58 protein-coding genes and 2 tRNA genes (1 of these 60 cut by a window edge) are annotated in these 55,336 nt (G+C 58.1%); 35 read left to right on the top strand and 25 right to left on the bottom strand.

Annotated features, from left to right (window positions below; all coding sequences use genetic code 11):
• Together GS611_RS19000 and dacB are read left to right on the top strand one after the other, a co-directional pair.
• On the top strand, positions 1-384 hold the 3' portion of the coding sequence (locus GS611_RS19000; protein ID WP_171638069.1) for a nicotinate-nucleotide adenylyltransferase. It extends 237 nt beyond the left edge of the window; the window shows 384 of its 621 coding nt (coding positions 238-621); its start codon lies beyond the left edge, outside the window; the stop codon is at positions 382-384.
• A 66-nt stretch (positions 385-450) separates the two neighbouring features.
• Complete coding sequence (gene dacB / locus GS611_RS18995; protein ID WP_171638067.1) at positions 451-1,929, top strand: D-alanyl-D-alanine carboxypeptidase/D-alanyl-D-alanine-endopeptidase; 1,479 nt, start codon at positions 451-453, stop codon at positions 1,927-1,929.
• 19 nt (positions 1,930-1,948) lie between these two features.
• On the opposite strand, the gene GS611_RS18990 is transcribed toward dacB, so the two are convergent.
• The 3 genes from GS611_RS18990 to GS611_RS18980 all read right to left on the bottom strand — a co-directional run bounded on the left by GS611_RS18990 (position 1,949) and on the right by GS611_RS18980 (position 3,556).
• A complete protein-coding gene (locus GS611_RS18990) occupies positions 1,949-2,371 on the bottom strand; it encodes a tellurite resistance TerB family protein (protein WP_117872968.1) in 423 nt (140 codons plus the stop codon).
• 88 nt (positions 2,372-2,459) lie between these two features.
• The gene (locus GS611_RS18985) at positions 2,460-2,834 is read right to left on the bottom strand and encodes an EamA family transporter (RefSeq protein ID WP_216597870.1); all 375 of its coding nucleotides are present in this window, start codon (positions 2,832-2,834) and stop codon (positions 2,460-2,462) included.
• Positions 2,831-3,556, bottom strand: a complete 726-nt coding sequence (locus GS611_RS18980) for a bifunctional 2-polyprenyl-6-hydroxyphenol methylase/3-demethylubiquinol 3-O-methyltransferase UbiG (RefSeq protein WP_171638065.1) — start codon at positions 3,554-3,556, stop codon at positions 2,831-2,833. The genes GS611_RS18985 and GS611_RS18980 overlap by 4 nt, the downstream gene beginning before the upstream one ends.
• Before the next feature lie 365 nt (positions 3,557-3,921).
• On the opposite strand from GS611_RS18980, the gene GS611_RS18975 reads away from it, so the two are divergent.
• The 5 genes from GS611_RS18975 to GS611_RS18955 all read left to right on the top strand — a co-directional run bounded on the left by GS611_RS18975 (position 3,922) and on the right by GS611_RS18955 (position 9,318).
• Positions 3,922-5,496: a lysine--tRNA ligase gene (locus tag GS611_RS18975; RefSeq protein ID WP_171638063.1), complete on the top strand. Its 1,575-nt coding sequence runs from the start codon at positions 3,922-3,924 to the stop codon at positions 5,494-5,496.
• A 49-nt stretch (positions 5,497-5,545) separates the two neighbouring features.
• Positions 5,546-5,947, top strand: coding sequence for a DUF4864 domain-containing protein (locus tag GS611_RS18970; protein WP_171638061.1), 402 nt, complete (start codon positions 5,546-5,548; stop codon positions 5,945-5,947).
• A gap of 138 nt (positions 5,948-6,085) precedes the next feature.
• Entirely contained in the window at positions 6,086-8,374 is a 2,289-nt protein-coding gene (locus GS611_RS18965) for a glycosyl hydrolase family 28-related protein (RefSeq protein ID WP_171638059.1), read from the top strand.
• A gap of 144 nt (positions 8,375-8,518) precedes the next feature.
• On the top strand, positions 8,519-8,845 hold the full coding sequence (locus GS611_RS18960; protein ID WP_152459145.1) for an antibiotic biosynthesis monooxygenase: 327 nt from the start codon (positions 8,519-8,521) through the stop codon (positions 8,843-8,845).
• Positions 8,846-8,910: 65 nt separating this feature from the next.
• On the top strand, positions 8,911-9,318 hold the full coding sequence (locus GS611_RS18955) for a universal stress protein (RefSeq protein WP_171638057.1): 408 nt from the start codon (positions 8,911-8,913) through the stop codon (positions 9,316-9,318).
• 3 nt (positions 9,319-9,321) lie between these two features.
• On the opposite strand, the gene GS611_RS18950 is transcribed toward GS611_RS18955, so the two are convergent.
• Positions 9,322-9,804, bottom strand: a complete 483-nt coding sequence (locus tag GS611_RS18950; RefSeq protein WP_171638055.1) for a pyridoxamine 5-phosphate oxidase — start codon at positions 9,802-9,804, stop codon at positions 9,322-9,324.
• 142 nt (positions 9,805-9,946) lie between these two features.
• On the opposite strand from GS611_RS18950, the gene GS611_RS18945 reads away from it, so the two are divergent.
• Both GS611_RS18945 and GS611_RS18940 read left to right on the top strand, forming a co-directional pair.
• Positions 9,947-10,369: an excalibur calcium-binding domain-containing protein gene (locus GS611_RS18945; RefSeq protein ID WP_171638053.1), complete on the top strand. Its 423-nt coding sequence runs from the start codon at positions 9,947-9,949 to the stop codon at positions 10,367-10,369.
• 157 nt (positions 10,370-10,526) lie between these two features.
• Positions 10,527-10,760, top strand: coding sequence for a zf-TFIIB domain-containing protein (locus GS611_RS18940; RefSeq protein ID WP_171638107.1), 234 nt, complete (start codon positions 10,527-10,529; stop codon positions 10,758-10,760).
• 5 nt (positions 10,761-10,765) lie between these two features.
• Here the strand turns inward: GS611_RS18940 and GS611_RS18935 are convergent, their stop codons facing one another.
• Together GS611_RS18935 and GS611_RS18930 are read right to left on the bottom strand one after the other, a co-directional pair.
• A complete protein-coding gene (locus GS611_RS18935) occupies positions 10,766-11,194 on the bottom strand; it encodes a hypothetical protein (RefSeq protein WP_171638051.1) in 429 nt (142 codons plus the stop codon).
• Between the two features lie 43 nt (positions 11,195-11,237).
• A complete protein-coding gene (locus GS611_RS18930) occupies positions 11,238-11,945 on the bottom strand; it encodes an ORF6N domain-containing protein (protein ID WP_171638049.1) in 708 nt (235 codons plus the stop codon).
• Positions 11,946-12,108: 163 nt separating this feature from the next.
• Here GS611_RS18930 and GS611_RS18925 point away from each other — a divergent pair, with 163 nt between their 5' ends.
• Positions 12,109-12,819, top strand: a complete 711-nt coding sequence (locus GS611_RS18925) for a biosynthetic peptidoglycan transglycosylase (RefSeq protein WP_171638047.1) — start codon at positions 12,109-12,111, stop codon at positions 12,817-12,819.
• Here GS611_RS18925 and GS611_RS18920 read toward each other — a convergent pair.
• From GS611_RS18920 to GS611_RS18910, 3 genes are read right to left on the bottom strand one after another with little or no spacing between them, the layout of a single operon-like run.
• Positions 12,793-13,410: a hypothetical protein gene (locus GS611_RS18920; protein ID WP_171638045.1), complete on the bottom strand. Its 618-nt coding sequence runs from the start codon at positions 13,408-13,410 to the stop codon at positions 12,793-12,795. The genes GS611_RS18925 and GS611_RS18920 overlap by 27 nt on opposite strands.
• A 3-nt stretch (positions 13,411-13,413) precedes the next feature.
• Complete coding sequence (gene uvrB, locus GS611_RS18915) at positions 13,414-15,600, bottom strand: excinuclease ABC subunit UvrB (RefSeq protein ID WP_171638043.1); 2,187 nt, start codon at positions 15,598-15,600, stop codon at positions 13,414-13,416.
• A gap of 14 nt (positions 15,601-15,614) precedes the next feature.
• Positions 15,615-15,872 carry a hypothetical protein gene (locus GS611_RS18910; RefSeq protein WP_171638041.1) on the bottom strand — a complete coding sequence of 86 codons (258 nt, stop codon included), beginning with the start codon at positions 15,870-15,872 and terminating at the stop codon, positions 15,615-15,617.
• Between the two features lie 157 nt (positions 15,873-16,029).
• Between GS611_RS18910 and GS611_RS18905 the strand changes: the two genes are divergently transcribed.
• From GS611_RS18905 to GS611_RS18845, 13 genes are all read left to right on the top strand, one after another.
• Positions 16,030-16,341 carry an ETC complex I subunit gene (locus tag GS611_RS18905; RefSeq protein ID WP_171638039.1) on the top strand — a complete coding sequence of 104 codons (312 nt, stop codon included), beginning with the start codon at positions 16,030-16,032 and terminating at the stop codon, positions 16,339-16,341.
• A complete protein-coding gene (locus GS611_RS18900) occupies positions 16,342-16,818 on the top strand; it encodes a GNAT family N-acetyltransferase (RefSeq protein WP_171638037.1) in 477 nt (158 codons plus the stop codon). It abuts the gene before it with no gap.
• Positions 16,819-16,839: 21 nt separating this feature from the next.
• A tRNA-Arg gene (locus GS611_RS18895) sits at positions 16,840-16,916 on the top strand.
• A 381-nt stretch (positions 16,917-17,297) separates the two neighbouring features.
• Positions 17,298-18,311, top strand: a complete 1,014-nt coding sequence (iolG, locus tag GS611_RS18890; protein ID WP_171638035.1) for an inositol 2-dehydrogenase — start codon at positions 17,298-17,300, stop codon at positions 18,309-18,311.
• A 124-nt stretch (positions 18,312-18,435) separates the two neighbouring features.
• Positions 18,436-19,356 carry a sugar ABC transporter substrate-binding protein gene (locus GS611_RS18885; protein WP_171638033.1) on the top strand — a complete coding sequence of 307 codons (921 nt, stop codon included), beginning with the start codon at positions 18,436-18,438 and terminating at the stop codon, positions 19,354-19,356.
• A gap of 69 nt (positions 19,357-19,425) precedes the next feature.
• Positions 19,426-20,532, top strand: coding sequence for an ABC transporter permease (locus tag GS611_RS18880; protein WP_171638031.1), 1,107 nt, complete (start codon positions 19,426-19,428; stop codon positions 20,530-20,532).
• Between the two features lies 1 nt (position 20,533).
• On the top strand, positions 20,534-21,355 hold the full coding sequence (locus GS611_RS18875) for an ATP-binding cassette domain-containing protein (protein WP_152459131.1): 822 nt from the start codon (positions 20,534-20,536) through the stop codon (positions 21,353-21,355).
• A 153-nt stretch (positions 21,356-21,508) separates the two neighbouring features.
• Positions 21,509-23,341 (top strand): 3D-(3,5/4)-trihydroxycyclohexane-1,2-dione acylhydrolase (decyclizing), encoded by a 1,833-nt coding sequence (gene iolD / locus GS611_RS18870; protein ID WP_171638029.1) that lies wholly within the window; start codon positions 21,509-21,511, stop codon positions 23,339-23,341.
• Positions 23,338-24,237 (top strand): myo-inosose-2 dehydratase, encoded by a 900-nt coding sequence (iolE, locus tag GS611_RS18865; RefSeq protein WP_171638026.1) that lies wholly within the window; start codon positions 23,338-23,340, stop codon positions 24,235-24,237. The genes iolD and iolE overlap by 4 nt, the downstream gene beginning before the upstream one ends.
• 49 nt (positions 24,238-24,286) lie before the next feature.
• Positions 24,287-25,468: a phytanoyl-CoA dioxygenase family protein gene (locus tag GS611_RS18860; protein ID WP_171638024.1), complete on the top strand. Its 1,182-nt coding sequence runs from the start codon at positions 24,287-24,289 to the stop codon at positions 25,466-25,468.
• Between the two features lie 48 nt (positions 25,469-25,516).
• On the top strand, positions 25,517-26,323 hold the full coding sequence (iolB, locus tag GS611_RS18855) for a 5-deoxy-glucuronate isomerase (RefSeq protein WP_171638022.1): 807 nt from the start codon (positions 25,517-25,519) through the stop codon (positions 26,321-26,323).
• Positions 26,320-27,078: an SDR family NAD(P)-dependent oxidoreductase gene (locus GS611_RS18850; RefSeq protein WP_171638020.1), complete on the top strand. Its 759-nt coding sequence runs from the start codon at positions 26,320-26,322 to the stop codon at positions 27,076-27,078. Before iolB ends, GS611_RS18850 begins: the two co-directional genes overlap by 4 nt.
• Before the next feature lie 26 nt (positions 27,079-27,104).
• On the top strand, positions 27,105-27,884 hold the full coding sequence (locus GS611_RS18845; RefSeq protein ID WP_171638018.1) for a TIM barrel protein: 780 nt from the start codon (positions 27,105-27,107) through the stop codon (positions 27,882-27,884).
• A gap of 3 nt (positions 27,885-27,887) precedes the next feature.
• Here the strand turns inward: GS611_RS18845 and GS611_RS18840 are convergent, their stop codons facing one another.
• The 3 genes from GS611_RS18840 to iolC are packed head-to-tail and all read right to left on the bottom strand — an operon-like array spanning position 27,888 to position 30,538.
• Entirely contained in the window at positions 27,888-28,727 is an 840-nt protein-coding gene (locus GS611_RS18840; protein ID WP_171638016.1) for a class II fructose-bisphosphate aldolase, read from the bottom strand.
• A complete protein-coding gene (locus GS611_RS18835; protein WP_171638014.1) occupies positions 28,724-29,560 on the bottom strand; it encodes a 5-deoxy-glucuronate isomerase in 837 nt (278 codons plus the stop codon). Before GS611_RS18835 ends, GS611_RS18840 begins: the two co-directional genes overlap by 4 nt.
• A gap of 9 nt (positions 29,561-29,569) precedes the next feature.
• Positions 29,570-30,538 (bottom strand): 5-dehydro-2-deoxygluconokinase, encoded by a 969-nt coding sequence (gene iolC, locus GS611_RS18830; protein WP_171638012.1) that lies wholly within the window; start codon positions 30,536-30,538, stop codon positions 29,570-29,572.
• A 123-nt stretch (positions 30,539-30,661) separates the two neighbouring features.
• Between iolC and GS611_RS18825 the strand changes: the two genes are divergently transcribed.
• Positions 30,662-31,765: a Gfo/Idh/MocA family protein gene (locus GS611_RS18825; RefSeq protein ID WP_171638010.1), complete on the top strand. Its 1,104-nt coding sequence runs from the start codon at positions 30,662-30,664 to the stop codon at positions 31,763-31,765.
• A 38-nt stretch (positions 31,766-31,803) separates the two neighbouring features.
• On the top strand, positions 31,804-32,937 hold the full coding sequence (locus GS611_RS18820; RefSeq protein ID WP_171638008.1) for a Gfo/Idh/MocA family protein: 1,134 nt from the start codon (positions 31,804-31,806) through the stop codon (positions 32,935-32,937).
• On the opposite strand, the gene GS611_RS18815 is transcribed toward GS611_RS18820, so the two are convergent.
• Both GS611_RS18815 and GS611_RS18810 read right to left on the bottom strand, forming a co-directional pair.
• On the bottom strand, positions 32,938-33,936 hold the full coding sequence (locus GS611_RS18815; RefSeq protein WP_171638007.1) for a LacI family DNA-binding transcriptional regulator: 999 nt from the start codon (positions 33,934-33,936) through the stop codon (positions 32,938-32,940).
• A 536-nt stretch (positions 33,937-34,472) separates the two neighbouring features.
• Positions 34,473-35,474: an AraC family transcriptional regulator gene (locus GS611_RS18810; RefSeq protein WP_171638005.1), complete on the bottom strand. Its 1,002-nt coding sequence runs from the start codon at positions 35,472-35,474 to the stop codon at positions 34,473-34,475.
• Between the two features lie 142 nt (positions 35,475-35,616).
• Between GS611_RS18810 and GS611_RS18805 the strand changes: the two genes are divergently transcribed.
• From GS611_RS18805 to GS611_RS18790, 4 genes are read left to right on the top strand one after another with little or no spacing between them, the layout of a single operon-like run.
• A complete protein-coding gene (locus GS611_RS18805; protein ID WP_171638004.1) occupies positions 35,617-37,014 on the top strand; it encodes an amidohydrolase family protein in 1,398 nt (465 codons plus the stop codon).
• A 25-nt stretch (positions 37,015-37,039) separates the two neighbouring features.
• Positions 37,040-37,804, top strand: a complete 765-nt coding sequence (locus GS611_RS18800) for a DUF3299 domain-containing protein (RefSeq protein WP_171638002.1) — start codon at positions 37,040-37,042, stop codon at positions 37,802-37,804.
• Positions 37,801-38,979: a carbohydrate porin gene (locus GS611_RS18795; RefSeq protein ID WP_171638000.1), complete on the top strand. Its 1,179-nt coding sequence runs from the start codon at positions 37,801-37,803 to the stop codon at positions 38,977-38,979. Before GS611_RS18800 ends, GS611_RS18795 begins: the two co-directional genes overlap by 4 nt.
• A gap of 50 nt (positions 38,980-39,029) precedes the next feature.
• Complete coding sequence (locus tag GS611_RS18790; protein ID WP_171637998.1) at positions 39,030-40,271, top strand: dipeptidase; 1,242 nt, start codon at positions 39,030-39,032, stop codon at positions 40,269-40,271.
• 70 nt (positions 40,272-40,341) lie between these two features.
• Here the strand turns inward: GS611_RS18790 and GS611_RS18785 are convergent.
• A tRNA-Val gene (locus GS611_RS18785) sits at positions 40,342-40,417 on the bottom strand.
• Between the two features lie 294 nt (positions 40,418-40,711).
• Here GS611_RS18785 and modA point away from each other — a divergent pair.
• From modA to modC, 3 genes are read left to right on the top strand one after another with little or no spacing between them, the layout of a single operon-like run.
• Entirely contained in the window at positions 40,712-41,491 is a 780-nt protein-coding gene (gene modA, locus GS611_RS18780; RefSeq protein WP_371732297.1) for a molybdate ABC transporter substrate-binding protein, read from the top strand.
• Between the two features lie 5 nt (positions 41,492-41,496).
• Positions 41,497-42,189 (top strand): molybdate ABC transporter permease subunit, encoded by a 693-nt coding sequence (modB, locus tag GS611_RS18775; RefSeq protein ID WP_171229202.1) that lies wholly within the window; start codon positions 41,497-41,499, stop codon positions 42,187-42,189.
• Positions 42,186-43,286 (top strand): molybdenum ABC transporter ATP-binding protein, encoded by a 1,101-nt coding sequence (gene modC, locus GS611_RS18770; RefSeq protein WP_171637996.1) that lies wholly within the window; start codon positions 42,186-42,188, stop codon positions 43,284-43,286. The genes modB and modC overlap by 4 nt, the downstream gene beginning before the upstream one ends.
• A gap of 2 nt (positions 43,287-43,288) precedes the next feature.
• On the opposite strand, the gene GS611_RS18765 is transcribed toward modC, so the two are convergent.
• Both GS611_RS18765 and GS611_RS18760 read right to left on the bottom strand, forming a co-directional pair.
• Complete coding sequence (locus tag GS611_RS18765) at positions 43,289-44,215, bottom strand: Hint domain-containing protein (protein ID WP_171637994.1); 927 nt, start codon at positions 44,213-44,215, stop codon at positions 43,289-43,291.
• Complete coding sequence (locus GS611_RS18760; RefSeq protein WP_171637991.1) at positions 44,216-44,728, bottom strand: toxin-activating lysine-acyltransferase; 513 nt, start codon at positions 44,726-44,728, stop codon at positions 44,216-44,218.
• Positions 44,729-44,913: 185 nt separating this feature from the next.
• Here GS611_RS18760 and GS611_RS18755 point away from each other — a divergent pair, with 185 nt between their 5' ends.
• Positions 44,914-45,321 carry a hypothetical protein gene (locus GS611_RS18755; RefSeq protein WP_171637989.1) on the top strand — a complete coding sequence of 136 codons (408 nt, stop codon included), beginning with the start codon at positions 44,914-44,916 and terminating at the stop codon, positions 45,319-45,321.
• Positions 45,322-45,324: 3 nt separating this feature from the next.
• On the opposite strand, the gene hemF is transcribed toward GS611_RS18755, so the two are convergent.
• From hemF to clpS, 4 genes are read right to left on the bottom strand one after another with little or no spacing between them, the layout of a single operon-like run.
• Entirely contained in the window at positions 45,325-46,209 is an 885-nt protein-coding gene (gene hemF / locus GS611_RS18750) for an oxygen-dependent coproporphyrinogen oxidase (RefSeq protein ID WP_171637987.1), read from the bottom strand.
• 5 nt (positions 46,210-46,214) lie between these two features.
• On the bottom strand, positions 46,215-47,015 hold the full coding sequence (locus GS611_RS18745; protein WP_171637986.1) for an SDR family NAD(P)-dependent oxidoreductase: 801 nt from the start codon (positions 47,013-47,015) through the stop codon (positions 46,215-46,217).
• A gap of 36 nt (positions 47,016-47,051) precedes the next feature.
• Positions 47,052-48,017 carry a class I SAM-dependent methyltransferase gene (locus tag GS611_RS18740; protein ID WP_171637984.1) on the bottom strand — a complete coding sequence of 322 codons (966 nt, stop codon included), beginning with the start codon at positions 48,015-48,017 and terminating at the stop codon, positions 47,052-47,054.
• A 42-nt stretch (positions 48,018-48,059) separates the two neighbouring features.
• Positions 48,060-48,401 (bottom strand): ATP-dependent Clp protease adapter ClpS, encoded by a 342-nt coding sequence (gene clpS / locus GS611_RS18735; protein ID WP_152456986.1) that lies wholly within the window; start codon positions 48,399-48,401, stop codon positions 48,060-48,062.
• 93 nt (positions 48,402-48,494) lie between these two features.
• Here clpS and GS611_RS18730 point away from each other — a divergent pair, with 93 nt between their 5' ends.
• Together GS611_RS18730 and GS611_RS18725 are read left to right on the top strand one after the other, a co-directional pair.
• Positions 48,495-49,196, top strand: coding sequence for an HAD family hydrolase (locus tag GS611_RS18730; protein ID WP_171637982.1), 702 nt, complete (start codon positions 48,495-48,497; stop codon positions 49,194-49,196).
• A gap of 279 nt (positions 49,197-49,475) precedes the next feature.
• Positions 49,476-50,870: a D-alanyl-D-alanine carboxypeptidase family protein gene (locus GS611_RS18725; RefSeq protein WP_171637980.1), complete on the top strand. Its 1,395-nt coding sequence runs from the start codon at positions 49,476-49,478 to the stop codon at positions 50,868-50,870.
• A 57-nt stretch (positions 50,871-50,927) separates the two neighbouring features.
• Here GS611_RS18725 and GS611_RS18720 read toward each other — a convergent pair whose 3' ends face one another.
• The 4 genes from GS611_RS18720 to GS611_RS18705 form a co-directional block, all read right to left on the bottom strand.
• A complete protein-coding gene (locus GS611_RS18720) occupies positions 50,928-52,175 on the bottom strand; it encodes a hypothetical protein (protein ID WP_171637978.1) in 1,248 nt (415 codons plus the stop codon).
• 149 nt (positions 52,176-52,324) lie between these two features.
• The gene (locus GS611_RS18715; RefSeq protein WP_171637976.1) at positions 52,325-53,086 is read right to left on the bottom strand and encodes a LamB/YcsF family protein; all 762 of its coding nucleotides are present in this window, start codon (positions 53,084-53,086) and stop codon (positions 52,325-52,327) included.
• A gap of 12 nt (positions 53,087-53,098) precedes the next feature.
• Entirely contained in the window at positions 53,099-54,097 is a 999-nt protein-coding gene (locus GS611_RS18710) for a biotin-dependent carboxyltransferase family protein (RefSeq protein ID WP_171637975.1), read from the bottom strand.
• Positions 54,094-54,843: an allophanate hydrolase subunit 1 gene (locus tag GS611_RS18705; protein WP_171637973.1), complete on the bottom strand. Its 750-nt coding sequence runs from the start codon at positions 54,841-54,843 to the stop codon at positions 54,094-54,096. The genes GS611_RS18710 and GS611_RS18705 overlap by 4 nt, the downstream gene beginning before the upstream one ends.
• Positions 54,844-55,336: the final 493 nt, after the last annotated feature.

Here is a 55,336-nt window from a genome sequence, read left to right as displayed (position 1 = left end):
GAAGTGACAGACATCGAGGCGCTCACAGGTACACGCGCGACTGCGGATACTCTGACAGTGTTGCAGCGATTGTATCCACAGGTCCGATTTGTGTGGCTGATGGGGGCGGACAATCTGGCGCAGTTTCACCGCTGGAAAGACTGGCGAGGGATCATGGACAGTGTCCCTGTCGGTGTGGTCGCGCGGCCCGGCGACCGGATATCTGCCCGGATGTCCAGGGCGGCACGGGTCTATGCCAAGTACAGGATCGACGGGCAGGCGCGGCATCTTTTGGGGCGGGCGCAGGCTCCGGCCTGGTGTTTCGTGAATGTGCCGATGGTTGATGTCAGTTCCACTGAGATTCGGACGCGCGGCGAATGGCGCGCGGAAGTGTTGCCGGAATAGCCTTGCCCGGCGCATAATCGCAGCGAGTGGTTGCGCGCATTTGATCTGTGGGATTTTATTCCAACTATGGCTGGTCGTTTTTCACGTCGTGAGTTTCTGGGAGGATTGGGGGCGTCTCTGATCCCGGCAACTGGTTTGGCGCAGGCGCCGCTGGTCTCGCTCAGACCGCGCGCGCGTGCGGCGCTGTTGAGTGGTGCCGAGCGTTTGGTTGCAGCCGCAGGGTTGACGGGCGAAGTTGTTTTCGCCGTCGCGGATGTGGCGACCGGAAAGCCGCTGGAGGTTTTTGGTGAAGGTGCGGGCTTGCCCCCGGCCAGTGTCGGCAAGGCGATGACCGCGCTTTACGCGCTGGACGTTCTGGGGCCTGACCACCGGTTCGAAACCCGTTTGATCGCAGATGGGCCAATTGAAAACGGGATTTTGCATGGCGATCTGATACTGGCAGGCGGGGGTGACCCGCTGTTGGATACGGATGCGCTGGCCACGATGGCGGCCAACCTGCGCGAGGCCGGAATCACCGAGGTTCGAGGAGCCTTCAAGGTCTATGACGGGGCGCTGCCCTTCGTGTTCAGCATTGATCCCGGTCAGCCGGATCATGTGGGGTACAGCCCGGCGGTAAGCGGGATATCGTTGAATTTCAATCGGGTCCATTTCGAGTGGAAGCGTGCCGGTAAGGGTTACGATGTGACCTTGGATGCCCGCAGCGCGCGATATGTGCCGGCAGTTGATGTGGCAGCCATGCGGGTCGAGAACCGCAGCTTGCCTATCTATACCTATCAGCCAAGTGCGCGGCAGGACCGCTGGACCGTGGCCAAGGGCGCGCTGGGCAATGGCGGGGCGCGCTGGCTGCCTGTGCGCAAACCCGCATTGTACACGGGTGATGTGTTTCGTACTTTGGCCCGATCCAATGGAATCGTTTTGAATCGGGTGCAAGTGACACGAGAGGCGCCAAAAGGCGTCGACCTTGTGGTGCATCGCAGCGATCCATTGAACAGTATTTTGCAGGGGATGCTGAAATACTCGACGAACCTGACGGCCGAGATGGTCGGGCTGGCCGCAACCAAAGCGCGGGGCGTTGACCCGCGCAACCTGGCGGAGTCGGCGGCCGAGATGAACCGTTGGGCGTCTCAGAGCTTTGGCGTGAACGGGATCGCGATGGTCGATCATTCCGGTCTTGGCGATGCCTCGCGTATGGTGCCGGCGGATCTGGTCGCGGCCCTTGTCGCGGCCCGGAAAATGGGCGTATTGCGCCCATTGATGAAGCCTTTTGCCTTGACGGATCGAAATGGGCGGCCGGTAAAGAACCACCCGATCAAGGTCGATGCCAAGACAGGCACATTGAACTTCGTATCCGGGTTGGGCGGTTTCCTGACAACGGCGGACGGGGTCGATCTGGCCTTTGCCATTTTTACGGCGGACGTGGCCCACCGCGCCAAGATTCCTCGCGCACAACGCGAACGGCCTGAAGGCGCGCGAAGCTGGAACCGCAGGTCGCGGAAACTGCAACGGGCCTTGCTGGAACGTTGGGGCGCACTCTACGGAATCTGAAACCCGTAGATTGCCCGGATCAGACCGTGTGGCGTGCGCGCGCCCCGCGTTCGATTGCGGCGGCATGCAGACGGTCGATATTCAGCTCGTACCGGATTTCTTCCAGCAGGCGCAGTTCCGTTTCGGCCAGCGCACCGTCGGCAGCCGCAACATCGCACGCCAGAGCATAGGCCGTTTCGTTCAGACGCTCGGGCAGGTTTTCGCGGATCAGGCCAAACAGCGCATCCAAACCGTCTTCCTGTTCGAACAGGTCAAAAACAATCTGTGATACACGACGGGTCCGATCGATGTCATACCCGGCAAAGACCGGCAGCATGTTCACGGCAACCTCGATCTTGACCAGCTCGGCGGTTCGGATGTTTTCGTCAGAGGCCGAGACTGCAACCATGATCGCCACAAGGCAATCCTGCGGGGACATCGGGTGGGGCACTTGCTCGGTCATGGGATGGTCCTGATTGGGGTCGTTCGAGGACGCACGATATGAGCGCAGCGGGTCAGGTTCAACACCTTGTTTCATCCATCCCGCGCGATCAGGTATTCATGACCATCATTCCCGAAATCAAAAGCGCGGCCCCCAGCCAGTAGCGCAGCCCAAGTGTTTCGCCGAAGAAGACGTGCGAGGCCAGTGGCACAAGAACGAAACTGAGGGCCATAAAAGGGTAGGCCTGGGACAGAGTCAGATACCGCAGGACATACACCCACAGCACTGTAGCCGAGCCATAGATGGCAAAGGCTGTCAAAAGGAAAGGATCGAACAGCGTCTGGATGAGGCCCGCCAATCCGGTGGCTTCGCGCCCATCAATCCGGTTTCCCGCCAGTTTGAACAGAATTTGCCCGGCCGAGATCATAACTGGTGTGAACAGCAAACCAGCCCAGACCAGTGTCGTTGGGGCGGGCGGAGTCATCCTTGGTGCTCCGGTTCCGGTTTTTCCTCGGGGCGGTCTTCGCAATAGTAGATGTCGCGCCCCAGATCTTCGCAGACATGGATGTCCGGGCTGGGATACACCGCGCGCAGAAAGCTGTGGGTGTAGGGGAAAAAGTTGAAATGCGGATTGAAGGTGTACCTGCTTTCGCGTTCACGCGGGACGACGATAATGACGCGTTTTCGCGCGACACGACGCAGTTCAGCGATTGCTTGACGGTATTCCAGAAGATGCTCGATCACGTGGGTACAGATTACGGTGTCAAAGCTGTTGTCTTCAAACGGCAGTTCTTCGATCCGAGCTGCAACATAGTCGATATTGTCGATGGCAGCCGCATCATCGACGACGAAATCCACCCCTGTCAGTTGCGTGATGTCGGGCCGGGCGGCCTTTATGCGTTGCAAAAGAACTCCGGTGCCGCAGCCGATATCGCAGATGCTTTGCCCGACGATATCCTTGGCAATCCGCTTGATGCAGGCTTCGGAATTGTCGGTGCCCTGATGCACGCGCGGATGATCGCGGTAGAGCTTTTCGTATTCGTCATCCGTCAGATAGGTTGCGCGTTCACGGAATTCGGCAAGGCGCGTGATATGGTCGCCCCAAACCCTGCATGCCAGCCAATGAAACGCGGCGCTGTCACGCAGGACAGGCGGCACGATATCTTCGAGTACAAAGCGTATACGGTTGGTGGTTTCGCGTCGCATCCCGTTTCCTCTGGTCCGGGGAACCCCCCCCGTGTCGCCTTTGTCTAACACTGCCCGGTGAGCGGGCGAAACAACCGGGTCAAGTTTGCGCCCGCGCCCGTGTCTTTTTTGTTTCGGAGGAACAATCGAACCACCTTTGTGGCCTGAGCAAGGCTGGCCGGTGAAAATGCAGCGCGGATATCCCGGACAGAGTGTTTGCGGGCCAAGGAACGTTTCCCTACCGGCCCGAGGGCGACTGTTTTTTGGCGCAGTGTGTCGCGAATTGCGCCACTGCTTTATTGACTCATGCTGCACTGGCACAATAGGAGGGGCCGGTCCGGTTGCATGGGGTGACCGCGGCACTTTCCCCGATGGAGCACATTGAAATGTCTGAACTGCGTGAAACCGCGATGTCGTCCAAGGCCTGGCCTTTTGAAGAGGCGCGCCGGTTGCTCAAACGCTATCAGAAGGGTGCTCCGGAAAAGGGGTATGTGCTGTTCGAAACCGGTTACGGCCCGTCTGGCTTGCCGCATATCGGAACGTTCGGCGAGGTCGCGCGGACCACGATGGTCAAGCGCGCGTTCGAGGCGCTTTCGGACATGCCGACCAAGTTGATCTGTTTTTCAGACGATCTGGACGGGATGCGCAAGGTGCCCAGCAACGTGCCCAACCCGGAGGCGCTTGAGGAACATTTGCAGCGCCCGTTGACTTCGGTTCCCGATCCGTTTGGCGAATACCCCAGCTTCGGCGAGCACAACAACGCGATGCTGCGCCGGTTCCTCGATACCTTCGGATTCGAATATGAGTTCTATTCGGCGCGTGATTTCTATCGCTCGGGCCAATTCGACGAGATTCTGAAGCGTGCAGTTGAACGCTATGACGACGTGATGGCCATCATGTTGAAAAGCCTGCGGGAAGAACGCCAGCAGACCTATTCGATCTTCCTGCCGATCCACCCGGAAACCGGTCGGGTTTTGTATGTGCCGATGAAGAAAGTGTGTGCAGAGACCTATACCGTCACATTCGATGATGAAGACGGCAAGGAATGGACCGTTCCCGTCACCGGTGGCAACGTGAAGCTGCAATGGAAGCCGGATTTCGGGGCGCGCTGGGCAGCGCTGGGTGTCGATTTTGAGATGTACGGCAAAGAACATGCTACCAACGAAAAGATCTATGACGCGATCTGCCGTGCATTGGGCGGCCGCGCGCCCGAGCATTTCAGCTATGAGCTGTTTCTGGATGAGAATGGCCAGAAGATCTCGAAATCGTCGGGCAATGGTGTCTCGATTGACGAATGGCTGACCTATGCGCCGACTGAAAGCCTAGCGTATTTCATGTACCAAAAACCCAAGACTGCCAAGCGGATGCATTTCGACGTGATCCCGAAAGCCTATGATGAGTATCATCAGCAGCTGCGCGCCTATCCGGGGCAGGACCTGAAAGCTCAGTTGAACAATCCGGTCTGGCACATTCACGGTGGCGACGTTCCAGAATCGACCCTGATCGTACCGTTTGCGATGTTGCTGAACCTGGCGTCGGTCTCGGGCGCGGAAGACAAGGAGACGCTGTGGGGCTTTATTCGCCGCTATGCGCCGGAAGCAACGGCTGAAAGCCATCCCGATCTGGATCAGGCCGCGGGCTTTGCGGTTCGCTACTTCAACGATTTCGTCAAACCAACGCGCAAACATCGCGCACCCACGGATCAGGAGCGCGAGGCGCTGGAAGCGCTGAAAGCCGCGCTTGAGGCTTATGATGGCCCGACCGAGGACGAGGCGCTCCAATCAGTGGTCTATTCCATCGGGCGTGAGCGGTTCGACCCCATGCGCGGTTGGTTCACGGCGTTGTACGAAGTGCTTCTGGGTGCATCGCAGGGCCCGCGTTTTGGCGGCTTTATCGCGCTGTACGGTGTGCCAGAGACAATTGGCCTGATCGACAAGGCGCTGGCCGGAGAGCTGGTCTGATTTGACCTGATCCCCTATGGGGCTACTCTTCTTTGCAGGAGGTGGCCCCATGCGTCGATTTTTGCTTGCTGTATCCCTGAGTGTTGGGCTGGGGTCGGGCGCGTTTGCGCAAAACGCAGAGATCGAAGCAAACATTTCGGCGCAGATACAGGCCTTCAAGGCGGATGATTTTGCCACGGCCTTCACCTTTGCCAGCCCCAGCATCCAGCGCCTTTTTCAGAACCCCGACAATTTCGGACAGATGGTGCGCAATGGATATCCGATGGTCTGGCGTCCTGCCGACATACGTTTTCTGGAGTTGCGTGAAATTGCAGGAGCCTTGTGGCAGAAGGTGATGATCACGGATGCAAACGGGCGTGTGCACATATTGGACTATCAGATGATCCCTCTGGAAAGCGGTTGGAAAATCAATGGCGTCCAATTGTTGGGCAACGCTGACCCTGCGGCCTGAGGCAACACCACCGTCACGGTGATATGAGCCGTGGTTAATTCTCTTTCGGTATTCAGACTGACGCGTTCGGGGCGGACCTGGACACGGGGTTTGGACGCGTTGCCAGATTGGCGTGGCGCGATTTAGAAAGGGTTTTCAATGAACAAGGCAATCACTGACGGCATCGTCTTCATGCCGCCTCAATTCGCGAATGGCCTGAACGTTTGGTCTGCGGGGGACGGAACGCCCGGCTCGCCCACATATGGTGGATCCGGCACGGGGGTTTTCGTGCCTGCGGATGCCGATTTTGGTGGCTGTCTGGAGATCCTGAAAGTCCAAACCACCCAACAGCTTCGATACATGGGCCAGACGCCGATTTTGCCTGGTTGCTATTTGCAGATCAAAGCGCGGGTCAAGGCGATCAGCGGCCCTTTGCCGTCGGTGCGCATAGCGGCCTGGGCCGGGGGCGCAGGGGACACGCATGTGTCAGGTGTCGTGGAGCAGGGGCCTGCAACACAGCTGTCGGGCTATGGAAGAGTGCATGAAATAACGGCGATTGTCGGAACCGGCAAACGCCCCGGCGTGGACATGCCTTGGGGGCTGGCCGCCCTGTATGGCCATTTTGGTCTGGATATTGAGGGCGCGAATGGGGCGCTGGTGCGTGTCGACGACCTGGAGATCACGGATGTCACCGGTGTCTTCCTGCGTGAGATGATCAGTGTTGTGGATGTGCGCGACTATGGGGCCATCGGCGACGGTGTGACGGATGATTCAGCTGCGTTTGAAGCGGCCGATCAGGCGGCGGGTGGCCGTCGGGTTTACGTTCCGCAAGGGACTTATCATCTGGCCGAAAACACCAGTATGACATCCGAAATGGACTTTGAAGGCACAGTCACCATGCCGGATGACAAGATGCTGTTGCTGACAAAGGATTTCCATCTGCCGGCTTACATCTCGGCTTTCGGAGACGAAGAACTGGCGTTCAAAAAAGCGTTTCAGGCCCTCCTGAACAATTCGGATCATGACTCGCTGGATTTGGGTGGTCGCAAGATTTCCGTCACCGCGCCGATCGACATGGCCGCAGCGGTTCCCAACAAGCAAAGTGGTTTTTCAACCCGTCGCGTGATCCGGAATGGTCAGTTTGATGTCAAAAGCAGTTCGGCGTGGGATACCGAAACGTTCACCTCGACTGCGACCTATGATCCGTCGGACAAAACGCGTCTGACCAATGTCGCGAATGTCGCCAACATTCCTGTTGGGTCCTACGTTGCCGGCAGCGGAGTCGGGCGCGAAATCTATGTACGGTCAAAGAATGTCGGTGCGGGTGAGATCACACTGAGTGCGCCTCTTGTGGGGGCTTCGGGGACCCAGTCTTTCACATTCTATTCACTCAAGTACCTGCTGGATTTCAGCGGCTTCAGCACGCTTCGGAAATTCGGCATGGAACAGATCGAATTTCAGTGCAACAGCCGATGCAGCGGAATTCGTTTGGCGGCCTCCGGCAGTACGTTTTCGTTGAGCGACTGTTTTATCAGCCGCCCGAAAAACCGGGGGATCACGTCGACCGGAACGGGGTGCAAGGGTATGCTGATCGATAATTGCCAGTTCCTGTCAGCAGAAGAATCCCTTGTCGTAACGGACCGGTATTCCATTGCGTTGAATACCAATTCAAACGATGTGAAGTTGCGCCACAACCGAGCGGTGCGTTTCAGACATTTCGCCGTTCTGGGTGGTGACAACAACATGATCCTGGGCAACCATGTCTTTCAGGGCGATAGCATCCCGCAAGGTGTGCGTACGGCCGGTTTGATCATGATCGGCACCTACAACAGTTCCACTATCGCCGAGAATTATGTCGACAACTGTTTCGTCGAATGGACGAATGAACGCGACCCGTCGCCGACCTACACGAGTGGCTTTTCGTTCAGTGCAATGAGCATCACGGACAACATCTTTTATTCCAGTCAGGCCCCGTCCTGGTTCAGTTTCATCGTCATTCGTCCCTATGGGCCCGGGCATTTTCTCAATGGCCTGGTCGTGACCGGCAACAAGTTCCGTGCCACGAGCGGTGAAATCTTTCGAGCGGATCGGGTGGATACAAGCTTTGCCGACTTGAACAAAGACAGGCACTCGAACGTGACCTTCCAGAACAATACGTATCATGGCGTAACAAGGAAATCCGCAAACCCGTTGAGGGTTCGTTATACGCAGAACTCGGTGTCCAATCTTTGGCCTGTTTCGGCAAACGGGCAGTTGCCTTTCGACGGCAAAGCAAGAAGCTGCGATGGGGTTGCGACGATCGGTGTGCTCTCGGGGGTGTTCAACAACCACGTCTTCAGCGCGCCTCATGTTGAGGTCGAACAGGGGGCGACGGGCGACAGTTTTCTGTTGCGTTGGCCAGAGCATGTAAAGGGTACGGCCTCGGTTCTGATGCGCATGGAACGTTAAAAGGCTGTCTGGCCACCCCGAAACGGGTGGCCATTTCACTCTGATCTGACCGTAAAATGACAGACCCGGTTTGCAAGGTCGGCAGGAAATAGGCGACGTTTCATTTTGATGTGTTAGGCTTGGGACAGAAAGTGGAGAATCCCGATGCTGAAAATCGCCAAAAACGCCAGTGTTCAGACAGTTATCACGACCTTTGAAATGACGCCTGGCACCTGCCAGGACCTTCTGGAAGCTCTGACGGATGCCTATGCCGAGTTCATTTCGAAGCAGCCAGGTTTCGTTTCCGCCGGGCTGCACGTCAATGACGCGCAAACCCGAATAGCAAACTATTCGCAATGGGAACGCCGCGAAGATTTCCTTGCCATGCTGCGCACGCCTGAAATGCGCGATCGCAACCGCAAGATCAACGAACTCTGCAAAAGCTTTGAACCGGTCATGTATGACGTCGCTGAGACATTCGGCAGTTCCTGACCTGAATCAAAGCCTGCAATTCGTATCTGTTTCAAAGTTAGCCTGCAAAAACGGAGGCTCACATCATGTATCACAACATTCTGGTCCCCATCTCGTTCGATGTTGAAAGAGATACATCCGGGCCTTTGAAGCTGGCCCGGATTCTGGCCACGCCAGACGCGCAGGTGACATTGTTGCATGTGGTTGAGCATATTCCCAACTATGCAATCTCGTACATGCCGTCCGAATACCTGACAGAGGCGCGCAAGGCGATTCAGGCAGAACTGGATGAACTGGCATCGCAGCTGCCGAATGCAAAGGGTTTGGTGATCGAAGGACATTCCGGCCGGACCATTCTGGATTGGGCCGAGGCGAACAAACCCGATCTGATCATAATTGCGTCCCACCGGCCGGGGATGCAGGACCTGCTGTTGGGCTCAACCGCATCTCATGTCGTTCGGCATGCGGGATGTGCCGTACATGTGGTCCGCTGATGGCTAGAAATCCTGTGCGGTAAGGCGGCAGGCCCTGCCAAATACGGCGTTCAAAAGACCGCCCTGGATTGCGAACCGGACCAGTCCGAAATCGGCGAAATCGATATAGAGTTTCGCTTTGGGCCGTCGCGCCAAGTACCGGTCGCGCAAGTCACCATAGCCTGCCATGTCCCGGTGAACTGGCTGAGCGATCACGTGCAATGTCAGGCGCGGATGGGTCAGCGGGTCGCCCTTGTCTGCGGGCTCTCCGATCAGAAGGGCGCAGTTGGGACAAGCGCTCAGCGCGCACGTGTGTTCCGCAAGGGTTGAAATCAGCGAAACAGGGCAACCTGCTTCATCCGTGGCCAGCGCGATCCGCGAGACAGACGGCAACCCGGTGTCAGGGCGCAGAAAGGCCAGTGCGGCAAATTTGGCCTGAAAGAGAAGGTCCTGTGCTTGCAAGCGCGCCGCTGCGTCGGGCGTCTGATAAGGATCGGATTGGGTCACGATATCGGTTCGGCAGCGAAAAATCGGGCAGATGACGGTTCCCTGTCATTTTAAGTTCCTGAAATGGATTGCGCCATTTGTTTTACCTCAGCGATATGGGATTGCCTCGGCTTTGCCACAAATCGACGTTACAGATCAGACAATGCTGTTCAAGAAACCCTCGCAGGATACGCCTGATCCGAAGCCGCGGCCGTCCAGACGACACCGGCGCGCAGAGGCGACGCGCAGGTATGCGCTGTCTCCGATACGCATTCTGGTCATGGTTCTGTTGTTGCCGCTGACCACCGTGCTGATCGCCACGGGTGTTTTTCTGCGCCTGTCCGAATTTGAGCGGGAAGAGGCGGTGATCCACCTGATCGCATTGGCAGGGTGTGATGCAACGCAGTCGCTGGGGGTGGGGCCGTTTTACGAGGGGCAGGCGGGTTATCACAAGCGTAATGACCCGGATGGCGACGGGGTCGCCTGTGGCGCTACCAGCCCGCCCCGGGCAACTGCGCCGCCAGTTCACAACAATCCCGAACCGCAACAGCGGTCTCTTGGAACGGCCAAGTTCGTGCGCCCCTGACGGTTGTAATCGCGAAGTCCAGAAAATCTGCTCGGGACGGGGCCGGTTGCCTGTGTCATCCAGTTAGCCTCAAGCGAACGGGCGTCATGTCACAGTGGGATGGCAATGCAGCGGATCAACCCCATCTCATATGGATGGCAAAACAGGAGATCGTATGATGCAATGCCCGATTGACGGAACTCAACTGGTCATCACGGACAGAAACGGGGTTGAAATCGACTATTGTCCGCAATGCCGAGGTGTCTGGCTGGATCGGGGCGAACTGGACAAGATCATCGAGCGTTCGACAGCGTATTCTCCGCCACAACCCGGCTACGATGACCGGGCGGATCACGGCTATCGCAAGAAAAAGAAACGTGGCGGTTTTCTGGAAGATCTGTTCAATTTCTGACCCGGTTAGGACAGCTGGGCCCCGGCACATTCGCGGAAAATGCGAACCTGGGGCGCAGCACCGTTCAAGGGAAATTCACTCACCCTGTCCTGCGTGAACGCATAGGCGGTCAGGTTGTATTCCAGCCCGTCCAGCACGTTTCCAAATCCTGTATCAGTGACCGTCAACGATGATGCACCGTCAGACAGGACATGATGCGGAGTGGCGATTTCGATGGGGTTTGGCCCCTCGAACCGCATCGCGAACCATGGGGTATTGGTCCAACCTTCGGTCTTGCGGGTAACGGAAAGGGTATAGAGCGGCTTTGCCGGGTCATAGGTCAGGAATATCTCTGCCGTGTCCGTCACGTGTGACAGGGTGCAGATCTGGCCCACCGTTGCTTCCCACGCGGCGGTGGGTGTGCCGAGGGTCAGTGATAACAGGACAACGCGCATGGTGCGGAGTCTAGCGGCCGAAAAGTCCGGGGCAAGGGCTGCGTCAGCCTTTCATCGCATTCAGCAGGTCCAGCAACCCCTTGCGGTCGTCATCATCGGCATAATCGCCTGCGGCCAACCGTTCGGCGATGCGCAGGCGCAGACGCTCGTGCTGGGTGCGCACCTCTTCGCCGGCGGTTTCCGCCAGCGTCTTCATGATCACGGCCACGGCCTGTTGGCGCTTGGTGGTGGGGTTGGCGATGTAATCGACCAGGCTCTGCTGCCCGGAATCGAGGATGTTTTCGGCCAGATCGCGCAGTTGCTGGCCATTGGGCAGCAGCGGGGCGGGGGCGTCTTGGGGCGGCAGGATCTCGGGCGCGCTGCGCGGGGTCTCGGCCAGGGCGTTGGCGCCGTCGACGAAGGCCTCGGTGATCATCCGGGTGATCCTGATCGCGCGCGGGTCCTTGAACAGGGTCGAGGCGATGGCCACGCCATAGTCGGTGTAGACCCACGGGTTGACCCGCCGCCCGCCGCGGCCCTTGGGCTTTGAGATCACATTCTGTGATATCAAATCGGCCACCTCGGCATCGGTCAGCTGAAAGCGGTAGCCCTCGAACAGATCCTTGTTGCGCGAGACGGCCTGATTGAAGGCGCTGACGGACTTTCCGTAGAACTGCGCCAGGTCCTCGGCCAGCACCACACGGGTTCCGCGCACCCGGTGAATGGCGCTTTGGACCTCTTCCGTGCTGGGCAGAGTGTTCGGGTTCGTCATGGCAACCGTTTGGAATCACAATTTGTGATTTCAAACGTGGAGGAGCGGGCGTTGGGCTGCAAGGTTGAAGTGTGGGATCAGGAATCAAAAAACGGATGCGCGCTAAGATTGAAATGCTACATACGTGCTCGCCAATATAGAATTCTGCTGATATTTCGAAGCCATGGATACTAGATACACCCCAAGATTGGACTTAAGCATCAAGCGCCGCTTGCGTGCGTTGAACTGGGATTTGGATCTAATTGTTGAAGAGGTGCAATTTGACTCGCGCTCCACAGTTTGGACTGCTTCGTCAGTCACTCTCAGAAGCTTGGACATAGATGTCGTTCAAATGATTCTGCTAATTGAGGATCGGCGCTTTTTTCGACACCTCGGATTTGAATTACGCGCAATACCTCGATTGATGAAAAGAGCGCTCAAGCTTCAGAAGCCCGGTGGAATAAGCACCTTGGATCAACAGCTTGTACGCATTATTACAAACAGGCGTGAAAGAACCATTTCGCGCAAAATTAGAGAAACCGTTCTTGCAGCAGCTATAAATAGCTGGCTCTCCAAGGATGAGCTATTACTGTCCTACTTAAAAAGGAGCTATTTCGGGCGCGGATTGATAGGTCTTGAGGCAGCCTCAAAACACCTGTTCAAAAAAGAACCCGATCAGCTTTCAACAAATGAAGCGGCATTTATCGCTTCATTGCTTGCGAGGCCAATACCTGGAGTTGTTGTAGACTGTTTGAATGATTTCAGCTTACTTACGGCACGACGACCAGAGGAATACATTGGCATGGCAAGGGTCTGTGCACCGACTTGGGCTATGGCTGTCCGGGCGCGTTATCTATACACATTGAAACTATTTAGCGACTCCAAAGAGCCTTGAGACTAGAAACAGCACTGAAATATCCTCCAACTTACCATGCTGCGTGTTGTTCCAGTATTGTACGGAGCCGAACTCGTCGTTTTCGACGCGCTCAAGCAGATTGCGTTGAAACCTCTGAAAGTTCCTTCGAGCAATCTGCAAATTTGGAAAAATACGCGAGGCAATAGCTGTGTCTACGCTGCTCAAATCCCAACCATGCCGATATCTAAGCTGCAAACCATCGCCGCTATCCTTCAGAGGATCGTGGCACTCATAGACAAATGAGTTTGCCGATTCTCGGTCGAAGTACACCGACAGCCTCGCCGAGATTCTTGATAAAGCTGTCATCCATGCATCAACTTCTTTGTTGTACTCCGCGTACATGACTTCCAAGTTTTCGTCGTCGGTATTGAGGGCCCCCAGAAGTTTCCGGTGTGCGTGGTATCTTTTGTCGAATGCGTCACCAATTAACTCCACAGTTTGAAGTGCGGCTTGTCTTTCATCCTTGCGTATATCTTCACGGTTTTTTTCACGCCAGCTTCGGGCCTGAAAAGTAAACGTTGTCATTGCTGCAATCAGCCCAAGGGCTATAGTTGAGAGAAATCCCCACATCGATCATCGCTTCCTTCTCTTCACATTCCCGCCCCGCTGCCCCGGCCTCCCAGCCGTTGAGCGGCCGCGCGATTTCACCGCATCCTCGGACGCTTTCTCGACCGCCCATTGCCGCGCCATGGGGTCGTCGGCCACCGCCAGATCGACCGCTTCCAGACGTTTGATCTCATCCCGGATGTTGGCGGCCTCTTCGAATTCCAGGTTCTCGGCGGCTTTGCGCATCTGATCGCGCAACCCGTCAAGATGGGCTTCGAGATTCGCGCCATGCATCGGTTTGTCGATGGTGGCGGTGACGCGGTTCATGTCCACGTCGCCCTGATAGAGACCGGCCAGAACGTCATCGACATTCTTCTTCACCGTCTCGGGCGTGATGCCGTGTTCTTCGTTATAGGCGATCTGCTTGGCGCGGCGGCGGTTGGTTTCCTCCAGCGCGCGTTCCATGCTGCCGGTGATCTTGTCGGCATACATGATCACCCGGCCATCGGCGTTCCGCGCGGCGCGGCCTATGGTCTGGATCAGCGAGGTTTCCGAGCGTAGGAAGCCCTCTTTGTCGGCGTCAAGAATGGCGACCAGCCCACATTCCGGGATGTCGAGCCCTTCGCGCAGCAGGTTGATGCCGACCAGCACGTCGAAGGCACCCAGACGCAGGTCACGCAGGATTTCGATGCGTTCCAAAGTGTCGATATCCGAGTGCATATAGCGGACTTTTATTCCCTGTTCGTGCAGGTATTCGGTCAGGTCCTCGGCCGTGCGTTTGGTCAGCGTGGTGACCAGCGTGCGGAACCCGTTGGCGGCGACCTTGCGCACCTCGTCCAGCAGGTCGTCGACCTGCATCTCGACGGGGCGGATTTCGACCTCGGGGTCCAAGAGGCCCGTGGGGCGGATCACCTGTTCGGTGAAGACGCCGCCGGTCTGTTCGATCTCCCACTTGGCAGGCGTGGCCGAGACGAAGACGGATTGCGGGCGCATGGCGTCCCATTCCTCGAATTTGAGGGGGCGGTTGTCCATGCAGGAGGGCAGGCGGAACCCGTGTTCGGCCAGCGTAAATTTCCGCCGGTAGTCGCCGCGATACATGCCGCCGATCTGCGGCACGCTGACGTGGGATTCGTCGGCAAAAACGATGGCATTGTCGGGGATGAATTCGAACAGGGTCGGGGGCGGCTCGCCCGGCGCGCGGCCGGTCAGATAGCGCGAGTAGTTCTCGATCCCGTTGCAGACGCCGGTGGCCTCGAGCATCTCGAGGTCGAAATTGGTGCGCTGTTCCAGCCGCTGCGCCTCGAGCAGCTTGCCCTCGCCCACCAGTTGATCCAGCCGCTGACGCAGTTCCTTTTTAATGCCGATGATGGCCTGCTGCATCGTCGGTTTCGGCGTGACATAGTGCGAGTTCGCATAGACGCGCACCTGTTCCATCGTCGCGGCGCGCTCGCCGGTCAGCGGATCGAATTCGGTGATGCTTTCCAGTTCCTCACCGAAGAACGAGAATTTCCAGGCGCGATCCTCAAGGTGAGCGGGCCAGATTTCAAGGCTGTCGCCCCGCACGCGGAATGACCCGCGCTGGAAGGCTTGATCGTTGCGGCGGTATTGCTGGGCCACCAGACCGGCCATCACCTGCCGCTGGTCGTATTCGTGTCCGACCTTCAGATCCTGTGTCATCGCCCCGTAGGTCTCGACCGAGCCGATGCCATAGATGCACGAGACCGAGGCCACGATGATCACGTCGTCGCGTTCCAGCAGCGCCCGCGTGGCCGAGTGGCGCATCCGGTCGATCTGTTCGTTGATCTGCGATTCCTTCTCGATATACGTGTCCGATCGCGCGACATAGGCCTCGGGCTGGTAATAGTCGTAGTAGGAGACGAAATATTCGACCGCGTTTTCCGGGAAAAACCCCTTGAACTCTCCGTAAAGCTGCGCCGCCAATGTCTTGTTGGGGGCGAGGATGATGGCCGGGCGTTGGGTTTCTTCAATCACCTTGGCCATGGTGAAGGTTTTGCCCGTACCGGTCGCCCCCAACAGAACCTGATCGCGCTCTCCATCCAGAATGCCGCCTGCAAGTTCCTTGATCGCGGTTGGCTGGTCTCCTGCGGGGGCAAACTCCGTATGCATGACAAACCGTTTGCCGCCTTCCAGTTTCAGGCGGGCCCGAACATCTTCGGTTGTCATTTGAGTCTTGTCGGAATGGGCGTATGGCATGGGCAGGCTCCGGATCAGGCCCCTACATTTGTTCTTATTTTGTCCAACTGCAAGGGCTGATCCGGTACAAATTCCCCAGTTTTGAAACTGGGCAGATACGCATCCGGATTGTGATCCGAGCCAACCTTGCCGGCCAACGCGGCAAGGTCGCCGATGAGAGCCTTCGTCATCATCGGTTTGCCGGCGATCACGGCATGGGCTTCGGTCGAGGGCATCGCCCGGTTGTTCCCGGGGTTTGCGTTGACGTCCAGAATGCATTCACGATGGATCATCTGCTTATCCTTCGGCTGACTTGTCGAAGATCATAGTTGGCCCTGATGACAGTTTCTGTCATTGGCTTGCTTCGACAATCCGCGACAATTGTTGTCTTGTCCCGGGCTGCGCTCTGACGCATAAACAGGTCCAGCCAAGTGAGTACGGAGAGGCGACATGCGCGCACGGATTTACCAGCCTGCAAGGAATGCGATGACTTCAGGAATGGCCAAGACCTGCAAGTGGGTTCTGGAATATGCCCCCGCTTCGGCACGTGAGGTTGATCCGCTGATGGGCTGGACATCATCCAATGACACGCAAACCCAGATACGCCTGAAATTCGACACCAAGAAAGAGGCGATGGATTATGCTAGGGACAATGGCATCGATGCGCAGGTCAGCGAGCCGCATAAGCGCAAACCCAACCTGCGCGCACGCGGATACGGAGAAAACTTCGCCACCGACCGCCGTGGGCCCTGGACACACTGAATGATCGAAATTCGCGAGGCAGACCCGACCTCGGACGTGTTGCGCCCGATTGTGGAAGCTCATTTCGCTCACAGCGAATCGGCCGGCCCTGCGGAAAGCAACCATACGATGAGCGCAGAATCACTGGCCGGATCGGGCATTCGGTTCTGTGCGATTTACGACGATCAGCAGGCTTTGGGCTGCGGTGCCTTGAAGCTGTTGCCCGATGGCACGGCCGAGGTGAAATCGGTGCATATCCTCGCACAGGCACGGGGGCGCGGACTGGCGCGTGTCATGATGGCTCATCTGGCCGATCTGGCGCGCGCAGAAGGCGTCAAAGCTTTGGTTTTGGAAACCGGGGCAGAGCATCTTCCAGAGTATGATGCCGCCCGCAAGCTTTACGAAGCGTTGGGTTATTCCTATTGCGGACCGATCTTTGGGTACAGTGACGATCCGAACAGCGCATTCATGCGCTTGGCTCTTGAACCCCGCTCGTAAAAACCGCAAGAAGGGTGCAGCGGTCCCTTAGCTCAACTGGATAGAGCAGCTGACTTCTAATCAGCAGGTTGAGGGTTCGAGTCCTTCAGGGATCGCCATTCTCGAATTTCGATTTCGATGAACACGTCAGGCCGCAATGCGGGCTGTTTCTTCGCGGTTGTCGGGTAAGGTATGAAGGGCTGGACGAGGGGGTCATGCCAGCCCTTCTAAGGGGTCACAGAGTGGTAGTGTGTGTTCCTTAACCAAACATTAACCTGATTCACCATGTTCCGAAATTGGGGGATTCCCGTAGGACGGCCAATGCGCGGATTTCAGCGTGTGGGTTGCAGCCGGCGGATCAGGATCCGGGATCATAACGCGAATTTTTCAGGGTGATTTGGGGCCTGGGCTGCAAAAGCGCCAAGGTTGTGAAAAAAATATTGCAACCGGTTGCAAATAGAATCATTGTTGCGCGCAACAACAAGATTCGGGAGATCTGTATGTTGAACGTCGGATTGTTGGGTGCCGGGCGCATCGGGCGTGTTCATGCGCAGGCGATTGCATCGCATCCGGGCAGCAAACTCATTGCTGTTTCCGATGCCTTGACCGAGGCCGCGGCCAGCCTTGCCAGTGATTATTGGGCCGAGGCGCGCAGTTCCGAAGAGATCATTGCGGATCCGGAAATCGGCGCGGTTCTGATTGCAACTCCAACAGATACGCATTCTGACCTGATTGAAGCAGCGACAGGCGCAGGAAAAGCCGTCCTGTGTGAAAAGCCAGTTGATTTGGACCTGAAGCGCGCCTCGGATTGTCTGAATACCGTCGCGGAACGCGGCAAGCCGGTCATGATAGGGTTCAATCGGCGATTTGATCCCAATTTTGCGACCTTGAAGGCGGGGTTGGATGCGGGTGAGATCGGCAAGGCAGAGCTCCTGTCGATCACATCTTTTGACCCGGCGCCACCACCAGTCAGCTACGTAAAGGTGTCTGGCGGTTTGTTTCGGGACATGATGATCCATGATTTTGACATGGCTAACTTCCTGATGGGGGACGTTCCCGAAACGATCTCGGCGGTTGGGTCCTCGCTTGTGGATGCTGAAATCGGCGCCGCTGGGGATGTGGATACAGCGGCAGTTACAATGACTTACGCGGATGGCCGCATCGCGGTCATCAAGAATTCGCGGCGCGCGGCCTATGGCTATGACCAGCGGGTCGAACTGCTGGGGTCCGAGGGGTTGCTACAGGCTCAGAACATGTTGGAAAACACTGTCGTAAAGTCAACGGCGGACGGTGTGGTGGGGGCCAAGCCGACCTATTTCTTCCTGGAACGCTACATGCCTGCTTACCGTGTGGAATGGGCCGCATTTGTCGACGCTGTTGAAAGTGGATCCGAAGTTCCGGTCACGCTGAAGGACGGTGTTGCAGCGCTGGCGATGGCCGAGGCCGCGACCCTGTCAGCGCAGACGGGAAAGCCCGTTCGGATGGAAGAGATTTTGAAACCGGTTGCAAAATGATCGAAATTCTTCAAACTAATACCAGCTCGGCCCAGCGCCGCAGCCACTGAGATTCGGCACAGCCGGATGATTGGGGCCGGTACCCCGACAGAAGATCAGACTGAACCATTGGGAGGAAACTGAAATGAAGAAATTCGTTAAAGGCGCGCTTGCTGCCGGGGCACTGGCCTTGGCCACACCAGCATTTGCGCAGGAAATCGTGGTCGTGTCGCATGGCCAGGCCAATGACGCATTCTGGAACGTCGTGAAGAACGGCGTAGAGCAGGCCGGAAAAGATGTCGGTGTGAATGTGGAATATCGTGCACCTGAGACCTTTGACATGGTTGCCATGTCGCAGCTGATCGACGCCGCCGTGAACCAGGAGCCTGACGGACTGATCGTCTCGATCCCGGATGCCGATGCGCTTGGCCCCTCGATCGAACGTGCGGTTGCCGCCGGTATCCCGGTGATCTCGATCAACTCGGGTGCGGAAGTGGCCAAGGAACTGGGCGCTCTGCTGCATGTGGGTCAGGACGAATATGATGCGGGCAAGGCGGCTGGTGAAAAGCTGGCCTCGATGGGTGGAACCAATGCGATCTGTGTCAACCACGAGGTCGGCAACGTATCACTTGACCTGCGCTGTGAAGGCTTCACCGAAGGGTTTGGCGGTAAAGTAACCGTTCTGCCGACCTCGAACGATCCGTCCGAGATCGAGTCCAAAGTTGCCGCCGCGCTGGCCGCTGACGAAAGCGTCGATACCGTTATGGCGCTGGGCGCGAGCTCGGCCGGCGAGCCTTCGGTCGCCGCGGCCAAAGCCTCGGGGCGGGATTTGAATGTTGCCTCGTTCGACCTGTCGGCCAACTTCCTCCAGTCAATCGTGGATGGTGACGCGGCCTTTGCCATTGACCAGCAGCAGTACCTTCAGGGCTACCTGTCGGTGAACTTCATGGGTCTGCACGCCAAATACGGCCTGATGCCGGGCGGCGACGTGCCTTCGGGTCCGAACCTGATCACTCAGGACAAGGCCGCACAGGTCATCGAACTGTCCGCGCAGGGTATCCGCTGATTTCGGCGCGATCCGACAAACAACAGGATCGGCGCCAACGCGCCGGTCTCACCGAATTGGGAGGAAACCATGAGTGAATCAGCGCCCGTCCTGTCGGACGAAAGGGTCAAGAAAGAACCGTTCCTGACCAAACTGATGAAAAGACCCGAGCTGGGCGCCATTGCAGGGGCGGTTCTGGTATTCGTGTTCTTTGCGATCACCGCAGATGAATCGATGTTCACTCTTGCCGGTGTCATGAACTTCATGACCCCTGCGGCACAGTTGGGTATCCTGGCGATCGGTGCGGCACTGCTGATGATCGGTGGAGAGTTCGACCTGTCGATCGGATCGATGGTCGCGTTCTCGGGGCTGTTTTTCGGCGTCTGCGTCGTGACCTGGCAATTGCCGCTGATCTTTGCCATCCCAATGACATTCGTATTTGCGGCCTGTGTCGGTGCGGTCAACGGCAATATCGTGATCCGTTCGGGCCTGCCTTCGTTCATTGTAACGCTGGCGTTTCTGTTCATCCTTCGTGGCCTGTCACTGGTGGGGCTGAAAATGGCGACAGGCGGTTCGACCCAACTGCGCGGCGTGCGCGACGCGGTCGAAAACGACTGGCTGGCCCCCTTCTTTTCGGGCGAAGCATTCGGCAGCCTGTTCGCATGGCTGGCCGCCAACGGCATGATCGATACATTCAAAAGCGGCGCGCCCAAGGTCCCGGGTATTCCGGTCGAAATCCTGTGGTTCATCGTCATTACAATGGCGGCGACCTACGTGCTGCTGCGTACCCCGGTAGGGAACTGGATTTTCGCCTCGGGTGGTGACAGCACGGCTGCATCCAATTCGGGTGTACCGGTGAACCGCGTCAAGGTTTCACTGTTCATGCTGACGGCGTGCTGTGCCGCCCTTGTGGCGATCATTACCGTCATGGACGCAGGCTCGACCGATGCGCGGCGGGGGTTCCAGAAAGAATTCGAGGCGATTATCGCCGCGGTGATCGGCGGCTGCCTGCTGACCGGCGGATACGGCTCGGCCATCGGGGCTTTCTTCGGCTCGATCATCTTTGGAATGGTCGTCATCGGACTGACCTATACCGACTTTGATCAGGATTGGTTCCAGGTCTTTCTGGGTGCCATGCTGTTGATTGCCGTTCTGTTCAACAACGCGATCCGCAAGCGCGTAACCGGGGAGCGCTGATATGACCGAAGACACCAAGTTCCACCATGGCGATGCCGTCGATGATCAGGCGCCCATCGTTCAGATGAAAGACATCGAAAAGCACTTTGGCAATATCATCGCACTTGCTGGCGTCAGCTTTGACGTCAAGCCCGGGGAATGCCATTGCCTGCTGGGCGACAACGGCGCGGGCAAGTCCACCTTCATCAAGACCATGTCCGGGGTGCACAAACCCACCAAGGGCGAGATTTTGTTCGAAGGCCAGCCGTTGCATTTCGACACGCCGCGTGACGCGATGGAAGCGGGCATCGCGACCGTGTTTCAGGATCTTGCGATGATCCCGCTGATGAGCGTGACGCGCAATTTCTTCATGGGGCGCGAACCCACAAAGGGCAAAGGGTTGCTCAAGCGGTTCGATGTGGATCATGCAAACGAAGTCTGCATGGAAGAGATGCGCAAGATGGGCATCAATCTGCGCGCGCCGGATCAGGCGGTTGGGACATTGTCCGGCGGCGAACGTCAGACGGTGGCCATCGCGCGGGCGGTGTATTTCGGCGCCAAGATCTTGATCCTCGACGAACCGACCTCGGCGCTTGGTGTGCGTCAGACGTCCAATGTTCTTGCCACGATCGACCGGGTTCGCAGCCAGGGTGTCGGCGTGGTTTTCATCAGCCACAACGTGCGCCATGCGCTGGCGGTGGGCGATCGTTTTACCGTACTGAACCGCGGCAAAACACTGGGCACTGCCAAACGCGGTGAAATCACACCCGAAGAGTTGCAGGACCTGATGGCCGGTGGTCAGGAAATGGCCGAGCTTGAGGGATCGCTGGGCGGTACTGTCTAAAGCAAGACACTCGGATGCCCTCACGGGGGGCATCCATCGGGCGGTGGCACCTGACGCCACTCTGATTTCAGGCTCTGGCAAAAGGCCTGACACCTTCGCAAATGAGAAAACCCGCGGACCGCCGATGGCGGCTCCGAGTTGAAAGGGATCATGATGAGCAAAACAGTCCGATTGACCGCGGCGCAGGCTCTGGTGCGCTATCTGGGCGCGCAGATGAACGAGGCCGGAGAGCCGTTCATCGCAGGTGTGTGGGCGATCTTCGGCCATGGCAACGTGGCCGGTCTGGGCGAGGCGCTGCATGGGGTGAAAGACAGTCTTCCCACCTATCGCGGTCACAACGAACAGACCATGGCACACAGCGCTATTGCTTATGCCAAGCAGTTGGGTCGGCAACGCGCCATGGCGGTGACATCGTCGATCGGACCGGGGGCCACCAACATGGTCACGGCCGCTGCTCTGGCCCACGTGAACCGTCTGCCTGTTTTGTTGCTGCCCGGCGATGTATTTGCGACGCGTGGCCCCGATCCGGTTTTGCAGCAACCCGAAGTGTTCTCGGATGGAACCATCAGTGCGAATGATTGTTTCAGACCGGTCAGCCGGTATTTCGACCGCATCACCCGCCCGGAACATCTGCTGACGGCTCTGCCGCGCGCTTTCCGCACGATGACGGACCCGGCGGATTGCGGCCCGGCGACGCTGGCCTTTTGTCAGGATGTGCAGGCCGAAGCATATGACTATCCTGAAAGCTTCTTTGAGCCGCGCGTCTGGTATCAGCGCCGCATTCGCCCGGATGAGGGGGAACTGGCGCGCGCCGTTGCCGCGATCAAGGCCGCCAAGCGCCCCGTTATCGTTGCCGGCGGAGGTGTGCATTATTCGGACGCAACCGCCACGTTGCAGCGTTTTGCCGAGGCACACAATATCCCCGTGGCCGAGACACAGGCCGGCAAGTCCGCATTGGCCTGGGATCATCCGCTCAACCTTGGTCCTGTTGGTGTGACCGGGGGCGAACCTGCCAACGACATCTGCGCAAGGGCGGATCTTGTGCTGGGCGTCGGCACCCGGTTTCAGGACTTCACCACCGGGTCATGGGGGTTGTTTGCGAACCCCGAGCGGGAATTGATCAGCCTGAACACCGCCGCCTATGACGCCGAGAAGCACGGAGCGATGCCGTTGCAGGCCGACGCTCGGGTTGGTCTGGATGAACTCAGTGAAGCGCTGGGCGGCCATCGCGCGCCGGATCTGCCTGCGGCATTGAAATCTGATTGGTTTGGCAAAGTTGATGCGCTGACGGATGCCCCGACGGACAGCAATGCGCTGCCAACGGATATGCAGGTGATCGGCGCCGTGCAGCGGGCCGCCAAGGAAAACACTGTTGCGATGTGCGCTGCCGGCACGATGCCGGGTGAGCTGCACAAGCTTTGGAAGGCACCACGCCCCGGTGCCTATCACATGGAATATGGTTTCAGCTGCATGGGGTACGAGATCGCTGGTGCCATGGGCATCAAGATGGCCCAGCCCGACCGCGACGTGATCTGCTTTACCGGTGATGGCACTTATATGATGGCCAACTCGGAAATGGCGACGGCGGCGATGATGGGGATTTCGTTCACCGTTGTCGTCACGGACAACCGCGGGTTTGGTTGCATCAACCGTCTGCAAATGGGGACAGGCGGGGCCGAGTTCAACAACCTTCTCGACCACACTGTGCACGAGACAAAATCAGCCATCGATTTTGCCGCCCATGCGGCAGCGATGGGGGCGACTTCGGTCAAGGTCAGTTCGATTGCCGAGCTCGAAGACGCGCTGGCCAAACGCGATGAGGTCAAAGGCCCCTATGTCGTGGTGATCGACACCGATCCCTATCCATCGACCGAATATGGCGGAACCTGGTGGGAAGTGGCGGTGCCCGAGGTCAGCACCCGCCCCGAAGTGAATGAAAAACGCGCGGCCTATGAAGCCGCCATCAAGGAAAGAAACACGAAATGAGCGTGAAGATCGGCATCTCTCCGATTGCCTGGCAGAATGACGACCTGCCGGACCTGACCGCAGCTTACACGATGGAGCAGGCGCTGAAAGAAGCGCGCGAGATCGGTTATACAGGTGTCGAACGGGGCCAGAGGATGCCCGCCGACACCGAAGGGTTGCGGGCCTATCTGGACGCAAATGACATCGCGCTCTGTGGGGGGTGGTGCTCGGGCAACACGCTGGTCAACGACCTGCACGCCGAGATCGCCGTCGTGCGTGAACAGGTCGAACAATTCGTTGCGCTGAACAGCCCGTGCATCGTCTATGCCGAATGTTCCAATACCGTCCAGGGACAGATCGGAACGCCTGTCAATGATCGCCCCAAACTGTCGCGGGACGAGGTTCTGGCCTATGCGGGCAGGCTGACCGAACTTGCCAAGTGGATGGCAGATCAGGGCATGCCCATGGCCTATCACCATCACATGGGCACGATCATCGAAAGTGAAGATGAGGTGAACTGGCTGATGGAGGGGTCAGGCCCCGAATTGAGCCTGTGTTTCGATACGGGCCATCTGCTGTTTGGTGGCGGCGATGTGATGGCCACGCTGAACCGTTGGGGCGACCGGGTGCATCACGTGCATTTCAAGGATATCCGCCCCGAAATCGTACAGGACACGCGTGAGAACAATCGCAGTTTTCTGGATGCGGTGATCGCGGGCGCGTTCACTGTGCCGGGTGACGGTTGCATAGACTTTCAGGCCGTGGCCAATGCACTGAAAGCAATGGATTACAACGGCTGGATCGTAGTCGAAGCAGAGCAGGACCCGGCCAAGGCGCCGCCCTATGAGTACTCCAAGAAGGGCTTTGACCACATTGTCGAAGTCTGCGGTCAGGCAGGATTGGAGATCAAAGCGTAACAACCCGCCCCTCGGGGCAACACCGAAGCCATGAAAGAGGAGAAAGATCATGGTGAATCAAGAACTCGGTTTCGTCGGCTATTTCGACCGGGAATCCTGTGATCTGGATGAATTCAAGGTGTTGACCTCGCAGACTCTTTCCGCCGAGACGGTGCCTTTTGCCGCCTCGGTAGAAAAGAACGTGCCCGTCTATGATATGCAGGCACTGAGTCCCGGTTTGGAACGGCCTGATACGCGCAGGGCCTTGCTGGCGGAATGGGGCCGGGTACTGGGCAAATCCGCCGGTGTGATCGCCCTGAAAGGGGCGTATCCCGACACGTCGATCATTGATCGGGCGACGGATGTGTTTCGTGAAATCATCGAAGAAGAACGCCAGGGTGGCGCCGGTGAGGGCGATCATTTTGCCGCGTCCGGCGCGAATGACCGGGTGTGGAACGCGCTGCAAAAGCAATGCCTGCGCGACCCCGAGGGCTTTGCGCTCTATTTCGGGAACACGGCGATAGCGGCGGCATGTGAAGCGTGGCTTGGCCCGAACTATCAGGTGACTGCTCAGATCAATCAGGTGCGCCCCGGTGGCAAGGCGCAACAGGCGCATCGGGATTATCACCTTGGGTTTCAAAGCGCCGAAAACGCGGCCAGGTATCCTGCACAGGCTCATCTGGTGACGGCCTCGCTGACCCTGCAAGGGGCGGTTGCGCATTGTGACATGCCGGTGGAAAGCGGGCCGACCAAGTTGTTGCCGTTTTCGCAGCTCTACCCGCCGGGCTATCTGGCGTTCCACGATGAAGCACACCGGGCGCATTTCGAAGACAGCTGTATCCAGTTGCCATTGGAAAAGGGGGACGCGGTGTTCTTCAATCCGGCGCTGTTCCATGCGGCGGGCGCGAACAGCAGCGCCGACATCAATCGCATGGCAAACCTGCTGCAAATCTCATCTGCCTTCGGGCGCGCGATGGAGTCGGTGGATCGGCGGGCGATGTCCTTGGCGCTGTTCCCGTCTCTGATCGCCTTGAAACAGCGCGGGGCGCTGGACGCAGCGCAGGTGGAGGCTGCAATTGCGGCCACGGCTGAGGGCTATCCCTTCCCGACCAATCTGGACACGGACCCGCCTGTGGGAGGTAACGCACCGGAAAGCCAGGCGGATATCCTGCGTCGCGCGGTTGCGGAAGGATGGACCGAGGCGCAGCTGGCCCAGTCCCTATCGGCCCGGAACCAAAGGCAAGCTGCCTGAATACAACACAGGCGGGCACTCGGGGGCCGCCCAAGAAGGAGAACAAGAATGGCAGACCTGCTGAAGAAACCGATCGGAACCCGCGGCAAGGTACATGACATCACTCCGTCAAGCGCTGGATGGAAATATGTGGGCTTTGGGCTTTATCATCTGAAGGCCGGGGATCGCGCAAACGAAGGGACTGCGGATCGTGAGGTCATTCTGGTGATGGTCGAAGGCAAGGCAAAGATCACCGGGGCCGGGCAGGACTGGGGCGTGTTGGGCGAGCGGATGAACGTCTTTGAAAAGACCCCGCCTCATTGCCTTTATCTGCCGAACGGAACCGAATGGGAGGCCGTGGCCGAAACCGATTGTGTGATCGCCGTGTGTTCAGCCCCGGGCAAGGGCGGCCACGAGGCCCGGCGGATCGGTCCGGACGGGATAACCCTGACTGAACGTGGAAAGGGTGCAAACACACGCTATATTAACAACATCGCGATGGAGGCCGAGGATTACGCCGACAGCCTGCTGGTGACCGAGGTGTTCACGCCGAACGGCCACTGGTCGTCCTATCCCAGCCACCGCCACGACGAAGATGACTATCCCCACATCACCTATCTGGAAGAGACCTACTACCACCGCCTGAACCCGTCGAACGGATTTGGGATCCAGCGGGTTTACACCGATGACGGCCAGTTGGATGAGACGATGGCGGTATCCGATGGCGACGTTGTGACTGTCCCGCGTGGCCATCACCCTTGCGGCGCGCCCTATGGGTTCGAGATGTATTATCTGAACGTCATGGCCGGACCGCTGCGGAAATGGCGGTTCGTGCCGGCCCCCGAGGTCGAATGGATCATGGAGCGTGACGGATGAGCCAAACTTTTGCCAATTACCCAAGCCTCGCAGGGAAGACTGTTTTCATCACCGGCGGCGCCGGCGGAATTGGCGCGGAAACCGTTCGGGCCTTTGCCGAACAGGGGGCAAAGGTTGGGTTTTTGGACCTCAACGCCGATGCCGGGCTTGCTTTGCTTTCCGAACTGGACGGAGAGCATGCATTCGCCCAATGCGATCTTCGCGACATTGACGAGATGAACGCCGCAATAGGGCAATTGGTTGAAGAGCTGGGCGAGGCGGGTGTTCTGGTGAACAACGCGGCCCGGGATGACCGGCACGACTGGCGCGACGTCACGCCTGACTACTGGGATGAGCGCATGGCGACAAATATCCGCCACATGTTCTTTGCCATTCAGTCGGTGGCACCCGGAATGATCGCCAGGGGTGCAGGTTCGATCATCAATATCGGCTCGAATTCGTGGTGGGAGGCCGGGGCGGGTTTCCCTGCCTATGCCACCGCCAAATCCGCTGTGCATGGACTGACCCGCACCATGGCGCGCGAGCTGGGCGATCACCGTATCCGCGTCAACACGGTCGTGCCCGGCTGGATCATGACCCAGCGCCAGAAAGATCTGTGGGTCACCCCCGAGGCTCTGGCCAAGCAGATCGACCGTCAGTGCCTGCCCGACCCGATCGACCCGGTCTATGTGGCGCGGATGGTGCTGTTTCTGGCCTCGAACGACGCGGCCATGTGCAGTGCCGGGAACTTCATGGTCGAAGGCGGGTCGATCTAAGTCTTTCCATACCGAAAGAGAAATCAATGCCTCAACCGTTTCAACTTGCGGCCTGTGCCGAGATGCTGTGGCTGGACAGTCCGATGGATTGGCGCGCCGCCCGGCTGGCCGAGATGGGGTTCGGTGTCGGGCTGTGGAACTGGCCGGAGCTCGATATTCCCAGACTGGTCGCAACCGGCGCCAGCTTCACCATCATGAACGGCTATCTTCAGGGGCGGCTGGCCGACGATGACGGGGCCGAGATGCTGCTGGCCTCGGCGGCCGAAACAATTCAGGTCGGCAAGCGTCTGGGCGTTGCGCGTCTGAATCTGCACGGCACCGGGTTGGGTGATGGTGGCATACCGATCTGGCAACATGACGAGGTCACAGGGCCGATGTGGCTCAAGGCCAGGGACACCCTGAACCGGATCTGTGATCTGGCCCAGGCCGAAGATGTGGTGTTCACGCTTGAAAACCTGAACCTGCTGGACCATCCAGGCTGTCCGTTCGGGTCAACGGCGGACGTGCTTTCCTTGGTTTCGTCGGTTGATCGTCCGCAGTTGCGGATCAATCTCGACCTCTACCATACCCAGATCGGCGAGGGGGATCTGATCCGCTGGTGTGAAAAATGCCTGCCCTGGATCGGAGAGGTGCAGGTGGCCGACAATCCCGGTCGGTGCGAGCCCGGAACCGGTGAGATCAACTATGCCGCCGTGGCGCGTGCGTTGAACGAATTGGGCTATCGCGGCCCGGTCGGGATGGAAGCCTTCGCCGCAGGCGACCCGGAAGACGCGCTAAACGCCTTCCGATCGGCATTCACGCTCTGAGCGTTACCGCTGCGGTGGCGCACCAAAGGCGCGGATCACCGTGCGGGCAGCAGCCTCAACCGAGTCGTGCGTTTCCTTCAGGATCGTTACCCGGTCGAACCGGTCGGGGTCGCGGTTTACGGCCTCGCGCAGGGCGGTGCCGAAGGCCATGCGCAGCTCGGTCCCGATGTTGAATTTGCAGATCGCGGTTTCACGCGCCAGCCGCGCGCGCTGTTCGACCGGCACACCCGATCCGCCATGGATGACCAGTGGAACGTCGGTCATGGAGTCGATCTGGCGTATGCGGTTTTCGTCCAGACCACCTTCCTTTTTTTGCTGAAGGTGGACGTTTCCGACCGAGATTGCCATCGCGTCCACGCCGCTGTCGCGGGCAAACTTCGCGGCTTCCTCGGGATCCGTGCCGTTGGAACCTTCACCGCCGGAATAGCCGACGAAGCCGATCTCGCCCTCGCACGAGATCCCGGCGGCATGGGCCATTTCGGCAATCGCGGCGGTTTCATCGATGTTCTGCTGCAAGGGCTTGCGCGACCCGTCGAACATCAGCGAGGTGAACCCGCTGTCGAGCGCGATCTTGCAGTCCTCGAAGGTATAGCCGTGGTCCAGATGCGCCACCACGGGCACCGAGGCGTTTTCGGCCAGATACCGGAACATCTTGCCCAGGATCGGCAGCGGGGTGTGCTCGCGGCAGCTGGGTCCGGCTTGCAGGATCACCGGGGCGTTCTCGGCCTCGGCGGCGGCGACATAGGCGCGCATGTCCTCCCAGCCCAGCGTCACCAGGCCGCCGATGGCATAGCCCTGTTCGTAGGCGGGTTGCAGGACGTCTTTGAGCGTAGCGAGGGTCATTTGAATTTGGCGATCATGTCTTTGATGCCCGGGATCGTTTCGATCTGATAGGCATGGGTGGGTTGGAAATACTGCACCAGCGACCGCTGGGTCAGCCCGCCGAGGATGGTGAAGTAATACATCTCGTATCCCGGCAGCACGCAGCAGGGGTGATAGCCCTTGTCGATGCAGATCGTGGAGCCATCGACGATGTGATAGGCATCGCCCGGCTCGTTGTCCTCGCGCTGCAGCATCTGCAGGCCCGAGCCCCAGTTGGGTTTGAAGCGGAAATTGTAGGTTTCGTCATGCCGGGTCTCGTCCGGCAGGCGGTTGGTGTCGTGCTTGTGGCTGGGAAAGCCCGACCAGCCGCCCTGACCGACGGTGAACAGCTCGCTCACCAATAGGCGACCGACCTTGTCATGCTGTTTCTGGCCGAGGATGTGCTTGATTTTGCGGTGGGTCTTGGTGTCGTCGCTGCCGTATTGCACCAGGTCGTGCTCGCGCACGTCGAACGGATCCAGCACCTTGTCATACTTTGCGCCTGCCACGAACACCTCGGCAGCCTCTGACACGCAGACCATCTGCGCCCGTGCTCCCGACGGGACATAGGCTCCCTCGGGTTCGCCATCCCAGACATCCTCGCCCCGATTACCCAGATGGGCAAAGCGCACGCCTTCGACGTCCACGTCGACGCTGCCGGTGGCGGGCACGATGCAGGTCTCGTAGCCCGGCACCTGGTATTCGAACGCTTCACCTATGTTCAGTTTGACGATGTTGAAATAGTTCAGCGGAACGGTCGGATCATCGGCGTCTACGATGGGTTTGTTCCGATTGTCATAGGGCGCGATATGCATGGTACTCTCCTATGTGGTCGGGCCGGGATGCGAAGCGAGGAACGCGTCCAGTTCTGGTGTCGTTGGCATGGCGGGTGCGCAACCGGGATGCGACACCACGATCGACGCGCAGGCCGAACCGCGCATGACGGCGTCTTTCAGATCGTGCCCCGCCGCGATCGAGGCCAGAAGCCCGGCCATGAAACTGTCGCCAGCCCCGTTGGGTTTGACGGCCGTAACCGGGTAAATACCGGTTCGCAGCTCTTGCCCGTCCACAAAGGTGACAGCACCTTTTTCGCCCATCTTGTAGATGACGATCCGACCCGGTTTTTGGGCAAGTTCCTGCGCTTTGGCAAAACCCTTTTCGATGCCGCCGGCCATGAATCCGAATTCTTCGTCATTGCCGACGATCAGGTCGCTGGCTTCGCCAGCCCGCGACAGAACTTCGGCAGCCACCTCGGCCGAGGGCCAGCTGTACGGACGGTAATCGATGTCGAAGATGATCGGCAGTCCTGCGCTTCGGGCGTTCTCGAAGGCCTGGAATGTGGCGCTGCGCGACGGTTCGGACGCAAAGACCGTTCCAGCCGAGATGATTGCCGAGAAAGATGAATAATCGACCCTGTCCATATCCTCTTTCGTGACTTGGAAATCAACGGCCCCGTTGCGATAGATCACATTCTGAAAGTCCTCGATCCGGCTTTCGTACACGGCCAAAGACATGCGGTATTCGCCGCCCAGAATGCGGATATAGGATGTGTCCACCCCGTAATGCCGCAACCGGTTGAGGCAGAACCGCCCAATCGCATCGTTCGAGACGGACGTGATCAGCGACGCCTCGCTGCCCAACTTGACCAGCCCGGCACAAATGTTGGCAGAAGAACCACCAAGGTCGGCATGAAACGTGCTGGCATCCTCGCTTTTGACGCCAATTGGGTCTGCGTAAAGGTCCATACCCGCACGCCCCAGAACGGCGAAACGGTTTCCTTTGATACCATCCATCAAAACGCTCAAGTTTTGTCCTCCGGCAGAATGGGTCGGCAAAGTTTGGACCTTGCGTTGAATCGATTCACACGATACTGATTTTGCAACCGGTTGCAAATGATATGTTCGGAGCCGTTGCAGATGCCTGAAATCGGAATTGGAATCGTCGGCGGCGGCTATATGGGCAAGGCCCATTCCGTGGCCATGTCAGCGGTCGGCGCGGTGTTCAACACGGCATTGAGACCCCGGCTCGAGGTCATCTGTGCCTCCAGCCCCGAAAGCGCCCAACGTTACAGGACGGCCTACGGTTTTGACCGAGCGACCGATGATTGGCGGGTATTGGTTGAGGATCCCAGGGTTCAGGCAATTGTCATCGCCTCGCCTCAATCGACACATCGTCAGATTGCCGAAGCAGCTTTTGCACTGGGTAAACCGGTCTTGTGTGAAAAACCACTGGGCGCATCGCTTGAGGACAGTCTGGCCATGGTTGCTGCTGCCGAAGCGTCGGGCGCGGTCAACATGGTGGGGTTCAACTATGTTCGTACGCCTGCGACGCAATACGCACGCCAGCTTATTGCAAATGGTGAAATCGGGGATATCACCTGGTTCCGGGGCGAGCACACCGAGGATTTCTATGCCGACCCGCACGCTTCTGCCTCTTGGCGTACGACGGGCATGGCCAATGGCACCATCGGAGATTTGGCACCGCATATGGTCAACGGTGCATTGGCGCTGGTTGGACCGATCGCGCGTGTGATGGCGGATGTTGAAACGGTTCACAAAACCCGACCGGGTGGTGAAGTGACAAATGATGATCATGCCCAGATGATGTGCCGTTTTGAAAACGGGGTTATGGGCAACCTGTATTTCAGCCGCGTCGCGACGGGGCGGAAAATGGGCTATGCTTATGAAATATCGGGAACAAAGGGCGCCATCCGGTTCGATCAGGAAGACCAGAACGCGCTGTGGCTGTATAAGCGGGAAGGACCCGAAGCGTCCCGTGGGTTCACAAAAATCCTGACCGGACCGGCGCATCCGGATTACGAGCCCTTCTGCCAGGGTCCGGGCCACGGAACGGGCTATCAGGACCAGATCATCATCGAGGCCAAAGACTTTCTTCAGGCCGTCCACACCGGAACGGCCACTTGGCCCACCTTTCGCGACGGGCATGAGGTCAACCGGGTGCTTGCCGCCGCCTTGGCATCGTCCGAGCAGCGGCAGTGGAAAGACATCCGCGATTTCTGATCGCTCAAACAAAAAAGTTCTAATGAGAGACGATGACCATGGCTAAGTTGAGATGGGGCATGATCGGTGGTGGTGAAGGCAGCCAGATTGGCCCCGCGCACCGCTTGGGGGCACAGGCTGACGGGCTGTTTGAATTTGCCGCAGGCGCGCTGGATCACCGGCCCGAAGCGGGCCGAGAATACGCGCAGCGATTGGGTGTTGCCGCCGATCGCGCCTATGGCGACTGGCAAGAGATGCTGGCCGGTGAGAAGGACCGTGAAGACCGGATCGATCTGGTGACAATCGCCACTCCGAATTCGACGCATTTCGAGATCGCCAAGGCCTATCTTGAGGCGGGCTTCAATGTCTTGTGTGAAAAGCCAATGACAATGACTGTGGAAGAGGGTGAGGAAATTGTCCGCGTCGCCGAAGCGTCGGGAAAGATCTGCTCGGTGAACTATTGCTATTCCGCCTATCCGATGGTGCGGCAGGCCCGCGCTATGGTGCGCTCAGGCGAAATCGGACAGGTGCGTCTTGTGGTGACCAATTTCAGCCACGGCCATCATGGGGATGCCACCGATGCGGACAATCCGCGCGTGCGCTGGCGCTATGACCCTGCGATGGCAGGGGTTTCCGGGCAGTTCGCCGATTGCGGTATCCACGCCCTGCATATGGCCAGTTTTATCTGCGATGATGAGGTGAAGACGCTTTCGGCTGATATGGCCTCAACGATCGCAAGCCGGGAACTGGAAGACGATGCAATGATCAACTTCCGGATGGAAAGCGGCACAGTCGGGCGTCTTTGGACATCTTCTGTGGCGATCGGGCGCCAGCATGGCTTTGACATTCAGGTCTTTGGCGAAACCGGCGGGTTGCGCTGGGCGTCAGAGCAACCCAACCAGTTGATCTACACCCCGGTAGGAGGGCGCACCCAGATCATCGAAAAGGGCGAGGGGGGGCTTCATGATGAAGTGCAGCGCCTGTCTCGGGTCGCCATCGCGCACCCCGAAGGCTTCCCGCTGGCCGTAGCCAATATCTATTGTGATCTGGCGGATGCGATCCGCGGTGAAAGCCGGGATGGCCTGCCCACCGCAGCGGATGGCGTGCGATCGATCGCAGCGGTGCACGCGGCTGTTGTGTCGGGCAAGGCAGATGGTGCCTGGCAAGACGCCCGCCCGCCGATGTTCCGCTGATCAGGGGCGGGGCCGCAACGTGCCCCGCTCGACCACCCGGCAGGGGAAAATCCGTGCCTCGGGGTAGCGATCGGGCGCCTTCAGCATCTCTTCCACCAGATCGACCGACGAGGTGATGATCTGCTTGATCGGCTGATGGATGGTCGTCAGGTTGATATATTCCCAGCGCGACATCTCCATGTCGTTCAGGCCGATGATCCCGATATCGGTGCCCGGTTTCAGCCCGTGATCGGCCAGCGCCGACAGCGCCCCGATCGACAGGATGTCGTCGCCGCAGAAATAGGCCTGCGCCGGATCACCCGCCAGCAGGCGCAGCATCTCGGCCCGGCCGGCCTCGAAGGAATAAGCTCCGGCGAAGGAGTGGTTGACGGGAATCTGCGGATGGTTGGCCATTTCCTCGAAAAAGCCCCGCTGCCGGTCCAGGGACGAGGTCGCATCCTGCGGCCCGCCCAGATAGCCCACGCTGGCATAACCCCGCGCGACCAGCTCGCGCGCGGCCATGCGGCCGCATTCCACATTGTCGATCCCGACCACATGCACCTCGGGCGAGGTGGCAGACCGGCCGAACGTGTGCACCACCGGCACGCCCGCATCGTGGAACGCTTTGGCAAAGCTGGGCGGCAAGGTCGACGAGGCGACGATCACCGCATCCACCGAATATTGCCGCAGCATGCGTACGGAATTGGCGGGCTCGGTCTCGTCCGTCAGGTTCACGATCAGCGGGCGCAGGCCGCGTTCCTGTAAGGCGCGTGTAAACTGGTCGAAGACTTCCAGAAAGATCGGGTTGTGAAAGTTGTTCGAAATCAACCCGATCAGTTTGGTGCGCCCGGTCGTCAGCGACGAAGCCAGAGCATTGGGGCTGTAGCCCAGCTCTCGCGCGGCCTTTTCAACCTTGCTGCGCGTTTTTGCGGAAACCGAGGCACCTTCGGTAAAGGTGCGCGACACCGCAGATCGCGATACACCGGCCAAGGCGGCCACGTCTTTCAGGGTCACGCTCACGCTGCGGGACTCCGATTACAGCGAGGCAGGAAAACAGATAAGTCTGGCATTGCCCGAGCATTATGCATCATCGACCTGAACTTGCAACCGGTTGCAACTCTGCCGCGACGATTCAACCGTGTTTGAGCGTCGAAATTTTGAAGGCAAAAAGGTGGGTGATGAGACACTCGAACTCCTGACATCTTCGGCATAACCGAAGCGCATCTTCCAATCCGCAGATGTACCCAAGCGCCGTCTTGCACTGCCGCCAAGGGCACAGGTTCCCAGAGACACCCGGTGTTGTCAGCGATTTGAAGTTGCACAAACCGCGGAGCGGTTCAAGGGCATATCCTTTCCTGCCGCTTTCAAGATCACGTCCGATCGAGCCGCAACAGGCATGCGTGACGGCGCATGCGTTGCCAAAAGGACCGTGGGGCAACAGTTTTTTCAACCCTTGGCATTGGCTCCATGACCGTGGCAAAAACTCCTGCCATCCCTTGGTGGACACACATGAGAGAAGCAGTGGAACGCCAACCCGCCCTTTCGCAGCGCAGGTGCTATCCAAGGCGAAATTTGGTTGGCGTCACACCGGTCTGGTTTCGAAAAAACCGAGTGAAGTGGGACTTGTCGGAATAGCCAAGCATGAGGCCGATCTCGGCAACTGTCATTTTGCTTTCTCTGAGGTGCTTCTTGGCGACATCGACCCGCAGACGCCTTACCTCTCGGGGAAGTGTTGTCTGATGTTTCTGAAGTGCTTTCAGGAACCGCTCGGGCTGGATACCCAGCAATCCGGCCACAACCTCCGGCCCCAGCTCTGACTCATCCAGTTTTCCACGCAGGACAGACCGCAAAGCGGCCACTACGGTGACGTCTTCATTGTGTCGAATCGTGGCTGTCGGCGCTTCGGACTCCTCTGCCGCATGGTGTAGAAACAACCATTCCACGGGAAAACTGATCTGCATTCCGGGGTTGGGTCCAAGACCGACTTCGATACCTTTGTAACCGCGTGGCAAGCCAAGGATGTATCTGCTTTCCCATCGCACCCGGGACGGATCCCACGCGTTTCCGACCACGCTTTGCAACAGGCGCACATAGATGGCAGCCCCGAACCCGGTAACCTGAACGGGAGGAACGTTTGGTTCCTGTTGCCGCGCGATCCGATAGATCGCTTTGTCTGCTTCCACGACAAGGCTGTGCCGCACGGCGTTGGACTCTTGTGGCACAAGCCTGACGAACCGGGCAAAAAACTCGAACAGAGTGTTCGAGGATTGCAACGACCGGGCGAATGGCGGCCATCCTTGCAGGTCAAATGTCTCTCCTACATTCAAGCCAAGGTATCGATCCCCTGACAACTCTGAGAAGGCATTCAACAGACCATAGACCAGTTCCGAGTGGACATAGACAGATGGGTCGGACAGCAGGTCGGCCTTCAAGCCGACCTGATCCAATGCCGGTTGCGGATTAATCCTGCGGTCGGTGAGATATTGCAGAAACGGGGCGGCCAACGCGAGGCGGATAAAGCCTTCGCTATGCGCTTCAGAAGTGGAGCTGAGTGGCACGCCCGTCACCCTTGTTTAAACCAATGGTTTCGTTCAGTGGCCCTTTTTGCGGTCACATTCGCACATGTTAATCCAATAGTGGCAACCCGCCCAAGAGTTTTTGGGCTACGTTTGGTAAAACGTGAATGTGAAGGGAGACCCTATGACCAACATGCGAATGTCCCGTTGCCCGGCGGTAATGGTCGCGGCAGTTTTTGGTTTTTCGGTGGCTGCGCAGGCTCAGGATGAAGAAGATCCTCAAACGCTGTTCACCAATGTGCACGTCTTTGATGGCGTGAATGAGCAACGTATCGAGAATGCAAGTGTTCTGGTCACGGGCAACCTGATTAAGGCCGTATCAACTGAAGTGATTGATGCCCCCAATGCTACGGTTATTGACGGAGAAGGGCGGACACTGACCCCCGGCTTCATCGAAAATCATGCACACCTGATGCTGCCAGGACCCACGTTGCCCGCAATGGAAGCCAACAGCACTTGGGAAGACCTCGCGATTCACGGCACTCAAATGGCTGAGATGTACTTAATGCAAGGCTTTACCACCGTAAGAGATGCAGGTGGCGCTAATGGAGGGCTTCGCCGCGCAATCGACACCGGGACTATTGTCGGGCCGCGTTTCTACCCTGCGGCTGCTTTTCTAAGTACGCGTGGTGGCCATGCTGATTTCGCCAACTTTACAGCACCTGTTGGCCAGTCTTCAAATTTCAGCCGTCTGAATATGGCCCAAGAAGTCGACAGTGTCTCCGAAATGTACAAGTTTGCTCGTAACAACTTTCGGATGGGAGCAACACAACTGAAGTACATGCAATCAGGCGGTGTAGTTTCAGTGTTTGACCCGTGGCAGTTATTGGCTGGATCGACGGCAGAGTTAGAAGCGGCCGTGCAGGTTGCCAACGAATACGAAAGCTACGTCATGGCCCATTCCTACCGCAAGGAAACGATCATGGCGGCACTGAATGCTGGTGTGCGATCAATTGAACACGGTTTCATGTTTGATTGTGAAATATCAGCGCTGATGGAAGAGAAAGGAGCCTACATCACAACCAATCTCACGGCATTTGATCCAAATCTCTTCGATATTCCTGCCATTCGAGATGTCCCAGCCAGCTTACGAAAGGCACAGTCCGCCACGCAGGCTTTCGGCGACTACATAAAAAACATGAATGAGTGCCCAGCTAAAAGAGGGTTTCACACGGATTGCGTAGGTTCTGTAGCTGCCTGCAATATTCAAATTGCCTATGAAAAACATCTCAATAATGAGTTCTTTGGCTCTCACGCATCGTTGGTCGCAATGACATCTACTGGCGGTGAAATCGCCGCTTTGTCCGGACCGTTCATGAACCCCTATCCCGAAGGCAATCTGGGCGTTATCGAGGAAGGGGCCTATGCTGATATCCTGCTGATCGACGGAAACCCACTTGAAGACTTTTCCGTCGTTGGAACCGGGGATCAATGGTTTGGCGCCGACCCGAGGCCGGAAAGCCCGGAAACGATCCGACTGATTATGAAGGACGGTGTGATATACAAGAACACACTGGACTGACCCAAATAACGGTTGGAGAGATTTGATGTTCCCTTGGTTTCGCGCCGCAGTTTTCGCTGGCTTTGTCCTGAGCGGTCATTCCGCAATGGCAACGTCCCATGCGACGCTTGACTGGTCTGACCTTCCGGACCCGTCGGTGCAGGTGTTCGACGACCCTTATCGTGATCTCAGCCCTGAACAGTTTGACGATGTCCTGTTCGTCGTGCGCTTGCGCGGCAGGTTGCAGCAGGATGTCGGCAGCGTTGAGGAAAGACAGAAATGGCAAGAGCTTCTGACCGAGACCGAAGACGCCTTGGCCGAGGGTGGCGTTGATGTCGACTGGCTGCTCGATCAGCGAGAGGCTGTGAAAGAGCGGCGAAGAAAGGCAGGAACAAACGGAAATCCGCAACTCGATGGCCAGAGTGTTACGCTGACAGGCTTTGCCATTCCCGCGCCGAACGATCCGGACGGGCGAGCGGTTGCATATTTGGTGCCAGAACGCGGGATGTGCAGCCACATGCCCCCGCCTCCGCCCAATCAGATGATCCGGGTGCGGTTGAACGGCGACTGGGCCCCCAGTTACTTCCATGAACCCGTTCGGCTTACAGGTACGCTGACGATTGAACCCTCGGTTCAGAACATGATGGTCGTGGACGGGCTTGTGCCGATGAATGCAACCTTCAAACTGGAGACGGACAGCGTTGAAACGCTGGAAACAAAGGCCGACGGTCTGGAATGGAGACAGCGTGCAGCCGATCGCCTCCGAGCTGCTGGCAATCGTAAAACTGGCGGCGCAAAGGCGTCGGAATGATAGGGCGCCTTGTTGCCGCATTGAGCATTGCCTGCGCGGGTACAGCGTCTGCGCAGGGGTTGTCCGGGCCTTCTTCGGTCGAGGCCGAGCTGAAACCTGGCGATGGCCTGACCGATCCGCATTACCGTTCCGAATTTCCGCGCAACATCGCGCCGGGTTGGTTTCGGTGGAAAGACCGGCTGGCCGAGGGCGGGTTTCGGTTCAACGTGGATTACCTGGCGTTGGGCCAATCCACGAACGCTGATTTGGGAACTGGTGAGGCCGCAAGTGGAATCGCGCGTGTCTACGGCAGTTGGCAGGCAACCGAGCGGGGTTCTTTGACATTCAAAATCGAAGATCGGCACGGATACACCGATGTTGCCCCGCAATTCCTTGGGCTGGACGGAGGTGCATTGTCGATCACCGGGACAGCCTTCAACGACAATGGTTTGTTGCTGACCAACCTGTTCTGGACCCAAAGGGCCGAGAACGGCGCGTGGACGCTGCAAGTCGGCCAGATTGATGTAACGGACTTTGTGGATATCTATGGATTGGTCAGCCCCTACAGCGGGTTCCAAAACCTGTCGTTCAACACCAACCCGACAATCAACACACCCAACCAGGGAATTGGCATTGCCGGTGGGATAAAGCTGAGCAAAAACTTCTACGCCGTTGCCAGCGTTGCAGACGCAAACGCCGATCCGTCGGATCCAAGTCTTGACGTGTTCAGGGACGGCAATCTCTTCAAATCGTTTGAGATTGGCTACACTTCGGGCTTTGATCGCATCTATTTCGACAATGTCCATTTGACCCTCTGGCATGCAGATGCGGCCGACGATGGCAGCCGTGCAGAAGATTATGGCGCCGTGTTTTCCGCGGCTTGGTTTGTCGACAACAAATGGATGCCGTTCGTTCGGGCAGGGGCGTCGAAAGGCACGGCAGCGCTGTATGATCGTTCGGTTTCTGCCGGGCTGGGCTATTACGGTCGAAACACCGATCTGGCCGGTTTGGGTTTGAACTGGGCCGAAGCAAGAAACATCGACGGCGATCAGTTCACGCTGGAAGCATTCTATCGCTTTTCAATCTCACCCGGTCTGCAAATCACGCCGTCACTACAGTTCATCTCCAATCCGCTGCTGAACGCCAATCAGGATAGCATCACGTTGTTCAGCCTGCGCACCCGGATCGTTTTTTGATGCGGCTCGAAAGCAGCAACTCACACGAAACCAATTTGGGAGGCTCAGTCATGAAAACTTGGTTGGCCGCAAGCGCCATTGCAATCGTATCCGGTGCCGCGCTGCACGCGAGCGAGGAAAGCAAGACATGGGATGCGTCGGATGAAGCAAAGCAATTTGTGAATGACACAATCGTGCTTGGCATGTTGGCCAGCCCCTACGGCACCGGCTGGACTGAAGAGGAACAGCTGCACACTTACTTCGCGCGGGCTCGGGACCACGGAATAACAGGTCATGAGATGACGCTGGCCGCAGCGGATATGTCTTTTGAGACCTTTCTTGATCAGCACTACCACTTCCGGTCGGCGATGGCGCAACAGCCAGAGAATTACCTGATCGTGAATGAAACCCGCGATATCGAAGCCGCCCATATTCAAGGCAAGACGGCGGTCATCTGGAACAGCCAGACGGCGACGATTCTGGATGGCGACCTGAGGAAGATGGCGTTGCTTAAGGATATGGGGATCAAGAGTATGATCCTGGCCTACAACGATATCTTCCGCACCGGGTCGGGGCAGTTGGCGGCCTATAACGGGCGCGATATCGGTCTGACCCCTTGGGGCAAGTCGGTGATCGATGAAATGGTGCGTTTCGGCATCCTTCTGGACCTGAGCCACACGGGTTCCAAAACGGCCAACGACGCCATGGACTACATGGACGAAAACTATCCCGGCGTGCCTTATGTTTACACGCATTCGGTTCCTGCCGGCCTTTACGCAAACGAACCCGGTGCGACGCCACGCGGGTGTTATCGGGCCATTCCCGATGACGAGGCCCTGCGCGCGGCCAAATCGGGCGGCTATGTTTCTCCGACATTCACTGAATGGATGATGGACGGCGTTTGGCCTGAAGATATCTCACCCAAGCAAGCCGCCGACATGATCGACTACTATGTTCAACTTGTTGGGGTCGACCACGTTGGGATCGCAACGGATGACATGTTCTCGACTGAATTGGTTGTGCAGTTCGCGACTGCAAACGCCAGCATGTATGATGATGGCGGCTATATGATCGACGCGTTCAACAAAGGGGCGACCGGCAACGGTGAGTTGGCCAAAATCCTTGCGGCAATTACCGATGATCTCTGGGCAAGAGGTTATTCCGATGAAGACCTCGAAAAGATCTATGGCGGCAACAAGATGCGGGTTTACGCGCAAGTCTGGGAGGGCAAGCCCCCCGAACAATTTCTGAAAGAATACCCCGAGCGTCTGCGTCTCAGGCAGGAATTGCGAGAAGGGTTTTATTCGCGATAGACTTTCGGGACCGGCATCAATGATGATTGGCCCCGGATGCGGAACAGCGCAGAAATTTTGGGGGAAAGGATGGTGGGTGATGAGAGACTCGAACTCCCGACATCTTCGGTGTAAACGAAGCGCTCTACCAACTGAGCTAATCACCCGTGATGCTGCATTTAGCCAAGCCTGCGGGCAGGTGCAAGAGGGTCTGGAAGATTTTCTTGCGTTCCTTCGCTGGCGGCCGTCCAACGGGGCATATTGTCAGCAGTAGGCCGAACAGGCGGGCGTTCGGGGCGCCTCTCGGGCTGGAAGGTGGGCAGCACATTTTAAGACGGATCGATGGAAAACGCCTTGCTCAACCTGCGACCCATCATGTGTAAATGGCCAAAGGCGCTTGCGCGCCACCGGTGACGTCCGATATCCCCAGAGAGACTGAAGCAAACCGGTCGGGAGTGTACATGACCCTATCCTTCGCCCGCCGATTTTGGATGGTGGCATTGGTCCTTGGCATGACGGCGCTGGCCCCGATTCAGGCCGGTGCAGAAGGCATTCTGGTCTTTGCAGCGGCCAGCCTCAAGACCGCATTGGATGAAATCGTTGCAGGGTACGAAAAGCAGACCGGTCAGAGCGTTTCCGTTTCCTATGCGGCGTCGTCGGTCCTGGCCCGGCAGATTCAGCAAGGCGCGCCTGCGGATGTGTTTGTCTCGGCCAATACGGATTGGATGGATGTGTTGGAGCAGGACGGTTTGATCCGGGCAGACTCTCGGGTTGATCTGCTGGGCAACGGCCTGGTTCTGATCGGGGCTGAAGATCATGCGCAAGTGGGTGAGATCCAGCCCGGATATGACCTCAAGGCGGACTTGAAAGACGGCTATCTGGCCATGGCGCTGGTCGACGCGGTGCCTGCCGGTATCTATGGCAAAGCTGCTTTGCAAAGTCTGAACCAGTGGGAGGCTGTGCGGACACAGGTGGCGCAGGCCGACAATGTGCGCGCTGCGCTGGCTCTGGTGGCGGCAGGGGCCGCGCCGCTTGGGATCGTGTACCAATCAGATGCCAGGGTGGAAGAAAGGGTCCAAGTCGTTGCGACATTCCCTGCCGATCTGCATCCACCGATAATTTACCCTGCGGCACTGACCCTCAATGCAAAAGAAGGAGCACACGCCTTTCTTGAACACCTGAAAACGGATGCAGCCACGGCTGTATTTCTGGAGCAGGGATTTACCCTGCCGGTCAGGTGATTGCCTTGGATTGGTTGGGGCCTGCCGAAGCAGAAGCTTTGAAGCTTTCATTGCGCGTGTCCTTTTGGGCGACGCTGGCGACTTTGCCGTTTGGGATATTAGTCGCTTATGCTCTGGCACGTTGGCGGTTTCCCGGACGGCAGGTTTTGAACGGTCTGGTGCATTTGCCTTTGATCCTGCCGCCGGTTGTCACCGGATACCTGCTGTTGCTGACTTTTGGCATTCAAGGGCCGCTGGGCCGGCTTCTGGCCGAGTTCGGGATCGTAGTGGCCTTTCGCTGGACAGGCGCGGCCCTTGCCGCCGGGATCATGGCCTTCCCTTTGATGGTCCGGGCGATACGTTTGTCGATCGAAGCGGTGGACCCGAAGCTGGAACAGGCCGGGGCAACTCTGGGCGCGTCGCGTCCGATGGTGTTTTGTACAGTGACCTTGCCGATGATTTTACCGGGTGTCATAGCCGGGGCTATTCTGGCCTTCGCCAAGGCCATGGGTGAATTTGGTGCGACGATTACCTTCGTGTCCAACATCCCGGGTCAGACGCAGACGTTGCCTTCGGCTGTCTACGCCTTTTTGCAGGTCCCGGGCGGCGAGGCAGCCGCGACGCGGCTGGTTCTGATATCGATCGTCATCGCAATGAGCGCGTTGTTGCTGTCGGAGTATGTGGGGCGGCGTGCTGCAGCTCGGGTGGCCGGATCATGAGCCTGTCTGTTCGGTTGCACCACCATCTGTCGGGGATCGATCTGGATGTCAGTTTTGATGCGCCACCGGGCGTGACGGTGCTGTTCGGGCGCTCGGGATCGGGCAAGACCACCATCGTCAATGCCGTGGCAGGGTTGTTGCGGCCCCAGGCGGGCCGGGTGTCGGTAGATGGCTGGGTTCTGTTCGACACGGAACAGGGCCTGTGGCTGCCGCCGCATCGGCGCCGATTGGGGTATATTTTTCAGGAAGGGCGGTTGTTCCCCCATCTGACCGTGCGCCAGAACCTTGCCTATGGGCGTTGGTTTGCGCCGAAAAACACACGCCGCGAAGACCCCGACAGGGTCATCGACATGCTGGGCATCGGTCATCTGCTGGACCGCAGACCTGCCGGGTTGTCAGGCGGTGAGAAACAGCGCGTCGCCATTGGGCGGGCCTTGTTGGCAAGCCCGCGGTTGATCCTTGCAGATGAACCGTTGGCAGCACTGGATGATGAGCGAAAAGCGGAAATACTGCCCTATTTCGAGCGTCTCAGGGACGAGGTGTCGGTTCCGATCCTCTATGTGACCCACTCTGCCGCCGAAGTGGCCCGGTTGGCAACGTCCGTTGTTGCGTTGCAGGATGGCAAGGCCGTTCGCCACGGGCCCGCATCCGAAATGCTTGCCGACCCGTCAGTGGCCCCTGCGGGAATTCGTGCCGTCGGGGCCGTGTTGCAGGTTCAGGTTGCAAAGCACCATTCCGACGGGCTGACAGAGTTGAACGCCAATGGCGCGCGGCTGTTTCTGCCTCGTGTCGCGCATGAGGTCGGGGCAAACTTGCGGATTCGGATACCCGCTCAGGAAGTGATCCTGTCGAACAACAAACCCGAGGGGCTTTCGGCGCTGAACGTGCTTGGCGGGACCGTGGACTCGATCCGGTCAGGCGAGGGGCCGGGTGCCATCGTGTCGGTAAAGACTCCGGCGGGCAATGTGCTTGCGCGGGTTACGCGTCGATCTGTTGCGGCCCTGAACCTGAAACCGGGCAGCACATGTTATGCCGTGATCAAGACGGTTGCATTGGCCCCGCAGGATGTCGGCGGGCGCATTGTGGCCGGCAGCTAGGCTCAGGCGAGGGCGCGGGCTTCGTGTTCGCGCAGTATCAGACGAGCCGCGCGCCCGAACCCGGTGTGACCCGAGGTCGGTCTGTCGGGGAATATCGAAGCCAGTTCCCGCAATGCCTCAGAGGACAGCCCATAAAGGGCCTCTTCCCCCAGAAACAGGCTTTCGGCCTGCGCGCCCTCGGCGTTCAGGATCTCATGCCGGTCCAGCAGGACGTGGAGATATTCGACCGTTTGAACCGATGTATCGATGCAGATGCCGGGCCATCCGCACAGGTGTTTGGCGGCAACCAGGGCTTCGGATGCGCCGAAAAGCAGCTCGACTATCGGGCCTTTGACCAGGATCCTGTGCTGCTGCGACACCAGAAGGTCTCGTGAGGGTTCGTTCGGCCCCAGACTGCCCGCCGAGATACGAACGGGGCGCAAAGCAGGTTCATCGCATAATCGTTCGGGTGGAATTCTGCTGCTTTCGATCCAGCGGATAGGTTGCAGACCGTGATCGGCAGTGGCCACCATATGACCCGCGTCCAGCGTTTCGATCGCAAGCGGGCCGCTTTCAGTTTCGATCAGGGTTCCGGCCGCAAAACAGACGCCCTCGATCCGGATGACCACTTCCACCGGGTCCGGTGTGCCGGTGAATGGAAGGGTGAAAGGGCCGGCTTGTGTTGTACCCGAGACGCTGATGAAGAAAGAATCGAAGACGACTTCGCCTTTGTCGAGGCCATCGAAAAATGTCGGGTCGACGGTATAGGTCCACTCTCCCGTGTTCGGGTCGATCGAGGCGGTGCCGTTGGCGGGTTGTGTCGCAATCGTCCAGGTTTGCGTGACCGGATTGAAGTTTCCATTGTCCAGAGTGGGTTGTCCCGTCTCAACGTTGGGTGGAAAACCAGTCACATCCCCGGTCAGTTCACCTGTGATCGGAACTGAAACCAATTAACCCTCGCCTTGCTGCAACACGCGTTCAAATTCCTTCTTGCGATACAGGCGCATGTGAACCTCGCCCGCTTCATCCCGCGTCCATTCAACAATGCGATTGCGTGTCATGTCACTGTCCATCCGGTTGGTGCGCACACGCGGGTGCGGGATTTCCTGCTTGAGGATATCAACAATTTGGCTGGTCTGTCCAAACGGAGCCACAAGATCAATGATCCAGAAGGATGATCCGCTGGTGAAGTCCGTGTCGGAAAGGGGTTTTTCTTTCACCGCATAACGGAACTCGGCTTCGGGGTTGAGCCCGGCGAAGGTGACAAAACCACGAGGGAATCCGTGCTGCCGGAAGATATGGTACTGGCCCAGGCGAAACGGAGTTTCGAACGCGTACAAAACCTGTGCCAGACTGCGTTTCTGATGTGTTTTCGTCAAACCCGCCAGATAGAACATAGCGCCCAGATCCGCATATTTTTCCGGCGTGAAGTCGAACCAGTCTTTTGGAAACGTCTTGCTCAAAGAGATGCCCAACAGTGTAACGGGAACCAAAAGTCTACAGCGAGTGTACTGCTTTCCTGCAATATGGGTAGAATAAATTCTTTGATGTGGTCAGTGTTGCCGGCTCGTTGGCCTGTCCTGCTTTACTCGCAGGTCGTCCCGACTATGCTATTGGTATCGGACCCTTGTTTCGGGATACCTGGATTATGCGTTCATTCAAGACTCTGGCTGCTGCCGCGCTTTTATCGATACCTGCGATGGCCGAGGCTGTCGGTTTCGGCCTGTCCGTTCGGCCGCAATTCCGTACGGAAATCACGCCGATGCCGGACGGTGTCTACGAGGTCAAGGCCATCGGATCCTCAGCGCCCGTGAATTATTGGTGTGGAATTGGGGATTACGCGATCCGCAGTCTGGGCGTGCCAAACAACCAACGGATCTATATCTGGCGCGCCTATGAACCCGGCGTCCGGACCGTGCAATTCTCGCTGACCCCGCCGCCGGGGGCGGATACCAAGCCGGGATATTCCATCACCGTCAGGAAAGTCGGGGCCAACATGTCGGCGTCGTCGGCGCAGAACTACTGCTATGACAATTTCATCATGGACACGTTCTGAGCGTCAGACCCATTTCGCCAATGGTGGCAGGCTCATCAGAACCGCGTCCGGATCATGTCCGGTTTCCAGTCCAAACTTGGTGCCGCGGTCATAGACCAGATTGTATTCCGCATAAAGACCGCGATGCACCAGCTGGGTGTCTTTGTCGGCGTCCAAGAAACCCTGTGCGCGCCGTTTTTCAACCAATGGCACGAAAGCGGGCAGGAAAGCCCGACCGATATCCTGAGTCAGGGCGAAATCGGCCTGCCAGTCTCCGGTGCAATAATCATCCATGAAAATACCGCCCACGCCGCGTGCGCGTTTGCGGTGGGGAATATAGAAATACTCGTCCGCCCACTCTTTCAGGCGTGGATAATGTCCGGGTCCATGCGGGTCCAGATGAGCCTTTTGGGTATCATGGAAATGCGCCGTATCGTCATCATATTCGATGCAGGGGTTCAGATCCGATCCGCCGCCGAACCACCAGGCGTGCGGGGTCCAGAACATCCGAGTGTTCATATGCACCGCCGGGACATGGGGATTCTGCATATGCGCCACGAGGCTGATCCCCGAGGCCCAGAAGCGCGGGTCTTCGGTCATCCCGGGAATGCCTTTGCGTGCTGCCATTGCCTGTTGTGCACGCTCGCCCAGGGTCCCGTAAACTGTCGAGACATTGACCCCGACCTTTTCAAACACACGCCCGCCGCGCATCACGGACATCAGACCGCCCCCTGCGTCAGAGCCGTCCTCGGACTGGCGTTTGGTTTCCTTGACTTCAAAGCGGCCGGGCTTTGCGTCTGAAAACGGGCCGGTGTCGTGGTTGTCCTCCAATGCTTCGAATGCGGCAACGATGTCGTCGCGCAATTGGCGGAACCAGGCAGAGGCGGTGTTTTTTTCTGTTTCGAACATGGGTCTCAATGCGCAGGTGCGGCAACAGGGTCAAGCAATGTGCGGCCGCCGTCGATTGTCAGGATCTGGCCGGTGATGAATCCGGCTGCATCCGATGCCAGATACTGCGCGGTTTCCGTCAATTCAGTGGCCGACGCGATACGGGCAAGCGGTGTGTGCTTTTCGATATCGTCGCGGAATTCCCGGTTCTCTCTCAGCGTCGATTGCAGTGATGCACTCATGACCGAGCCGAGCGCAATCGAATTGACCCGGATGCGGTTCGGCGCCAACGCCACCGCCAGTGAACGTGTCATCTGGTCCAGCGCGGCGGTCGACACGGAATAGGCCATCAGGTCGGGATGCGTGCGGCGGGCCGCGATGGATGACAGGTTGATGATCGATCCAGCAGGGCTCTCATCGTCATCCCCGGCCTGTTTGATCATACGCTTTGCGACCAACTGGCTGAGCCGCAGCGCAGGCATCAGGTTCTGGTTCAGCAAGGTGCGCATCGAGTCGTCATCGGGATCAAGCGGATCAGACTGGATCACCTGGCGCGCGCCGTTGATCAGAATATCCACCTGATCAAACGCATCCAGTGTTGCCGACAGCAAATTGGCAATGGTCAGCTTTTCACGCAGGTCGCCTGCGAAATACCGAATATTGCCGTCTTCTGCCTGTTCCCCCAGCTCATCGACCAGACGTTTTTCATCTATATCGGCGAACATGACATTTGCGCCCGCATCCGCGAAATGCCGACCTATGGCCAGCCCGATGCCATTGGCCCCGCCTGTAACGATTGCGGTCTTGCCTGCGATGGAAAAGGACATCCGAATCCTCCTGAATTAGGGGCAGGTTAGCTGGCCTTATCGCCGAGGGCGAGAGGCCTCAAACACCTTGAACCGGTTGTCGCCGGCGGCTTCATCGACCCGAGCGAAGTGTTCGTTCAGAGTGGTTTCGTAGGGAAGGTGGCGATTGGCGACCATCCATAGGGTTCCGTTGCGCGTCAGATTGCGTGCCGCTGCTGCGATGAAACCCTGCCCCAGCGTGGGGTCGGCACTGCGTGAGGTGTGAAACGGGGGGTTCATTACAACCGTGTCCAATGGCTCTGGCGCCGTCCAAGTAACGGCGTCAGCCCAATAAAACCGGGCCCTGGGGTCAGAGGCGTTGATGCGCGCGCAGGCAAGGGCCGTGTGGTCTGCTTCGACAAGATGCACGGATTTTAGGTTGTCGCGCTTCAAAAGCTCTGCGGTCAGATACCCCCACCCGGCACCCAGATCGGCCACGCGCGGCCCCAGCTTGGCAGGCAAGGCGTTCAGCAACATGGCCGAGGCGGGATCGATCCCGTCCGCTGAAAACACACCCGGTGCCGTGTGGTACCCATCGACGATCTGCGTCTTTGGCGCAGCCCAATCTGCAAAGCTGTGCGGGTCAGCCTGAAACCAGAAGATTTTTCCGTGTGCCTTGGACAGAGGCCCTTCGACCGAGACCCTTTTGCGAACATCTTTCAGAATGCTGTCCACGCCATCGGTCTTTGCGCCATCGATCACGACAACGCCGCGGGCTCGTGAGCTGGCCAGATGGATCATCGCCCGTGCAAGCGCCTTGGCCCGCGGCAAAAACACAATTGCATCCTCGCAAGGGTTTTCTGCCTCGGGCACCGTGTCAAAGCCCTGCGCGGCAAAATGGTCAAAAAAAGGTTTGAACGGCTGCACCACCTGCGCCGCATGGGGAAGCGCCGACAGATCATGGGTTGGAACAGGGCAGATCACGCTGAGGGGCGACGACAGCGACAGGCCGTTCTGCAATGCAAGTTCCAGGCGAGGGGACATGGGCAATTCCGGCAAATATGTGTGAGGGTCAGGCGAAAAGCCTTATTCTTCGCGTTCCATGGTGCATTGCAGCGGGTGCTGGTGCCGGCGGGCGAAATCCATAACCTGGCCAACTTTGGTCTCGGCAATTTCATGGCTGAAGACCCCGACGACGGCCACACCTTTTTTATGCACGGTCAGCATGATCTCGAATGCTTCTGCATGGGTCATGCCGAAGAAACGTTCCAGAACATGAACCACGAATTCCATCGGCGTGTAATCGTCGTTCAGCAACAGCACCTTGTACAAAGGCGGACGCTTGGTTTTTGGGCGCGTCTGTACCAGAACGGACGCGTCGCTGTCGTCGTCCGGTTCGTCAGACATCATCCAGGTCTTTTCCAGCATCGTAGGCAACTGTCCGATTCAGTTTTGGGGTTTATCTTCGCGCTTATATAACGTGGGGATGGCCGGTGAAAAGAGCAAGCGGACGTAAACGAGATGACTGACAAGCTGACGACAATCGGTTTCGATGCGGATGATACCCTGTGGCACAATGAGCGTTTTTTTCAGCTGACGCAGGCGCATTTTGCCGAGCTGCTGGCCGATCATGCCGACCAGGATCATCTGATGGAGCGGCTTCTGGCGGCCGAAAAGCGCAACATTCGACACTATGGCTATGGCATCAAGGGCTTTGTTCTGTCGATGATCGAAACCGCTCTCGAGGTCACGGATGACCGTGTGCCGGCCTCGGTCATTCGCCAATTGATCGAAGCCGGGCAAGAGATGCTGGCCTATCCGATCGAGCTGTTGCCCCATGCCCGCGACGCGGTGGAAGGCATGACAGGCTTGTGCCGGGTTGTCTTGATTACCAAAGGGGACCTGATCGACCAGGAACGCAAACTGGCCCAGTCGGGTCTGGGCGATCTGTTTGACGCAGTGGAAATCGTGTCTGAAAAGACCCCTGAAACTTACCGGTCGATATTTGAGCGGCATGGTGATGGCCCGGCGCGCGCGATGATGGTTGGCAATTCCATGCGATCTGATGTTGTGGCTCCGATCCAGGCAGGAAGCTGGGGGGTTCATGTCCCGCACGGTCTTGTCTGGGAGGTGGAGCATGCCGAAGCCCCGGTCGACAGTCCCCGATTCCGGGAGTTGAGGGATTTGGGCGGTCTGGCCGATCTGGTGCATAGCCTGAAGTGATGTTGCCTATTGGCCGCAGTTCCACGAAAACCCTGCCGGGTGTTGACCAAGTTCTGCCTCAATCGCGCATCTGGTGGGCTTTGGGCAGTATTTGTCTAGATATAGCCCAGTTCAGGCAACCTAACGAAACCGCGAAATGCTCAGCTTTCGGTTTATTTCACCAAGTCTCTGTGATAGAGTTTACGATAATAAAATAATTTTTGCTGACTGGGAAAACCCAGCGGCGCGAGGCAGACAGAGGCAAAAATCGTGCAGATTCGGCGGACAGTTCCGGCCCGAATGGGCTTTTTTCTCATAGTGGTGTTGTGCGTGCTGGCGTTTGCGCCGCTCAGGTCCATGGCGGCACCTTACGCAGCGATGGTGATTGATGCCCGAACCGGAGAGGTTCTGCATTCGCGCAATGCTGACACAAGGCTTCACCCGGCATCGCTGACCAAGATGATGACGCTTTATATCGCGTTCGAAGCGGTACGGAACGGTGAGATCACGCTGGATACCCCGGTTCGGATCACCAAAAAGGCGGCAGCCGAGCCACCGTCGAAGCTGGGCCTGCGCGCTGGTCAGACAATTGCTTTTCGCTATCTGATCCGCGCGGCTGCTGTGAAATCGGCCAATGATGCTGCCACGGCCATCGGTATTGCCATCAGCGGGTCCGAGGCAGCTTTTGCGCGTCGTATGACGCGAACCGCCAAGGCGATGGGGATGAGCCGCACGACCTTCAAGAACGCCCATGGTTTGACCGAGGCGGGGCATCTTTCGACCGCACGTGACATGACTACGCTGGGTCGGCATCTGCTGTATGACTATCCGCAATACTATAACCTTTTCTCGCGTCAATCGACGCATGCAGGGATCAAAACCGTTCCCAACACCAACCGTCGCCTGCTGGCGGCCTACAAAGGCGCCGACGGCATCAAAACCGGTTACACCCGTGCGGCGGGGTTCAATCTTGTGGCATCGGCAAAACGCAAGGATGAACGCATCATCGCCACCGTTTTCGGCGGAAAGTCCGGCGCCTCTCGGAATGCCAAGGTTGCCGAGCTTCTGGATTTGGGTTTCCGCCGCGCCCCGTCCCGTGCGCCCATTCGCAAACCTGCCCGACCGGCCTATGCTGGAAATACCGGATTGGGTGTCGGGACGCAGGTCGCCAACGTGAGCGGCGCGCCAAAATCCAGTTTGCGCCCGGTTCGGCGCCCCTCCGCGTCGACGCAAGTCGCAAGCGCGGTTGCTGTGACAGCTGATGAGAATCGTGGCCGCATTAACAGCGCGATCGCGGCGGCCATTGCCGAAGCGGATATCGCACCAACGGCACCGCCGGTGGAAACATCCGATACCCGTCCGGCATTGCGCCCCGACAATCTGGTTCTGGCTTCGACGGATTCCACCAAGCAGCCAGAGCCTGAGCAGGAGGTTGTCACTCGGCTGTCTTCGTCAGGTGGGCACCTGTGGGGGGTCAATGTGGGGCGCTATACCACGCGGTATGAGGCCGAGAAGGTTTTGCTGAAAACCGCATTGTCGGAAATGACCACACTGGAAGGCACGCTGCGCAAAGTGAACCAAAGCGCGCGTGGGTTCGACGCAACCTTTCAGGGCATGACCCGCGAACAGGCGGATCTGGCCTGTCGCCGTTTGCAGGCCCGCAACGTCACCTGTTTCATGATCGGGCCATCATAAGGTTCGGCATATTCTCTCCTGAATGGGTCTGGGCTGCGGTATTCCGCAGCCCTTTTTTCAATCGAAAACGTGACCGTGCTGGTATTGTTCGTCCTGTCCGGCGGCGGCTGTCAGGGCGGCGACATTGTCCTTGGTGAAGAACCCATCATATTTGTGGCACCGCTCGATATACTCGGTAATCAGCAGGGTATGCTTGGAGTGTTTCGAGAAGATCTGTTTCAGGTTCGGGTCGTCTTTGCACTCGCCCACCACATGGGCCAGGAACGGCACACCCTTGTCCTTCAAAGTGTTCACAACGAAATCGACGTTCTTTTCCCCGGCGCCGTGATCGCCATCCTGAATCTCGACGGCCATGTGGTGCAGACGACGGCCAAAATTGCGCACGAAATCCTCGGTCGGCATCGGCAGTTTGGCGAAGGAGTTGACGAAGGATGGCGTGTTGTTTGCGGTGAATACCTTGGCCGGAGATTTTTTGTCATCGTCCACATTGCCGTTGCGGTTCACGTTGGTCGATGAGTTCATGTCGAATATGTTGTAAGCGCCCCAGAAATAATAGGGCACCATGGTCAGAAACTCGAGGATCGCATCCTCGCGCTCGCCCGCCAGGACCCGCGTCGCAAGATGGTCGATTCCCAGCATCAGCGGGGCGATTTTGCTTTCGGTTCCAAAGGCGGCGGCCTGTTCCAGACGGGCCTGTTCCGTGTCGCTCAGCAACACGCGATCCCCAAGGCCCAGACTGTCGGTGTCGTTAAAGTCGTGGGTCGAATACCCGACGCGGTTGCAGGTGAAATCGGACGGGGTGGTGAATCGGAACCCGTCCGATGTGTAGAACGGGTTCTCGGTATCTCCAGGATATTCGAAACGTATGTTCTGATCCTCAAGTGCATGGGTCAGCGCGTCCAGATCACAGGCAGCAAATACCTCGCCGACATAGCGCGTCTGCGGTGTGTTGCGCGCCAGTGGATACATGCGATTGATGCGGGGGATAAAGTCTTCGAATCCGGGGCTGAGCGGCGCCATCAGGATCAGCGCAGGATAGTCGGGATGTGAATGCAGAACCGAGACTCTGTGGGTTCGTCCCAGATAGCTGGCGGTGTGCCGATAGGGTGTCATCACGTAAAGTTCGACCATTGTGTCGAACACCGCGTCAGGTTCGACCTGAATGATGATGGCCCGCATTGCGCCGACCTGATCCGCAATGCCCGAGCTTGTCCGGCGTTCGTAAATCTTTGGAAGGTATTCGTTGAAGAAGTCCGAGTTCTTCTTGTCGCCCCGGGGCTGATAAGACATCAGATCAAATGACATTCCAAGACCTCCTTGCACTTGCCCGGCATGGGTCAAGGCATTGTTTGAAATTGCAGTATTCAGAATATGCGTTTGCCCACCATGCTAGGCGCTGAGGCCTGTACGGGCAACAGTCGTGAATTTGGGTTGCCGACGTTAACCCATGATGTTCAGCGGGTGAATGTCGTCACCTCGACACCGCCCCCGATCAGGCTTTCACGAACAGAACGGGCGATCTGCACCGCAGTTGGTCCGTCACCATGCAGGCAGATTGTGTCGATCGATGTTTCCAGCCGCTTGCCGCTTTCGGTGATGATCGCGCCTTCGCGGACCATGTTCAGGATGCGAGGTCCTGCGACATCCGCGTCGTGGATCACCGCGCCGGGCAGGCTGCGGTCAACCAATGTTCCGTCGTCATTGTAGGCGCGGTCGGCAAAAATCTCGCCCACCCATTTGCAGCCCAGCTCGCGCACGGCGTCTTCTTGTTTCGTCACGGCAAGAACCATCACGATGATGTCGGGATCGACGTCCAGCGCGCCCTGATAGCAGGCCCGCGCCATATCGACATCGAGCGAACACATATTGGCCAGTGCGCCGTGCAGCTTTAGATGGCGAACTCTGGTGCCAACCGCATTGGCCATGCCCATGGCTGCGCCCAACTGATACCGCACCAGATTGCGGAGGGTGTCCTGAGACAGCTTCATGTTCCGGCGGCCAAAGCCTTGCAGGTCGGGAAACCCGGGATGCGCCCCGATGCCGACACCATTCTCGGCTGCCAGCTTCATTGTCGATGCCATTACATCCGGATCACCCGCATGAAAGCCACAGGCAATATTGGCCGAGGTGATGATCTTCAGAAGGCTTTCGTCGTCGCCCATTTTCCATGGGCCAAAGCTTTCCCCCATATCGGCATTCAGATCGACGCTTGGCATCGGCACATCTCCTTAGTCGGTGGCAGAAATCACTCCGCTGATCAATTGGTAGGACAGCAAGTCCGGGATGTCATGCGGGTTACGCACCAACGCTTCGACTTTCGAGGGCAGGCGGGCAAGATCCGCCATGAATGCCGCGTGCAATTCGGTGGCTTGCTCGATGCTGACAAATTCGAACGTGATCGCTCCGCCCGCGGGTGTCTGCGCTGCGCGGGGCATGTCGCAGGGCAGAACGGTCGCGATGCGGGGATACCCTCCTGTGGTCTGGCATTCGGGCAGCAGGATGAACGGGTCTCCGGTTCCGGTCATCTGGATGTCGCCCGGGGTAATAACCTCGGACAAGATGTTCAGTTGGCCAGTGGCCGCAAACCCGTCGCCGTCACTGTTGACTTGCATCCCCATCCGGTTGGCGCGTGCGCCACGATGGAATGAGGTGCGCGCAAACCGATCAAGCGTTGCGTCATCAAACAAGGACGTCTGGAAGCTGGCGACGACACGCAGAACGCCACCCGAGAAGCGTTCGGAAGGGGGCAGTTTCAAACCAGCGTCGCCTGCCTCCGCGCCACAGGTCAGCCGGTCGCCCGGCTTCACCGCTCGCCCGATCCGTGCCGTCAGGTGCGCGGATCGAGATCCAAGAAAAACCTCTGAATCGATACCGCCCCCCAAATGAAGATAGCCGTAATTGCCTTGCAGAAGCGCACCGATGACCAGCCGTTGTCCGGGCTTCAGGTGATGCGAGGCATTCCAGGCCACGGGGCTGCTATCAATGCTGGCCTGCATCTGCGCACCGGTCAATGCGATGCGCATGTTCTGTGCCGCCTCGAACGTGCCGCCCATTCCGGCCATTTCCAGCGCAGCAAGTTCCGGGCTTTGGCCGAGCAATGCGGCGCCTTCATGAAGGGCCAGTGTATCGACGGCCCCGGACCGGGACAGGCCCTGGTCCAGATAACCTGAGCGCCCCTGATCCTGGATGGTGCAAGCCGGGCCGATCTGGTGGACGATCAGGCTCATGGCGCAATCTCCTCGCAGGTTGCTCCGCCCGTGCCATCTTCGTTTTTGGCTCTGATTTGTTCCAGGTCTTCGCGGGAAATGGGTTCGAATATCAGTTCATCCCCAGGCTTGAGGGCGAATGCCTCGGTCGTCTCGGGCCGGAAACACCGAAAAGCCGTCTGCCCGACATGCCGCCACCCGGTTGGCGTCGGCCCGGAAAACAGGACAAACTGAGATATTGCAAGAACCAGAGCGCCTTCGGGCACCATGGGGGTCAGGTTTTGCAGCCGCGGAATATTGAACTCGGGGGGTAATGGCCCAAGGTAGGGTTGCCCGGGGGCGAACCCTATCGTCAAAACCCGCACGCGGGACTGGCCAAGCCGCCGTATTGCTTCTTCCGGCGCGAGACCGGCAGCAGCAGCGGCATCGTCCAGCTGGGGCGCAAGGTCGGTGCCATAGACCGTCGGAATTCGCCACAGCCTGCGGCCTGTTGGAAGTGGTGTGCTGTACCAGTCCTTCTGATCGACGAGGTCCTGAAGCTTGTGCAGCATCTGTTGGTGGGTGGTGATTTGCGTATCGAACCGGACATATGCCGAGGCCAGCGAGGCAGAAGATTCCGTGACCTCTGCCCATTGAAGCCGATCCAGTTCAGATCGAAAGGCCAGCGCCGCTCGGTTCGCTGTCTCAGACATCGTGTCCGCAAATGTGACAAGCGCTCCGTCAAATCCGACGGTTCTGACCAGTGGGAACGTAAGGTGACGCGTCATGCCTGTCTCGCTGAAGAAGTCGAAAACGAATGTCCCAGACCAGAACTCATCTCGGTGGGATGTTCAAGATTGGTGTTCAGAATGTTGGCACGCTCAAGGTGTGGTCGGAATCATGTAGGCCCCCTCGGCATGATGCAGTTCGAAATCTGGCCTTTAAGGTTTTCAATGCAGATTCTGGCAGAGTCCCGAGTCGATTCACGGACTTGAGTCGCGCAGCCTTGTGTTCAGTGTCGGTCGATTCCCTATATATAGTAGTGCCATCTTGTGTCTTCCGGGTTGTGTCGTGGCCATCCGATGGAGAGAGTCCCGACCGACACAGGAAAGGTGAGCTTTCGACGCTTGTAATATGCTGTTTTTAAATGGTTATCTAAGAATTTTCAAAAAAATGCTCTGCGGCGTCATTTTCCGCTTGCGGGATTTGTTTGTTATACTTAGAACCCCCTTCACCGGCGCTGCTGAGGCGCTGGGACGCGGCGGAAGCGGCGGTTACGCT

It is taken from the genome of Ruegeria sp. HKCCD6119, assembly GCF_013110585.1.
Taxonomy (GTDB): domain Bacteria; phylum Pseudomonadota; class Alphaproteobacteria; order Rhodobacterales; family Rhodobacteraceae; genus Ruegeria.
Note: the sequence above shows the minus strand (reverse complement) of the source record. Positions and strands in the feature narration are given on the sequence as shown.

What these genes read in the sequence shown, in the direction of transcription:
- GS611_RS18755 (WP_171637989.1), top strand. Translation starts at nt 44,914, where the DNA reads ATGCGTTCATTCAAGACTCTGGCTGCTGCCGCGCTTTTATCGATACCT.
- GS611_RS18955 (WP_171638057.1), top strand. Translation starts at nt 8,911, where the DNA reads ATGTATCACAACATTCTGGTCCCCATCTCGTTCGATGTTGAAAGAGAT.
- GS611_RS18930 (WP_171638049.1), bottom strand. Translation starts at nt 11,945, where the DNA reads ATGACGAACCCGAACACTCTGCCCAGCACGGAAGAGGTCCAAAGCGCC.
- GS611_RS18835 (WP_171638014.1), bottom strand. Translation starts at nt 29,560, where the DNA reads ATGCATATCGCGCCCTATGACAATCGGAACAAACCCATCGTAGACGCC.
- GS611_RS18740 (WP_171637984.1), bottom strand. Translation starts at nt 48,017, where the DNA reads ATGTCCCCTCGCCTGGAACTTGCATTGCAGAACGGCCTGTCGCTGTCG.
- GS611_RS18720 (WP_171637978.1), bottom strand. Translation starts at nt 52,175, where the DNA reads ATGTCATTTGATCTGATGTCTTATCAGCCCCGGGGCGACAAGAAGAAC.
- GS611_RS18845 (WP_171638018.1), top strand. Translation starts at nt 27,105, where the DNA reads ATGCCTCAACCGTTTCAACTTGCGGCCTGTGCCGAGATGCTGTGGCTG.
- GS611_RS18965 (WP_171638059.1), top strand. Translation starts at nt 6,086, where the DNA reads ATGAACAAGGCAATCACTGACGGCATCGTCTTCATGCCGCCTCAATTC.
- GS611_RS18820 (WP_171638008.1), top strand. Translation starts at nt 31,804, where the DNA reads ATGGCTAAGTTGAGATGGGGCATGATCGGTGGTGGTGAAGGCAGCCAG.
- GS611_RS18745 (WP_171637986.1), bottom strand. Translation starts at nt 47,015, where the DNA reads ATGTCCTTTTCCATCGCAGGCAAGACCGCAATCGTTACAGGCGGGGCC.
- GS611_RS18800 (WP_171638002.1), top strand. Translation starts at nt 37,040, where the DNA reads ATGTTCCCTTGGTTTCGCGCCGCAGTTTTCGCTGGCTTTGTCCTGAGC.
- GS611_RS18725 (WP_171637980.1), top strand. Translation starts at nt 49,476, where the DNA reads ATGGGCTTTTTTCTCATAGTGGTGTTGTGCGTGCTGGCGTTTGCGCCG.
- iolB (WP_171638022.1), top strand. Translation starts at nt 25,517, where the DNA reads ATGGCAGACCTGCTGAAGAAACCGATCGGAACCCGCGGCAAGGTACAT.
- GS611_RS18910 (WP_171638041.1), bottom strand. Translation starts at nt 15,872, where the DNA reads ATGATCCATCGTGAATGCATTCTGGACGTCAACGCAAACCCCGGGAAC.
- uvrB (WP_171638043.1), bottom strand. Translation starts at nt 15,600, where the DNA reads ATGCCATACGCCCATTCCGACAAGACTCAAATGACAACCGAAGATGTT.
- GS611_RS18925 (WP_171638047.1), top strand. Translation starts at nt 12,109, where the DNA reads ATGGATACTAGATACACCCCAAGATTGGACTTAAGCATCAAGCGCCGC.
- iolD (WP_171638029.1), top strand. Translation starts at nt 21,509, where the DNA reads ATGAGCAAAACAGTCCGATTGACCGCGGCGCAGGCTCTGGTGCGCTAT.
- GS611_RS18730 (WP_171637982.1), top strand. Translation starts at nt 48,495, where the DNA reads ATGACTGACAAGCTGACGACAATCGGTTTCGATGCGGATGATACCCTG.
- GS611_RS18860 (WP_171638024.1), top strand. Translation starts at nt 24,287, where the DNA reads ATGGTGAATCAAGAACTCGGTTTCGTCGGCTATTTCGACCGGGAATCC.
- GS611_RS18710 (WP_171637975.1), bottom strand. Translation starts at nt 54,097, where the DNA reads ATGAGCCTGATCGTCCACCAGATCGGCCCGGCTTGCACCATCCAGGAT.
- GS611_RS18840 (WP_171638016.1), bottom strand. Translation starts at nt 28,727, where the DNA reads ATGACCCTCGCTACGCTCAAAGACGTCCTGCAACCCGCCTACGAACAG.
- GS611_RS18885 (WP_171638033.1), top strand. Translation starts at nt 18,436, where the DNA reads ATGAAGAAATTCGTTAAAGGCGCGCTTGCTGCCGGGGCACTGGCCTTG.
- GS611_RS18705 (WP_171637973.1), bottom strand. Translation starts at nt 54,843, where the DNA reads ATGACGCGTCACCTTACGTTCCCACTGGTCAGAACCGTCGGATTTGAC.
- GS611_RS18980 (WP_171638065.1), bottom strand. Translation starts at nt 3,556, where the DNA reads ATGCGACGCGAAACCACCAACCGTATACGCTTTGTACTCGAAGATATC.
- hemF (WP_171637987.1), bottom strand. Translation starts at nt 46,209, where the DNA reads ATGTTCGAAACAGAAAAAAACACCGCCTCTGCCTGGTTCCGCCAATTG.
- GS611_RS18905 (WP_171638039.1), top strand. Translation starts at nt 16,030, where the DNA reads ATGCGCGCACGGATTTACCAGCCTGCAAGGAATGCGATGACTTCAGGA.
- GS611_RS18795 (WP_171638000.1), top strand. Translation starts at nt 37,801, where the DNA reads ATGATAGGGCGCCTTGTTGCCGCATTGAGCATTGCCTGCGCGGGTACA.
- GS611_RS18875 (WP_152459131.1), top strand. Translation starts at nt 20,534, where the DNA reads ATGACCGAAGACACCAAGTTCCACCATGGCGATGCCGTCGATGATCAG.
- GS611_RS18825 (WP_171638010.1), top strand. Translation starts at nt 30,662, where the DNA reads ATGCCTGAAATCGGAATTGGAATCGTCGGCGGCGGCTATATGGGCAAG.
- GS611_RS18970 (WP_171638061.1), top strand. Translation starts at nt 5,546, where the DNA reads ATGCGTCGATTTTTGCTTGCTGTATCCCTGAGTGTTGGGCTGGGGTCG.
- GS611_RS18920 (WP_171638045.1), bottom strand. Translation starts at nt 13,410, where the DNA reads ATGTGGGGATTTCTCTCAACTATAGCCCTTGGGCTGATTGCAGCAATG.
- iolG (WP_171638035.1), top strand. Translation starts at nt 17,298, where the DNA reads ATGTTGAACGTCGGATTGTTGGGTGCCGGGCGCATCGGGCGTGTTCAT.
- iolC (WP_171638012.1), bottom strand. Translation starts at nt 30,538, where the DNA reads ATGGATGGTATCAAAGGAAACCGTTTCGCCGTTCTGGGGCGTGCGGGT.
- GS611_RS18990 (WP_117872968.1), bottom strand. Translation starts at nt 2,371, where the DNA reads ATGACCGAGCAAGTGCCCCACCCGATGTCCCCGCAGGATTGCCTTGTG.
- GS611_RS18985 (WP_216597870.1), bottom strand. Translation starts at nt 2,834, where the DNA reads ATGACTCCGCCCGCCCCAACGACACTGGTCTGGGCTGGTTTGCTGTTC.
- GS611_RS18945 (WP_171638053.1), top strand. Translation starts at nt 9,947, where the DNA reads ATGCTGTTCAAGAAACCCTCGCAGGATACGCCTGATCCGAAGCCGCGG.
- GS611_RS18850 (WP_171638020.1), top strand. Translation starts at nt 26,320, where the DNA reads ATGAGCCAAACTTTTGCCAATTACCCAAGCCTCGCAGGGAAGACTGTT.
- GS611_RS18900 (WP_171638037.1), top strand. Translation starts at nt 16,342, where the DNA reads ATGATCGAAATTCGCGAGGCAGACCCGACCTCGGACGTGTTGCGCCCG.
- GS611_RS18715 (WP_171637976.1), bottom strand. Translation starts at nt 53,086, where the DNA reads ATGCCAAGCGTCGATCTGAATGCCGATATGGGGGAAAGCTTTGGCCCA.
- GS611_RS18935 (WP_171638051.1), bottom strand. Translation starts at nt 11,194, where the DNA reads ATGCGCGTTGTCCTGTTATCACTGACCCTCGGCACACCCACCGCCGCG.
- modA (WP_371732297.1), top strand. Translation starts at nt 40,712, where the DNA reads ATGACCCTATCCTTCGCCCGCCGATTTTGGATGGTGGCATTGGTCCTT.
- GS611_RS18805 (WP_171638004.1), top strand. Translation starts at nt 35,617, where the DNA reads ATGACCAACATGCGAATGTCCCGTTGCCCGGCGGTAATGGTCGCGGCA.
- iolE (WP_171638026.1), top strand. Translation starts at nt 23,338, where the DNA reads ATGAGCGTGAAGATCGGCATCTCTCCGATTGCCTGGCAGAATGACGAC.
- GS611_RS18940 (WP_171638107.1), top strand. Translation starts at nt 10,527, where the DNA reads ATGCAATGCCCGATTGACGGAACTCAACTGGTCATCACGGACAGAAAC.
- modC (WP_171637996.1), top strand. Translation starts at nt 42,186, where the DNA reads ATGAGCCTGTCTGTTCGGTTGCACCACCATCTGTCGGGGATCGATCTG.
- GS611_RS18960 (WP_152459145.1), top strand. Translation starts at nt 8,519, where the DNA reads ATGCTGAAAATCGCCAAAAACGCCAGTGTTCAGACAGTTATCACGACC.
- clpS (WP_152456986.1), bottom strand. Translation starts at nt 48,401, where the DNA reads ATGCTGGAAAAGACCTGGATGATGTCTGACGAACCGGACGACGACAGC.
- dacB (WP_171638067.1), top strand. Translation starts at nt 451, where the DNA reads ATGGCTGGTCGTTTTTCACGTCGTGAGTTTCTGGGAGGATTGGGGGCG.
- GS611_RS18790 (WP_171637998.1), top strand. Translation starts at nt 39,030, where the DNA reads ATGAAAACTTGGTTGGCCGCAAGCGCCATTGCAATCGTATCCGGTGCC.
- GS611_RS18975 (WP_171638063.1), top strand. Translation starts at nt 3,922, where the DNA reads ATGTCTGAACTGCGTGAAACCGCGATGTCGTCCAAGGCCTGGCCTTTT.
- GS611_RS18880 (WP_171638031.1), top strand. Translation starts at nt 19,426, where the DNA reads ATGAGTGAATCAGCGCCCGTCCTGTCGGACGAAAGGGTCAAGAAAGAA.